General features: G+C 71.9%; 50 protein-coding genes (2 of these 50 cut by a window edge). 19 read left to right on the plus strand and 31 right to left on the minus strand.

Annotated features, from left to right (window positions below; genetic code table 11):
* The 5 genes from fxsT to QSK31_RS31510 all read right to left on the minus strand — a co-directional run.
* On the minus strand, window positions 1–785 hold the start of the coding sequence (gene fxsT, locus QSK31_RS31490) for an FxSxx-COOH system tetratricopeptide repeat protein (RefSeq protein ID WP_285688188.1). The gene continues 3529 nt to the left of window position 1, outside the view; the window shows 785 of its 4314 coding nt (coding positions 1–785); its start codon is at window positions 783–785; the stop codon falls past the left edge of the window.
* A gap of 2 nt (window positions 786–787) precedes the next feature.
* A complete protein-coding gene (locus tag QSK31_RS31495) occupies window positions 788–1828 on the minus strand; it encodes an AAA family ATPase (protein ID WP_285688191.1) in 1041 nt (346 codons plus the stop codon).
* Window positions 1825–3939, minus strand: coding sequence for a VMAP-C domain-containing protein (locus tag QSK31_RS31500; protein WP_285688193.1), 2115 nt, complete (start codon window positions 3937–3939; stop codon window positions 1825–1827). The genes QSK31_RS31495 and QSK31_RS31500 overlap by 4 nt, the downstream gene beginning before the upstream one ends.
* A gap of 398 nt (window positions 3940–4337) precedes the next feature.
* Window positions 4338–4493: a hypothetical protein gene (locus QSK31_RS31505; protein ID WP_285688194.1), complete on the minus strand. Its 156-nt coding sequence runs from the start codon at window positions 4491–4493 to the stop codon at window positions 4338–4340.
* Window positions 4494–4499: 6 nt separating this feature from the next.
* Window positions 4500–5126 (minus strand): trimeric intracellular cation channel family protein, encoded by a 627-nt coding sequence (locus tag QSK31_RS31510; protein WP_285688195.1) that lies wholly within the window; start codon window positions 5124–5126, stop codon window positions 4500–4502.
* Window positions 5127–5267: 141 nt separating this feature from the next.
* On the opposite strand from QSK31_RS31510, the gene QSK31_RS31515 reads away from it, so the two are divergent.
* Entirely contained in the window at window positions 5268–5483 is a 216-nt protein-coding gene (locus QSK31_RS31515; RefSeq protein ID WP_285688197.1) for a hypothetical protein, read from the plus strand.
* On the opposite strand, the gene pdxR is transcribed toward QSK31_RS31515, so the two are convergent.
* Window positions 5480–6832, minus strand: coding sequence for a MocR-like pyridoxine biosynthesis transcription factor PdxR (pdxR, locus tag QSK31_RS31520; protein ID WP_285688199.1), 1353 nt, complete (start codon window positions 6830–6832; stop codon window positions 5480–5482). The two genes, QSK31_RS31515 and pdxR, sit on opposite strands and share 4 nt — an antisense overlap.
* A 66-nt stretch (window positions 6833–6898) precedes the next feature.
* On the opposite strand from pdxR, the gene QSK31_RS31525 reads away from it, so the two are divergent.
* The 3 genes from QSK31_RS31525 to QSK31_RS31535 all read left to right on the plus strand — a co-directional run bounded on the left by QSK31_RS31525 (window position 6899) and on the right by QSK31_RS31535 (window position 10043).
* Window positions 6899–8095: an MFS transporter gene (locus tag QSK31_RS31525; protein ID WP_285688201.1), complete on the plus strand. Its 1197-nt coding sequence runs from the start codon at window positions 6899–6901 to the stop codon at window positions 8093–8095.
* Between the two features lie 147 nt (window positions 8096–8242).
* Window positions 8243–8758, plus strand: a complete 516-nt coding sequence (locus QSK31_RS31530) for a SigE family RNA polymerase sigma factor (RefSeq protein WP_285688203.1) — start codon at window positions 8243–8245, stop codon at window positions 8756–8758.
* Window positions 8759–8843: 85 nt separating this feature from the next.
* Window positions 8844–10043, plus strand: a complete 1200-nt coding sequence (locus QSK31_RS31535; protein ID WP_285688204.1) for a hypothetical protein — start codon at window positions 8844–8846, stop codon at window positions 10041–10043.
* Between the two features lie 33 nt (window positions 10044–10076).
* Here QSK31_RS31535 and QSK31_RS31540 read toward each other — a convergent pair whose 3' ends face one another.
* Genes QSK31_RS31540 through QSK31_RS31550 form a run of 3 tightly spaced genes read right to left on the minus strand, consistent with a single transcriptional unit; the run spans window position 10077 to window position 13071 of the window.
* Window positions 10077–10991 carry a sulfotransferase family protein gene (locus QSK31_RS31540; RefSeq protein WP_285688205.1) on the minus strand — a complete coding sequence of 305 codons (915 nt, stop codon included), beginning with the start codon at window positions 10989–10991 and terminating at the stop codon, window positions 10077–10079.
* The gene (locus QSK31_RS31545) at window positions 10988–11866 is read right to left on the minus strand and encodes a sulfotransferase family protein (protein ID WP_285688206.1); all 879 of its coding nucleotides are present in this window, start codon (window positions 11864–11866) and stop codon (window positions 10988–10990) included. The genes QSK31_RS31540 and QSK31_RS31545 overlap by 4 nt, the downstream gene beginning before the upstream one ends.
* Window positions 11863–13071, minus strand: coding sequence for a glycosyltransferase (locus QSK31_RS31550; RefSeq protein WP_285688207.1), 1209 nt, complete (start codon window positions 13069–13071; stop codon window positions 11863–11865). The genes QSK31_RS31545 and QSK31_RS31550 overlap by 4 nt, the downstream gene beginning before the upstream one ends.
* Window positions 13072–13161: 90 nt before the next feature.
* Here QSK31_RS31550 and QSK31_RS31555 point away from each other — a divergent pair, with 90 nt between their 5' ends.
* The 7 genes from QSK31_RS31555 to QSK31_RS31585 all read left to right on the plus strand — a co-directional run bounded on the left by QSK31_RS31555 (window position 13162) and on the right by QSK31_RS31585 (window position 21402).
* On the plus strand, window positions 13162–14076 hold the full coding sequence (locus tag QSK31_RS31555; protein WP_285688208.1) for a sulfotransferase family protein: 915 nt from the start codon (window positions 13162–13164) through the stop codon (window positions 14074–14076).
* Window positions 14069–14839 carry a sulfotransferase family protein gene (locus tag QSK31_RS31560; protein WP_285688210.1) on the plus strand — a complete coding sequence of 257 codons (771 nt, stop codon included), beginning with the start codon at window positions 14069–14071 and terminating at the stop codon, window positions 14837–14839. Before QSK31_RS31555 ends, QSK31_RS31560 begins: the two co-directional genes overlap by 8 nt.
* Window positions 14836–16236 (plus strand): hypothetical protein, encoded by a 1401-nt coding sequence (locus tag QSK31_RS31565; protein ID WP_285688212.1) that lies wholly within the window; start codon window positions 14836–14838, stop codon window positions 16234–16236. The genes QSK31_RS31560 and QSK31_RS31565 overlap by 4 nt, the downstream gene beginning before the upstream one ends.
* 51 nt (window positions 16237–16287) lie before the next feature.
* Window positions 16288–18150, plus strand: coding sequence for a CocE/NonD family hydrolase (locus tag QSK31_RS31570; protein ID WP_285688213.1), 1863 nt, complete (start codon window positions 16288–16290; stop codon window positions 18148–18150).
* 1357 nt (window positions 18151–19507) lie between these two features.
* A complete protein-coding gene (locus QSK31_RS31575) occupies window positions 19508–20233 on the plus strand; it encodes a hypothetical protein (RefSeq protein ID WP_285688214.1) in 726 nt (241 codons plus the stop codon).
* A 141-nt stretch (window positions 20234–20374) separates the two neighbouring features.
* Window positions 20375–21007, plus strand: coding sequence for a TetR/AcrR family transcriptional regulator (locus QSK31_RS31580; RefSeq protein WP_285688215.1), 633 nt, complete (start codon window positions 20375–20377; stop codon window positions 21005–21007).
* A gap of 2 nt (window positions 21008–21009) precedes the next feature.
* Entirely contained in the window at window positions 21010–21402 is a 393-nt protein-coding gene (locus QSK31_RS31585) for a TIGR03618 family F420-dependent PPOX class oxidoreductase (RefSeq protein WP_285688216.1), read from the plus strand.
* Window positions 21403–21470: 68 nt separating this feature from the next.
* Here the strand turns inward: QSK31_RS31585 and QSK31_RS31590 are convergent, their stop codons facing one another.
* A complete protein-coding gene (locus QSK31_RS31590; protein ID WP_285688217.1) occupies window positions 21471–23501 on the minus strand; it encodes a M6 family metalloprotease domain-containing protein in 2031 nt (676 codons plus the stop codon).
* Window positions 23502–23641: 140 nt separating this feature from the next.
* Here QSK31_RS31590 and QSK31_RS31595 point away from each other — a divergent pair, with 140 nt between their 5' ends.
* Window positions 23642–24877: a PucR family transcriptional regulator gene (locus QSK31_RS31595; protein WP_285688218.1), complete on the plus strand. Its 1236-nt coding sequence runs from the start codon at window positions 23642–23644 to the stop codon at window positions 24875–24877.
* A gap of 14 nt (window positions 24878–24891) precedes the next feature.
* On the opposite strand, the gene QSK31_RS31600 is transcribed toward QSK31_RS31595, so the two are convergent.
* The 16 genes from QSK31_RS31600 to QSK31_RS31675 all read right to left on the minus strand — a co-directional run bounded on the left by QSK31_RS31600 (window position 24892) and on the right by QSK31_RS31675 (window position 44784).
* The gene (locus tag QSK31_RS31600) at window positions 24892–25674 is read right to left on the minus strand and encodes a sulfotransferase family protein (RefSeq protein ID WP_285688219.1); all 783 of its coding nucleotides are present in this window, start codon (window positions 25672–25674) and stop codon (window positions 24892–24894) included.
* The gene (locus tag QSK31_RS31605; protein ID WP_285688220.1) at window positions 25664–27154 is read right to left on the minus strand and encodes a flippase; all 1491 of its coding nucleotides are present in this window, start codon (window positions 27152–27154) and stop codon (window positions 25664–25666) included. Before QSK31_RS31605 ends, QSK31_RS31600 begins: the two co-directional genes overlap by 11 nt.
* Window positions 27151–28140, minus strand: coding sequence for a GumC domain-containing protein (locus QSK31_RS31610; RefSeq protein ID WP_285688221.1), 990 nt, complete (start codon window positions 28138–28140; stop codon window positions 27151–27153). The genes QSK31_RS31605 and QSK31_RS31610 overlap by 4 nt, the downstream gene beginning before the upstream one ends.
* On the minus strand, window positions 28106–29551 hold the full coding sequence (locus QSK31_RS31615; protein ID WP_285688222.1) for an O-antigen ligase family protein: 1446 nt from the start codon (window positions 29549–29551) through the stop codon (window positions 28106–28108). Before QSK31_RS31615 ends, QSK31_RS31610 begins: the two co-directional genes overlap by 35 nt.
* Window positions 29552–29588: 37 nt before the next feature.
* On the minus strand, window positions 29589–30839 hold the full coding sequence (locus QSK31_RS31620) for a glycosyltransferase family 4 protein (protein WP_285688223.1): 1251 nt from the start codon (window positions 30837–30839) through the stop codon (window positions 29589–29591).
* Between the two features lie 26 nt (window positions 30840–30865).
* Window positions 30866–31936 carry a polyprenyl synthetase family protein gene (locus tag QSK31_RS31625; RefSeq protein WP_285688224.1) on the minus strand — a complete coding sequence of 357 codons (1071 nt, stop codon included), beginning with the start codon at window positions 31934–31936 and terminating at the stop codon, window positions 30866–30868.
* Window positions 31933–33303, minus strand: a complete 1371-nt coding sequence (locus QSK31_RS31630; protein ID WP_285688225.1) for an alkaline phosphatase family protein — start codon at window positions 33301–33303, stop codon at window positions 31933–31935. The genes QSK31_RS31625 and QSK31_RS31630 overlap by 4 nt, the downstream gene beginning before the upstream one ends.
* Complete coding sequence (gene eboE / locus QSK31_RS31635; protein ID WP_285688226.1) at window positions 33300–34427, minus strand: metabolite traffic protein EboE; 1128 nt, start codon at window positions 34425–34427, stop codon at window positions 33300–33302. Before eboE ends, QSK31_RS31630 begins: the two co-directional genes overlap by 4 nt.
* The gene (locus QSK31_RS31640) at window positions 34427–35275 is read right to left on the minus strand and encodes a TatD family hydrolase (protein ID WP_285688227.1); all 849 of its coding nucleotides are present in this window, start codon (window positions 35273–35275) and stop codon (window positions 34427–34429) included. The genes eboE and QSK31_RS31640 overlap by 1 nt, the downstream gene beginning before the upstream one ends.
* Window positions 35276–35277: 2 nt before the next feature.
* Window positions 35278–35850 (minus strand): EboA domain-containing protein, encoded by a 573-nt coding sequence (locus tag QSK31_RS31645; RefSeq protein WP_285688228.1) that lies wholly within the window; start codon window positions 35848–35850, stop codon window positions 35278–35280.
* Entirely contained in the window at window positions 35837–36739 is a 903-nt protein-coding gene (locus QSK31_RS31650) for a sugar phosphate isomerase/epimerase family protein (RefSeq protein WP_285688274.1), read from the minus strand. The genes QSK31_RS31645 and QSK31_RS31650 overlap by 14 nt, the downstream gene beginning before the upstream one ends.
* Before the next feature lie 407 nt (window positions 36740–37146).
* Window positions 37147–38124, minus strand: coding sequence for an SCO3242 family prenyltransferase (locus QSK31_RS31655; protein WP_285688229.1), 978 nt, complete (start codon window positions 38122–38124; stop codon window positions 37147–37149).
* On the minus strand, window positions 38121–39224 hold the full coding sequence (locus QSK31_RS31660; protein ID WP_285688230.1) for an inositol-3-phosphate synthase: 1104 nt from the start codon (window positions 39222–39224) through the stop codon (window positions 38121–38123). The genes QSK31_RS31655 and QSK31_RS31660 overlap by 4 nt, the downstream gene beginning before the upstream one ends.
* A 60-nt stretch (window positions 39225–39284) precedes the next feature.
* Window positions 39285–40358: a sugar phosphate isomerase/epimerase family protein gene (locus tag QSK31_RS31665; RefSeq protein ID WP_285688231.1), complete on the minus strand. Its 1074-nt coding sequence runs from the start codon at window positions 40356–40358 to the stop codon at window positions 39285–39287.
* Between the two features lie 180 nt (window positions 40359–40538).
* Entirely contained in the window at window positions 40539–43688 is a 3150-nt protein-coding gene (locus tag QSK31_RS31670; RefSeq protein ID WP_285688233.1) for a ThuA domain-containing protein, read from the minus strand.
* A 10-nt stretch (window positions 43689–43698) separates the two neighbouring features.
* Window positions 43699–44784 (minus strand): sugar phosphate isomerase/epimerase family protein, encoded by a 1086-nt coding sequence (locus QSK31_RS31675; protein WP_285688234.1) that lies wholly within the window; start codon window positions 44782–44784, stop codon window positions 43699–43701.
* Between the two features lie 245 nt (window positions 44785–45029).
* Between QSK31_RS31675 and QSK31_RS31680 the strand changes: the two genes are divergently transcribed.
* The 3 genes from QSK31_RS31680 to QSK31_RS31690 are packed head-to-tail and all read left to right on the plus strand — an operon-like array spanning window position 45030 to window position 49053.
* Complete coding sequence (locus tag QSK31_RS31680) at window positions 45030–46484, plus strand: FAD-linked oxidase C-terminal domain-containing protein (protein ID WP_285688235.1); 1455 nt, start codon at window positions 45030–45032, stop codon at window positions 46482–46484.
* Window positions 46484–47686, plus strand: a complete 1203-nt coding sequence (locus QSK31_RS31685) for an FAD-binding oxidoreductase (RefSeq protein ID WP_285688236.1) — start codon at window positions 46484–46486, stop codon at window positions 47684–47686. Before QSK31_RS31680 ends, QSK31_RS31685 begins: the two co-directional genes overlap by 1 nt.
* On the plus strand, window positions 47686–49053 hold the full coding sequence (locus QSK31_RS31690) for a (Fe-S)-binding protein (RefSeq protein WP_285688237.1): 1368 nt from the start codon (window positions 47686–47688) through the stop codon (window positions 49051–49053). Before QSK31_RS31685 ends, QSK31_RS31690 begins: the two co-directional genes overlap by 1 nt.
* A 45-nt stretch (window positions 49054–49098) precedes the next feature.
* Here the strand turns inward: QSK31_RS31690 and QSK31_RS31695 are convergent, their stop codons facing one another.
* Entirely contained in the window at window positions 49099–49425 is a 327-nt protein-coding gene (locus QSK31_RS31695) for a putative quinol monooxygenase (protein WP_285688238.1), read from the minus strand.
* Window positions 49426–49499: 74 nt separating this feature from the next.
* On the opposite strand from QSK31_RS31695, the gene QSK31_RS31700 reads away from it, so the two are divergent.
* Window positions 49500–50741: a sensor domain-containing phosphodiesterase gene (locus tag QSK31_RS31700; protein ID WP_285688239.1), complete on the plus strand. Its 1242-nt coding sequence runs from the start codon at window positions 49500–49502 to the stop codon at window positions 50739–50741.
* 9 nt (window positions 50742–50750) lie between these two features.
* Here QSK31_RS31700 and QSK31_RS31705 read toward each other — a convergent pair whose 3' ends face one another.
* Window positions 50751–51485 (minus strand): hypothetical protein, encoded by a 735-nt coding sequence (locus tag QSK31_RS31705; protein WP_285688240.1) that lies wholly within the window; start codon window positions 51483–51485, stop codon window positions 50751–50753.
* A gap of 41 nt (window positions 51486–51526) precedes the next feature.
* Window positions 51527–52375: an SDR family oxidoreductase gene (locus tag QSK31_RS31710; RefSeq protein WP_285688241.1), complete on the minus strand. Its 849-nt coding sequence runs from the start codon at window positions 52373–52375 to the stop codon at window positions 51527–51529.
* A gap of 102 nt (window positions 52376–52477) precedes the next feature.
* Between QSK31_RS31710 and QSK31_RS31715 the strand changes: the two genes are divergently transcribed.
* Complete coding sequence (locus QSK31_RS31715) at window positions 52478–53035, plus strand: TetR/AcrR family transcriptional regulator (RefSeq protein ID WP_285688242.1); 558 nt, start codon at window positions 52478–52480, stop codon at window positions 53033–53035.
* A gap of 122 nt (window positions 53036–53157) precedes the next feature.
* On the opposite strand, the gene QSK31_RS31720 is transcribed toward QSK31_RS31715, so the two are convergent.
* The gene (locus QSK31_RS31720; RefSeq protein WP_285688243.1) at window positions 53158–54621 is read right to left on the minus strand and encodes a tetratricopeptide repeat protein; all 1464 of its coding nucleotides are present in this window, start codon (window positions 54619–54621) and stop codon (window positions 53158–53160) included.
* Between the two features lie 11 nt (window positions 54622–54632).
* On the minus strand, window positions 54633–56171 hold the full coding sequence (locus QSK31_RS31725) for a PstS family phosphate ABC transporter substrate-binding protein (protein WP_285688244.1): 1539 nt from the start codon (window positions 56169–56171) through the stop codon (window positions 54633–54635).
* A 96-nt stretch (window positions 56172–56267) separates the two neighbouring features.
* Here QSK31_RS31725 and QSK31_RS31730 point away from each other — a divergent pair, with 96 nt between their 5' ends.
* Window positions 56268–56555 (plus strand): hypothetical protein, encoded by a 288-nt coding sequence (locus QSK31_RS31730; RefSeq protein WP_285688245.1) that lies wholly within the window; start codon window positions 56268–56270, stop codon window positions 56553–56555.
* Between the two features lie 123 nt (window positions 56556–56678).
* Window positions 56679–57467, plus strand: partial view of a peroxidase family protein gene (locus QSK31_RS31735; RefSeq protein WP_285688246.1) — the beginning only. 897 nt of this gene lie beyond the right edge of the window; only the first 789 of its 1686 coding nucleotides appear in the window; its start codon is at window positions 56679–56681; its stop codon lies beyond the right edge, outside the window.

The raw sequence follows: 57467 nt of genomic DNA on the forward strand, positions 1-57467 counted from the left end.
GAGGTGCCCCACAGCCGCAGGAGCCGGCCCACCGCGGGCGCACGCCACAGCGCGCTGATGCCGTCGCTGAGCACCAGGAAGATCTGCCTGCGGGCCGGGTCCAGCAGTTCGGCGGGACTGCGGACACCGCCGGTGGGGCCGCGCAGCCGGGGCTGGTGGCCGTCGCCGTCCCTGTCGGACAGCAGGAACGTACGCACGCCGCGGAAGGCACCGTGCCGTTCCAGCAATATCCGGAAGGCGGCGACGGTGGGCCGCCACACCGCCATCGAGGGGGAGTCGTCGACTATCAGGGTCAGTCCGAGCCATCGGTCCTGCACCGGGCGGTAGCGCGGCAGCCACACGCCGGTGTCGACGGCGAAGTTCGCCGTCTCCTCCTCGTCCGGCTCCACCTCGGTGGCGGACTCGACCCGCCGCTGGAAGGGCTTCAACGCCCGGGCGAGCAGCCGTCCGGCCGGCAGCGCGGTCAGCGGGGACGGATCGCCGGTGTCCTCGATCTCGGCGCTCCCGGCCGTGAAGGCCGGGCCGGCGGGGCGTGCCGCATCCCGCTGCCGGCCGGCGGGCAGCGGCGGCCGCGGCGGACTCCCCCCGGTCTCCGGCCCGCCGCCGTCGCCGCGCTCCGGGACCGCGACGGGCGGCACATCGACATGCCCCGGCGACATCCGGCCGGTGGGTTCGCCGGGCCCCTCCATCGTCGCGGCGAGCCAGAGGGCGTCGGCGATGTGCCGCCAGTCGGGCTCGGACCCGCCCGGTGACTTCCCCGGCCCGGGAGGGTACCCGGCGGCCATCGTCAACGCTCCTGGGCGAGCGAGTGCCAGATGGCGGTGATCAGCCGCTGCCACGCCTCGTCGTCCTGGCTGTACGCCCCGGAGTTGGTCAGGTAGAAGGCGTTGAGCAGCTGATCACGGGCGAGCACGTCATGAGTGCCCCGGCTCAGGAAGTCGTTGATCAAGTCGGGCCGGCCGTCCGCGGCGTCGGGCAGCTGGGCGCGCACCATGGCGGCGAGGTCCGCGGCCGACGGCATCGGCAGCTCGAGCAGGAGGCAGCGGCGCAGGAACGCCGGTGGGAACTCACGCTCGCCGTTGCTGGTGATCACCACGATGGGGAACGCACGGCAGCGGACCCGGCCCTCCCGAATGGCGGCCACCGCGCCCGGATCGTCGGTGTAGACCGAGGCCTCCCCCTCGTGACGGCTCACGCGCACCAGCTCGGGGATCGGGAACTGACCCCTCTCGAAGACGTCGAGCAGGTCGTTGGGCAGGTCGATGTCGCTCTTGTCGAGCTCGTCGACCAGCAGGACCCGGGGCCGTTCGTAGGCGAGCAGGGCGGTGCCCAGGGGTCCGAGCCGGACGAAGTCGCCGGTTCGCCGCTCGGCGTCGGGCGCGGAGGTCACGGCTTGGGCCCGGCCGATGGCGTCGTACTCGTAGAGTCCCGATCGCAGGGCGGTCCGGCTGGTGATCGCCCACTGCAGGACCCGCCCGAGTCCCAGCTCGCGCGCCACCCGGAAGGCGATCGCCGACTTGCCGCTGCCGGGCTGCCCGGTCACCAGCAGCGGACGTCGCAGCAGGATCGCCGCGTTGACCATGTCGCACTCCTGCCGATCCGCACGGCGGGGCGGGAAGACGTCCGGCCGGCCCAGCTTGCGTTCGGTCTCCTCGCTGTCCTCTCCCGGCGGGGGCTGCACCGGTTCGCCCTCGAACAGGCGCCAGTTCGGCGGATCGGGGAGGACCAACCGGCTCGGATCGGCGGCCGGCACCCCGTCGCCGTGGTAGTGCCACCAGCTCGGCCGCTGGTCGTCGAGGTCCCTGAGACGGGGTGCGGCGCTGGTCATAGTTTCGCCTCTCCCTGCGGTGCGCCGCTGCCCGCGCCCGCGTCGTAGACGTTGCGGTCCGGGTCGTCCCAGAGCAGCGCCAGATGATGGCCGGGGTGCAGGCCCCACTCGTCCGGCTTGAGCTCAGCGGCCTCCATGCGCAGCGTCCGGATGCGGGGCGCGACCTCGGCGGGCTCGCCGTCGAGGAGCCGGCCGATCAGCGCGGAGGCCTCCGGGGTCAGCGGAGATCGGCGATCCCAGAGGATCACCGGGATGCCGGCGTTCAGCGCCGACAGCAGTTCGTCACCGCCGCCGGCCTCCTGCGGCGCACTGCCGAGCACCACCGTGGTGAGGTCCCGGTCCCGGCGCAGCTGGGCGTTCCACGCTGCCAGATCCCCGTTGTGCTCGTGGGTGCGCCCCCACAACACCCGATGGCCGAGCGGCGGCTGCCACAACCGCCGCCACCGGCTGGTCCAGACCCGTTGCCGGTGCGGGGCACGCATCCGGTCGAGGCTGCGGACGACGACCGGGTAGTCGAGGCACAGGGGGGTGGGAGCGGGCGCCTCCAGTTCCGTGCGGAACCACTCGACCGCCAGGTGCAGCAGGTCGGTGGGCAGGAGCAGCTCGATCTCGACCGGGTCGCCCTCGTCGCTGCCCAGCCAGATCGACTCGGCGTGCCGGATCGCCTCCTCCATCACCCGCTCGACCTCCTGGAAGGTCGTGGAGCGCAGCGAGCTCGGCTCCGGCTGCCAGGTGTGCGCCCGGCGCTGGATCCAGTACCTCACCTCGCACAGGTCACGGTCGATGCCGTCCCGCTCGACCTGGATCAGCAGGCACGGCCGGACGGGCGGTCGCCACCCGGGCCGCGTGGTGGCTCCCCGGCGCTGCTCCTCGGCCGCCGCCCGATAGGCGCGCAGCGGCTCACCGATGTGGGCCTGCGGCTCGGCCTCGTTGTCGATCCACGCGCGCAACAAGGTGCCGAGGGGTTGCTCGACCCGGACGACGACCTGCTCGACGAGTGCCAGCAGCGGCGGCACACGGTCCGGGCCGGCGTTGCGGCCGGCCAGCAGCACGACCATCTCCCCCAGCGTGCAGGAGCGTTCCGGAAGCGGGATGAGCCCGCCGGTTGCCGCCTGCCAGATCTCGCTGGGATCCACCGCGGTGGCCTGCCTGAGCAGCGTGCGCAGCCGGTCGAGGGTCCACTCGGGCAGCAGCGCGGACACGCCACCGGCCGACGTGCGCCAGACCGGGAACGGCGGGCAGGCGGCCAGGACGGCCCGGACGCATCCCGCCGAGACCAGCGAGGCGTACCGGTGCCAGTCGTCGTTCTTGTGCCGGTCGCAGTAGTCCACGATGCCGCGCACCACGAACCAGGGCACACCGTGATGAGAGGCGCTCGCGGCCATGCCGGCCGCCTCCATCTCGAATGCCAGCACACGGTGGCGTGCGGAGAGCTCATTGCGGGTGCTCTCGTCGACGAGAAGCGTGTCGCCGGAGGCGATCAGCCCGAAGTGCACCCGGGGCTCCGCGCCACGGTGGCCGGATGCCTCCGGCGGCGGATGCGGGATCCGCCGGTCACCGCGATGGAGGACGTCCCTGTCCGGCGAGGGCCGGGCGAAGACGGCCATCGGCCGGTCGTGGGCCGGCTCGAGCAGTTCCCGCCAGGGGAACGGCTGGTCGAGGACGACGAGTTCCTGCAGATGATTGGCGGCACGCTTCAGGTCCATCGACAGGCCGCCCAGCGGACGGCGCAGCTCGGCGACGCCACACCCTTGCCGCGTGTGGCCGATGTCGACCACGCCGTCCGCTGCGATCACCACATCACCGAGCCGCACGTGACGCTGCGGGTCCTCGGGAGCCGGCACGCCGCCGGCGATCCCGGTGAGAATGACGCTGCGCAGTCGAGGAAAGCTGCGCAGCATGTTCGTACACGTGGTCGCGGCGTTCCGGTTGTTGTCCTCGGGCAGGGTGGCGAGCACGACCCGATGCGGGCGGTCCGGATCGGTGCTGGCCAGGTGACCGATGCGGTACCCGCAGGGGTCCCGGGCCACCCGGGCGGTGATCGGCTCGCTGATCAGTGTGCTCATCGCCGCCGACTCCACCGGCAGCGCGGCGATGATCCCGATGGTCACATCGGACCAGGGATCACTGTCGTCCGACGTGCTGACGGACTCCCAACCCGGCGGGGGCCCCGCCACCTCAGGCTTTCCTGTCCGCCGGGCCGGATTCGAACTCGGCCACAAGTCCGACATTCACTTCGGACGCTTTTGACGCCAATGCGCGACCCCAATCCCGAAAAGATCAAGAATTGCCAAAGATTGAAGGTCATAAGTATGTCAAAGCACCGTCACGGTGTACAGAAGACCGGAGGCAGAAGCGCCAACCCAAGCTGGGCAAGGGTTTCGGCGCCACCACGGGGCCAGTGTACGACAAATAACAGATGAATAATTAGATGAATCAGCCCGGGGCGAAAGGTCGTTTTTCGCGGCGTCCGGCGCGCAAATAGATCTACCGTCGACCTTCCGGATCTCTACCGGAGTCGTTGCTTTTCCGCGCCGAAGACGACCCGGCGGTCGTTCTTGCCCTGGTCGAACGGGAAACCCCGCAGCCGCGGCGGGATCGTGCCCGGCGGCCCGAACGGCAGGTCCCTCAGCGCGTCGACGATCGTCCGGCCGCCCCGGTCCACTCCGGCCTAGGACCGGACCCTTGCGTACGGGGCGCGCCAGTGGCGGAGCATCGCGGTGATGCGCAGGGCGAAGACCAGGATCGCGGCGCCGGTGGCCACGACGATCGTGGACAGTCCCGTGTAGTGGGCGCAGGCGACCAGAGTGGCGCCGATCGCGGCCGGGATCGCGTACAGCTCGGAATCGGTCCTGACCAGGCTGGGGGTCTCGCGGGCGGTGATGTCACGCATGACGCCGCCGCCGACCGCGGTCGTGATGCCCAGCAGCACCGCCTGGACCGGGCCCAGGTCGAAGTCCAGGGCCTTGAGCGTGCCGGTGACGCAGAACAGGCCGAGCCCGGCCGCGTCGAAGACCAGCACCGTGAAGGCCAGCCGCTGCACCAGCGGATGGGCGAAGAACGTCACCACCGCCGCGACCAGCGGGATGATCAGGTAGATGACCTCGGTGAACGCGGCCGGCGGCGTGTCGCCGATGATCAGGTCGCGGAGGATGCCGCCGCCGAGCGCGGTGAGCATGGCCAGCATCAGGATGCCGACGACGTCGAAGCCCTTCTGGATCGCGAGCAGGGCGCCCGAGGTGGCGAAGACGTAGAGGCCGGCCAGCTCGAGGGCGGTCACGAGGGCGCTTGCGGACATGCCACGAGTTTCGCCGGTGCCACCCGGCGCGATTGTTTGGGGTGTTTTCGCGCCGGGAATCCCCTTCCCAGCACATCACCGAGCAAGCAGCACATCCACCGAGCAGGCAGCACATCCACCGAGCAGCAGGAGGCACCACCGATGGCCGAGCACGACGTCAACCGCAGCGCGAGCACCGGCAAGTTCGTCGAGGAGAGCAAGGTGGAGCAGGACCCGGGCACGACCACCACGGAACAGGTCGGCGGCGACCACACCGGCGGGGACCACGAGGTCAACCGCAGCGCCGGCTCCGGGAAGTTCGTCAAGGAGAGCACCGTCGAGCGGCACCCCGACAAGACCGAGACCCAGCAGGTCTAACCGACGAGCGTGGCCAGCTCCGCCACCCCGGCGGTGATCCGCGCCTCGGTCATCTGCGAGTAGCCGAGGATCAGCGTCGGGCGGCCGGACGTGTGGCCGTAGTCGGCGAGCGTCGCCAGGCCGATGCCGCGCATCCGGGCGACGCGCAGCAGCGCCGGCTCGTCGACGACGCCGGGCAGGGCGACGGTCACGTGCAGGCCGGCCGCGATGCCGTGCAGCTCCGCCGACGGCAGGGACGCGGCCAGCGCGGCGACCATCGCGTCCCGGCGGCGGCGGTAGCGCAGGCGCATCCGGCGCAGGTGCCGGTCCAGGTCGCCGCGCTCCACGAAACGGGCGAACGCGAGCTGCTCGACCCGCGCCGAGCCCAGCTCCGGCAGCGCGCGCAGAGCCGCCGTGAGCGCGGGCGGCGCCACCAGCCAGCCCAGCCGCAGCGCCGGGGCCAGCACCTTGCTCGTGGTGCCGCAGTAGACGACGTGCTCCGGGTCGAGGCCCTGCAGCGCGCCGACCGCCGGCCGGTCGTAGCGGTACTCGGCGTCGTAGTCGTCCTCGATCGCCAGCGCGCCCCGCGACCGCAGCAGAGCGATCAGTTCCGCCCGGCGCGACGGCGCCAGCACCACACCCGTGGGGTGCTGGTGGGCGGGCGTGACGACGACCGCGTCCACGTCGCCGGGCAGGTCGGCGACGCGCAGCCCGAGCTCGTCGACGGGCGCCCGGACCGGCGTCAGTCCCGCCCGCGCGGCGATGGCCGTCTGCTCCGGGTTGCCCGGATGCTCGATCGCGATCGTGCGGGCGCCACGGGCACGCAGCGCATGGCAGATCGAACCCAGGCCGTGCAGATAGCCGTTGGTGACGACGGTCAGGCCGGGTGAGGCCACGACCCCACGGGTTCGCCCGAGATGGTCGGCCAAGGCCACCCGGAGTGCGGGAACACCGAGCGGATCCCCGTACCCCAGATCCTCGGTGTTGATCTCGCCGACCGCCTCGCGCAGGCAACGCGCCCAGGCCTCGCGCGGAAAAGCCGAGACGTCCGGGCGGCTGGGGCGGAAGTCGAAGCGCAGCGACGGCGTGCTCGGCGGGCCGGCGCCCTCCGCGACCGGCCGGAGCGCCCCCGACGCGACCCGTGGCCGGGCGCCCTGCCGCATGGTCAGGTAGCCCTCGGCGGCGAGCTGGGCGTACGCGTCGACGACGATCTTGCGGGAGACGCCGAGCTGGGCGGCCAGGTCACGGGTCGAGGGCAGCACCGCACCGGCGCGCAGGCTGCCGTCGCGGACGGCCGTTCGGAGGCCCTGTTCCACCTGGCCGCGGAGGGTGCCCGCCCGTTCGCGCGACACCGAGAGGAGTAACTCCAACTGGACCCCTTCTCTCCCGGGTGACTGGACCTGTCTTTGGTACCAGTCCGGCGGCACCGTGACCACATGCTCTTCTCCACCTCGGTCGCTCTTTTTCCCACCTCGGTCCTCGCCCGGCTGCCGCTGGCCGCCACCGGCATCGGCCTGCTCGTCCACGCGCACCACCTGACCGGCTCCTATGCGGCGGCGGGGGCCGTCGCCGGGGCGCTCGCCGCCGCCCAGGGCGCCGGCGGCCCGCTGCTCGGCCGCCTCGTCGACCGCCGCGGCCAGACGGCGGTCCTGCTCGGCTCGGCGCTGACGTCCGGCGCCGCCCTCGTCGCCGCGGCCGCCGTACCCCACGGCACTCCCCTGGTGGTGTTGCTGCTGCTCGCCGCGGTGATCGGCGCCGCCACCCCACCGGTCGGCGCGTGCATGCGCACCCTGATCCCCCTGCGCACGCCGGGCGCCGAGAGGCAGAGGCGGGCGTACGCGGCGGACGCCACCGCCACCGAGCTCACCTGGGTGGCCGGTCCCCCGCTGGCCCTGGCCCTGGGCACGGCGGCGGGAACGGGCGCCGCGCTGACCGCCGCGGCGGCCGTGCTCGTGGCGGCGACGGCGCTGTTCGCCCTGGCCCCTGCGTCGCGCACGTGGCGGCCCGGCCCGCGCGTCAGATCCCGCCGGGCCGGCGCGCTGGCCTCTCCCGCGATGCGGATCCTGGTCGGGGTGCTGGTCGCGGTGGGTGTGGTGTTCGGCGCGACCGAGGTGGGCGTGGCCGCGGCCGCGGAATCGTCGGCCGGCCTGCTGCTCGGGCTGTGGGGCGTCGGCTCACTGGCCGGCGGCGTGGTGGCGACCCGGCTGGGCGGCGGCGCCGCGGCCGGGCGTGGCTTCGCGCTGCTGGTGGGCGGTCTGGGCGTGGGCCATCTGGCGCTGGTGGCGGGCTCCCTGGGCATGGTGGTCTTCGCGGTGGTGATCACCCTGGCCGGTTCGACGATCGCGCCGATCCTGGCCAGCGCCTACGGCATGGTCGACGCCGCCGCGCCGACCGGCACGGCCACCGAGGCGTTCTCCTGGCTGGCCACGGCGACCTCGGTCGGCACCGCCCTGGGCGCGGCGGCGGCCGGCGCCTTGATAGACGCGGCAACTCCCGCGGCTGCCTTCATCCTGGCCGGCGCCGCGGGCCTGCTGGCCGCCGCGGTCGCGGCAACCCGCATCCCGGCGCGCCGGACGGCCCTCGCGATCAGCGGTTCCCGCACGCCGATGATCGCGGTGTCGTCGCAGCCCTGACCGCCGGAAGATGCGACGCTGCTCCACTGCCGCGGCGTCGGCCCGGACGACGGGACCGGACCGGATTTTCGCGAGATCGGCTACAACCGATGTCGCGGGATCTCCGTCGAACAGGGGGAAGACAAGCGGCGACGAGGAGCGGCAAGCATGCCGAGCGGGTCGGACAGTGAATACCTGGCGTACGTGCGGGCGCGGCTGCCCGCGTTGCGGCGGACGGCGTTGCTGCTCAGCGGTGACATGCATCAGGCCGACGACGTCGTGCAGGAGACGCTGACCAAGTTGTACGCGCGCTGGTCGCGGGCCGCCAAGGCGGACAACGTCGATGCGTACGTGCACACGATTCTGGTGCGGGCGTTCATCGACGACCGGCGGCGTGGGTGGTGGAAGGTCCGGCTGGTCGGGGGGCCGCCGGATCCGGAACCCGCCCGGGAGAGCCCGTACGAGGACCGGGAGACCGTCCGGGTGGCGTTGCGCCGGCTGCCACCGCGGCAGCAGGCGGTGCTCGTGCTGCGCTACCTCTGCGACCAGCCGGTGCACGAGGTGGCCAGGATCCTCGGCTGCAGCGACGGCACCGTGAAGAGCCAGACCTCACACGGCCTCGACCGTCTCCGTCAGCTGCTCGGCCCGACGGCCGAGGCGGCGTTCGCCGCCAGGCACAGATGAACCGCCGGACACAGATGAACTACCGGGCACCGATGAACCACCACGCGGCGATGAACCCCACGTACCGATCAGGAAGGGCACCCCGATGAGCAACCAGGACGACCTGGCGCAGCGGCTGCTCGAGCCGCTGCGCGAGGAGCCCTCCGGACGGCCGCGGTTCGACGTGGACCGGGCGATGGCGGAGGGGCGGCGGCTGCGCCGGATGCGCCGCTGGTCGATCACGGCGGCGGTGTCCGCGCTGACCCTGGTGACCGCGGGCGGCGGCACGGCCGTCGCGACGGCGTTACGGGACGACGACCGGAGGCCGGTGCCGTTGCCCAGCGTGACAGCGGCGGCGCCGAAGAAGCCGACCTGCGAGATGTCGACGCTGCCGACCGACGGCGTCGCGAAGGCCCTGGTGACCGCGGGTGACCCGAGCGGACGTTACCTGGCCGGCCGGGTCTACCGGCCGGGCAAGCCGGTCCTCACGATCGTCTGGCGGGACGGGAAGATCCTGTCGCGTACGGCGATGCCGGGCTCCGACGCGACGGTCACGGACATCAACTCCCTGGGCACCGGCGTCGGCACCAGTTACGGCGGCGACGACCGCATCCGCTCGTACGTCTACCAGGAGGACAAGTATTTCCCCATGTCCCAGGTCGGCGCGACGGCCCAGGCGATCAACGACGCGGGCGTCGTGGTGGGTTCGGCGGGGCCGGCGGAGAAGCCCTTCCCGGTCCGCTGGCCCTACCCGGGCGGGGAGTACGAGCGGCTGGAACTGCCGGTCCTCGCGACGTCGGGGACGGCGAAGGCGGTCGACGAGGACGGCACCGTCGTCGGCACCGTGTCGATCGGCGACGACGTGGAGACCGGCTACCTGTGGCTGCCGGGCAGCAGGTCCATGATGATGCCGCTGCCCGAGGTCGATGGACGGAAGGCGGACGCGTTCTGGCCCGTTTCGATCAGCGGCGACCTGGTGGCCGGGCGCGCGGTGTTCGACGACGAGGGCGGCCGTGTTTTCGCCTCGATGACGTACGACATCCGTGCCGAGACGTACGACAGCATCGTCACCGCGCTCGCGTCGACGGCACTCGTCAACAAGAACGGCTCGGTGGCCGGGGTGGCCCGCCGGACCCCGGTGATCGTGTCCGGCACGGTGATCACCAGGCTGCCGGTGGACGAGCGCAAGGAGTACGACATCGAGAGCTTCAGCGACGACGGCCGGGTCGTCGCCGGCTCCAGCGGCTTCACCAAGGACGAGAAGACCGGCAACGAGCCGATCCTGTGGCGCTGTCAGACGGCTTAGACCCACTGGGTCAGACGGCCTGGACCCACTGGGTCAGACGGCGTAGCCCCACTGGGTGAGCTGGTCGGCGAGGACGGCCTCGACGTCGGCGATCTGGGGCGGGGTCAGTTCGCGGCGGTACGCGTCGCCGCGCCCGCCGTGCAGCTCGTGCTTGCGGAAGCCCTGCTCGAACTCCGGCGACCAGTCCAGGCCGAGGAACTCCAGCGCCTTGGTGAGTTCCTTGCGCGGGTCGGCGACCACGTCCTCGTACCGCAGGTCGAGCCACTGACCGGCGGGGTGGGCGGCGCGCGCGTCCGCGTACGCGGTCATCAGCATCGCCCAGCCGAGCCCGGCAAGCACCGGGAAGGATCGCCCGGAGGTCTCCCACCTGTCCCGCAAGGGCTGCGGCAGCGGCCCGAGATACCAGTTCTCCGGCCCGCGCCAGCCGTCCCACCAGCCCATCTGCAGCCAGGAGTTGACCACCGCGCGGCCGTCGCGGACCACGTTGACCACCTTGAGGCCGGGGTAGACGGCGTGCAGGAAGCCGGTCCGCGGCCAGCCGGTGACGTGCTGGAGCAGCAGGTCGCAGCGCTGCGCCTCGATCCGCGCGTCGAAGAAGGCGCGCGCCCGCCCGGAGACCCACGGGGTCATGTCGGAGGCGAGCAGGTCACGGCAGGGGCGGCTGAAGCCGGGCGTCACGTGCCGGTCGAGCAGCTGATAGGCCTCCGACGGCGCGACCCGGACCCGGCCGCGTTCGAGCAGCTTGCGGCTGTACGCCAGCGACGTCATGCCGGACGGGCGGGGCGCACCGCGGCGGTAGAGGCGGCCGTTGTGCTTCCCGGCCAGGTTGAGTTTGGGCAGCTTGTCGTCCACCCCGGAGACGAATCCGATCCCGGGGTGCCGGCACAGCAGCTCCTGCACCAGCGTCGACCCGCACCGGCCGGTGCCGGCCACCACCGCGAGACTCATTTCCTGCCCTTTCCGAACGGGTAGCCCAGGCGCGCCATCAGCGGGGCGGCCAGCGCCGTCACCACGGCGTTATCCCGGCCGGTCATGGCCGTGCGCCACTCGTCGTCGGCACGGATCTCGACGCCTCCGGTGCGGTGCCGCACCGGATTACCGGCCACGGAGTGGGTCGGCGCCAGCGCCAGCAGGCCGTCCTCGGTGAACGGCAACGATGCGGACGAGACGCCGGCGAAAGCGGCGATCCGGCGTACCCACGTCTGTGGATCTTGAACTAGGTCCTCGTAGCGGACGCGCAGGTAGGCGCCGCGGCTCCACCGGCGCAGCACCGCGCCGTTCCAGACGGTCCAGAGCAGCGCGGCCTTCCACACCGGGTGGCGGGTCATCAGGCGTTCGTCGCCGTCCAGCGACCGGCGGCGGCGCCAGGAGAAGGCGGCCGCGCGCGGATCGCGGACCACGTGCAGCACCCGCAGGTCGATGCCGGGCAGCCCGGCCAGGAGCACACCGTACGGCGGGAGTTTGGACGAGTCGACGATGACCGCGCCCCCGGTGTGCGCGTGGATCGCCTGGTAGAGCGCGGTGATCGTGGCGTCGTCGGGGTGCGGCGGCACGTTCAGCCGGTTCCGCATGCGCAGGCGTTCCCGCAGGCCGGCCGCGATCGACGCCGGCTCGTGCGCGGGCAGATCGGCCAGCACGGCGCTCCACACCGGGCACTCCGGCAAGGACAGCCCGCACCCGCACGGCCGCTCGTCGACGAGCCCCCGCTGCCAGAGATAGCGCAGCTCACCGGCGGCGAACAGGCCGTCGATCTGGCCGAGCGCGGTGGTGACCAGGGTGCTGCCGCTGCGGCCGCTGCCGGCCAGGTAGAGGACACGGATCACGCGACTGCCACCTTCGCCCCGGCCGCGGCGTAGGCGGCGTTGAGCCCGGCGAGATGGTCGGCCGGGCCGAAGAGCCGCTCGACCTTGCCGCGGCCCGCGCGGCCCATCCGGTGGGCACGATCAAGATCTTCGAGGGTACGGGTGAGAGCACCGGCCAGTGCCACCGCGTCGTCCGGAGGCACCACCTCGCCGTCGACGCCCGGGGTGATCAGCTCGGGGAGGCCGCCGAGGCTGGTGCCGACGACCGGGACACCGCAGCCGAACGCCTCCAGCACCGCGAGCGGCTGGTTCTCGTACCAGCGGGAGGGCACGGCGACGACGGCCGCTCCCCGGATGAGCTGGTGCAGCTCGGCTTTCGGCAGCCGACCGTGGAAGGTCGCCCCCGTCGTCGGCAGGTGCGGGAGCTCGGGTCCGTCGCCGGCGATGTCCAGCGTAAATTGTCCTATTTCGGCGGCGTTGATCAGGGTGTCGACGCCCTTCTCCTTCGCGATCCGACCGGCGTAGACCACCCCGCCGCCCGGTCGCTCCTTGACCGCCAGGCTGTCGACGTCGACCGGGTGGCGCAGCACGCGCACGTTCTCGATGCCCGCGCGGGTCATCACCCCGGCCAGAAACTCGCTCGGTGCGATGAAGACCCCGACCCCGGCGTACGCCCGGAGCTTGCGGTGCAGCCACGACTCCACCGCGAGCAGGGTGCTCGCCGAGCGGGAGCCGTCCTTGCAGGATCGCCGGGCGGCCTGCCACGGTCCGCCGGTCACGCACGCGTCACAGGGCACGCCGCGGTCCAGCATCTGGTAGCTCGGACAGGCCAGCTTGTAGTCGTGCAACGTCATCACGCACGGCACCCCGGCGTCCCGGCAGGCGGCCACCACCGAGGGCGACAACTGGTGGTACACGTTGTGCATGTGGACCACGTCCGGCCGGAAGTCGGCGAGGACCCGGCGCAGCCCGTCGCGGGCCGACGTGGACCAGATCATCCGGGCGGCCGCGGCGGCCCGGCCACGCAGCCCGGGCGGCGGCGGCTCCAGGTCCACCTGCGACGGGAAGTCCCCGGCATAGGTCAGGTCACGGTCGTTGTCGGTGTGCGCCATCCCGAAGAACTCGACGACGTCGCCCGCCCGCTCCTGCAGGCGCGCCACGTCGAACAGGTAGCCCTCGGCGCCACCGCGCCGATAGAGGAACTTGTTGACGTGCAGGACGCGCATTTATCCACAGGCCTGTCGTGAGGGTCGCGGGGATCGAGCGCGGTCACGCTAGCATTTGCCCGCCGAAGCCAACCGCATCGAGGAGGATCTGTGACCGGCGACGAGCCATCCGCGCTGCGTTATTTCGCGCGCCGCGTCGTCCGTCACGTCCGCTGGGCGCGTCGCGAGGGGCTGGGCCGGCTGATCGCCGAGGACCGGCTCGACCCGCGCGAGCGGGCGCGCACCGCCTGGTCGAAATGGCGCTGGCGCCGCGCACACGGCGCCCCGCCCGGCGAGGCGCAGCCGGTCTACCTGGTCGGCCTGCAGCGCTCGGGGACCAACATGCTGGTCCGCGGCCTGGACGAGGCCCCCGAGGTGGAGGCGCGCAACGAGAACGACGCGGCCGTGTTCCGCCGGTTCCGGCTGCGCCCCGACGACGACCTGCTCCGCGTGCTGCGCCGCAGCCGGCACCGGATCGTGCTGGTCAAGCCCCTGTGCGACAGCCACCGGGTGACCGAGCTGCTCGCCCTGCCCGGCCCGCGGCCCGGCCGGGCGCTGTGGATGTGGCGCGACGTCGACGACCGCGCGCGCTCCGAGGTGACCAAGTTCGGCCCGGCCAACCTCAACGCGCTGCGGGCCGTCGCCGAGGGCACGATCGGCGCCGGCTGGCAGGGCGGCGGGCTCGGGCCGGCCGCCCGGCAGCTGATCGCGAGCTTCGACTACGACACCATGGACGAACACACCGCGGCGGCCCTGTTCTGGTACGTGCGCAACGACCTGTTCTTCCGGCTCGGGCTGGACCGCCGGCCGGACGTGCTGCTGGTCTCGTACGGCGACATGGTCCGCGACCCGCAGGCGACCGCGCGGCGGGTGTGCGGGTTCCTCGACCTGCCGTACCGTCCGTCGTTCGCGGCGGGCGTGGTGGCCGGGCCCGCGCGGGAGAAACTGCCGATCGACCCGCGCGTGCGGACGATGTGTGACGAGCTGACCGGGCGACTGACAGCGGGGGTTTCGCAGCGTGGCTGACAGTCCGATCTTCCTGGTGGGGTGCCAGCGGTCCGGCACCACGATGCTGCGCCTGGTGCTCGACTCGCACTCGCGGATCAGCTGCGGACCGGAGACCCGGTTCCTGCCCGACCTGCGGCGCATCGTCGACGAGAAACGCGACTGGCCGCGACTGGCCCGGTTCGGCTTCCCGCGGGAGGACTGGCTGCGCCGCATCGCCGGCTTCTTCGGCGGGGTGCACGCCGACTACGCGGCGGGCCGCGGCAAGGCGCGCTGGGCGGACAAGACCCCGCTGTACGCGCTGAGCATCGACTTCGTCACCGAGGTGTTCCCGGACGCGCAGATCGTGCACGTCATCCGCGACGCCCGTGACGTGGTCGTCTCCCACCGCAAGCGGTTCGGTTACTGGTCGGCGGTCAAGTGCGTGGTCAAGTGGCCGCGCTACATCCGCACCGCCCGCGCCTTCGGCGCCCAGCTGCCCCCTGAGCAGTACCACGAGCTCCGCTACGAGGAGGCCGTCGCGCAGCCCGACAAGACGCTGCGCGAGCTCTTCGAGTTCCTCGGCGAGGAGTGGGAGGAGAGCGTCCTGGAGTACGCCGACCGCTCCCACGACGTGGCCGACAAATACACGGTGGAGGCGGACAAGCGACGGGCGGCCGCCGGCACCGACGCGGCCATCTACGCGTCCCGGGTCGGCACCTACCGCCGCGAACTGGACCCGTTCCTGCGCCTGCTGGTCTTCCTGTTCTCCGGCCCGATGCTCAAGGAACTGGGTTACCGATGAGACGTCCTGCCTTGTTGGCAGCCCTGCTGATCCTGGCCGGCTGCACCTCGCCGCCACCCGCTCCCACGCCGGGTCCCACCTCCGCTCCCCCGGCGCCCAAGCCGGTCGCCGGCCGGACCGTCTTCGGCGCGCACTGGGACTGGAACAGGTACCAGCAGTTCGAGCCCTACCTGCGCAAACTCGCCGGATCCTCGACCTACTACGAGCTCAGCTGGTGCGACGTCGAGAAGACACAGGGCGCCCCCGACTGGTCCGCCCTGGACTCGATCGCCCAGCGCAGCAAAGCCCTCGGCATCCGGCTCGACCTGAAGATCCGGATCGGCGTCTGCTGGGCGACCGGCGGCACCGCCCAGCACACCCGCGGGCAGGCGAACAAGACCGAGTCGGCGATGCCCCGCGACCTCAAGGCGTACCAGGCGTTCGTGACGTCGCTGGTGAAGCGGTACCAGCCGCTGGGCGTCACCCGCTACGCCATCGAGAACGAGGTCAACGCTCAGCAGTACTGGGCCGGCACCCCCGAGCAGTACGACACGCTCGTCCGGGCCGCCGCCGAGGCCGTCCACGCCGCCGACCCGGCCGCGCAGGTCGTCGACTCCGGCATCAGCAGCGTCGCCATGGGCATGGGCATCGCCGACCGGCTGCTCGAGGCCGGGCAGGCCGACCAGGCGGTGGCCGCCTACGACGTGTACTTCGCCCGGCGCATCGGCACCCGGGGCAAGCAGATCCCCCAGGTCAACGACGCCGCCGAGCTCCAGACCGCCCTCGGCCACCAGGTCAACCAGCGCAACCTCGCCTACCTCGCGGTCACCGACAAGCTGCTCGCCGACAAGGTCGTGCAGGTGCGGCAGCTGCACTTCTACGAACACCCGGACGGCGTCGTCCCGCTGCTCGACCTGCTCAAGGCCACCACCCCGGCCGGGGTGCCGATCTCCGCCTGGGAGGTCGGCCGATTCGACAAGGCCGCCGACGCCGCCCCCGAGGTGGTGGCCGAGGAGATGACCAAGGTGACCGGGGAACTGGCCGCCGCCGGGATCGTCGACGTGGTGTGGCTGCCGCTGGCGTTCAACCCCGGCAACAAGGCCGGCGCCGAGGTCCGGGCCGGGCTGCTCGAACCCGACGGGGCGGAACGACCGGCCGGTGTCGCGCTCGCCGGGCTCGCCGGGGCGGGACGGGGCGCCGCGGCGTCACCCGTCGACCAGGACGGACTCACCGGCGTGGCGTTCAGCGGCAACGGGCGTACCAGCATCGTGGCCTGGTCGGACGCCGCGCCCGTACCCGTGGGCCTGCCCGGAAAGGATCTGGGGGACGGCGCAGCCGTCAAGGAGGTCGGGGACGCTCCGGTGCTGCTGGAGACCGATCAGCCGCTCGACAAAGCGTTGGACTCGCTGCGGGGCTGATCCGACACGTGCATATGGTCACGGTGGACGGCGGAAACCTAGGGTGCAGCCATGAAACGAGTGCCATGGATGACCGCCATCATCGCGGTGGCCGCGCTGGTCGTGAGCGCCACACCGGCGAGCGCCGCGGACACCCCCACCATCGTGGTGGCCGACGGCGTGACCCAGCCGGTCTTCGGCTACTCCGACGCGATCCGCGAGAAGCTGTTCATCGACTCCACCTTCGACAGTGACCACGACGGCCTGCGCGACATCATCGCCTTCGACGTGATCCGGCCGCGCGCCACCGAGCAGGGCCTCAAGGTCCCGGTCATCATGGACGCCAGCCCCTACTACACGACCGTGTGCCGCGGCAACGAGTCCGAGTGCAAGCAGGACCTGGACGGCGACGGGCTGCTCGACAAGTGGCCGCTGTTCTACGACAACTACTTCGTGCCGCGCGGCTACGCGGTGATCCTGCTCGACATGGTCGGCACCGGCAGCTCGACCGGCTGCCCGACCACCAACGCCAACGAGGACAACCTCAGCGCCAAGCAGGCGATCAACTGGCTGAACGGCCGGGCCACCGCCCGCGACGCCGCCGGCCGGATCGTCGAGGCCGACTGGGACAACGGCAAGGCCGGCATGGTCGGCAAGTCCTACGACGGCTCGCTCGCCCTGTCCACGGCCGTCACCGGCGTCAAGGGTCTGACCACGGTCGTGCCGATCAGCCCGCCTACCGAGTACTACGACTACGTCCGCTCCAACGGCGTCGTCACCCGCGGCAACGACTACGTGTCCGGGCTGGCCAACACGGTCACCAACCCCGACCGGCGCGCCTACTGCGCACCGGTGCGGGCCGAGATCGGGGCCGCGGACGGCGACGACACCGGCGACTACACGGCGTTCTGGAACGAGCGCAGCTATGTCAAGAAGGTCCCCAACCAGACCGCGAGCGTGCTGTTCTACCACGGCCTCAACGACGACAACGTGCGACCGGACCACTTCAGCAAGTACTGGAACGCGCTGGCCGAGAACAACATCCCGCGCAAGGCGTGGCTGTCCCAGGAGGGCCACGTCGACCCGTTCGACGTGCGCCGCACGGTGTGGGTGAGCACGCTGCACCGCTGGTTCGACTTCTGGCTGCACGGGGTCGCCAACGGCATCATGGACGAGCCCCGCATCGACATCGAGCGCTCCGCCGACACCTGGGAGACCTTCGCCGACTGGCCGGTCCCCGGCAGCACCCCGACCGAGGTCTACTTCCAGCCCGGCGGCGACCTGGGCCTGGTGCCCGCCGCCGGTCCGGTGACAGAGTCCTTGCAGGACAGCACGACGCAGTCGCAGAACACGATGGTCCAGAACCCCGACGCCGTGCAGGCCAACCGCCTGGCGTACGTCTCGGACCCGCTGACCGCCCCGCTGCACCTCTCCGGCACCGCCCGCCTGCAGGTCCGAGCCGCCGCCGACAAGACCGACACCAACCTGGGTGTGATCCTGGTCGACTACGGCACCGCGGAACGCGTGGCCCACCGCCAGTCCGGCGAGGGCATCATCACGCTGACCACGTCGGACTGCTGGGGCGAGAACAGCGCCACGGACGACGGCTGCTACCGCCAGACGGCCAAGCGGGTGGCGACGTCGGATCTGGAGATCGTCACCAAGGGCATCCACGACGCGGCCAACCGCCAGTCCCTGCGGGTGGCGGCGCCGCTGACGCCAGGCACGGCCTACAACTACGACTTCCCGCTGCTGCCCGAGGACTACGTCTTCCCGGCCGGCCACCGCATCGGCGTGATCGTGGTGGGCAGCTACCCGCAGTACTCCAGCCAGGCCGACCCGAACAACGCCCGCATCACCTACCAGCTCCGCAACAGCAAGATCCAGCTCCCGATCGTCGGTGGCACCGCCGCGGCCCACGCCGCCGGCCTTTAACTCCCTCGCGGCGCCCGGCCCCACCTGGCCGGGCGCCGCCCTCTGGGTAGCTCCCCCGCCCGGCGCCCAGTCTCATCCCGCCGGGCACCCGCCTCGCGTTCCGCGCAGCGCCTCGCCTCGCCTCGTCCCGCCCGGCGCCCGCCCTCGTTCCGCCCGGCGCCCGCCCTCGTTCCGCCCGGCGCCCGCCCTCGTTCCGCCCGGCGCCCGGCCTCGTTCCGCCCGGCGCCCGGCCTCGTTCCGCGCGCCTCGCCCCGCGCAGCGCCTCGCCTCATCCCGCGCGGCGCCCGGCCTCGTCCCGCCCGGCGCCCGCCCTCTTATAGCCGACTGTCGCCATCTTTCGGACTCCCGTGGCATCGCTGCCGCCTGCTGCCCCGCGCACGGGTTCTAAGGCGTCCTAGGAGGCTAGACTGTTCGCAGGCGGTCTGATCCTTTCGGGTGCGTTGCGTTAGTGCAGGCGTTTCCGCTGGGTGGGGTCGAGCCGGGTTGCCAGGCGCCCAGGTGCCCGCTCGCCGTTGCTGCCGCCGGTCGCGGCCGGTGTTGGGTCCGGCTGGGGTGCCAGGCCCCCGGGTGCCCGCTCACCGTCGCTGCCGCCGCTCGCGCCCGGCGCGGGGTTGGGCCGTCTGCCAGGCGCCCGGATGCCTGGTCACCGTCGCTGCCGCCGCTCACGGTGGTAGTCGCAGCCCGCAGTCTTACCCGGACACGAGTGGTAGCTCAAAGCGGCATCCCCGGCGCCGGCTGCCGCCCGGCCGTTGCGCGCCGACCACGCCCGCAACCGGTGGTAGGACCGGGCGCTATCCACCCCGGAGGCCCCGCTCTGAGCTACCACCCTCGCGAACCGTGGTGACTCAGAGCGGCATTTCAGCCCGGATACCGCCCTGACCCACCACTGCGCGCCCGTCCTACCACCCGAGCCCGCTCCTACCACCGACCGCGCCCAGCCACGACCGCGCCCAGCCACGACCGCGAGCGGCGGCAACAACGGCGAGCAGGCACCCCGGCGCCTGGCAAACCCACAGAAACCCGCGCCGGGCGCGAGCGGCGGCAGCAACATTGAGCGGGCACCCGGGCGCCTGGCAAACCCAGAAAAACCCGCGCCGGGCGCGAGCGGCGGCAACAACATTGAGCGGGCACCCGGGCGCCTGGCAAACCCAGCCGGACCCCAACACCAGCCGCGAGCGGCGGCAACAACGGCGAGCGGACGCCCGGGCACCCCGCATGGACCCGCCGCCGCGCGGGAGACAGCCGCCGCGCGGGAGACTGCCGCCGCGCGATGAAGCCGATACTCATCGCGACAGTCCTTGGTGCACTTTCCGCCTACCGAATTTCGGGTTGCCGCGCTCTGACAGGATGCCGAGCCATGGGGACGATCCGGCGGGCGTTGCCGTATGCGGGGATCAGCGGCGCCACGGCGCTCGTCGCGTTTCTCGCGCTGCCGCCGCAGAGCCTGCCGGACAAGGCCTTCCAGGGCGACGCCAACCTCTATTTCCTGTACGCAATGCTGTCCGTGCTCGCCTCGGTACTGCTGATCGCCGTGGTGCTGGCACGGCGCGGCCAGCACGACGGACGGCGGTTGCGTCATCTGGCCGTACCCATCGTCTTGGTGATCTTGCTGCCGTGGATCGTGGCCGTGTCCGGTGGCGCGCGCAGCCGATGGCTGACCGGCCTGCTGTTCGCCGTGGTCGCGGCCGGCGCCCACCTCGCGCTGGAGTTGCCGCGACGGCTCTACGGCCTGGCGCTGGCCGGTGTGCTGGTCGGCGGGTTCGCCCTGACGGCGTCGGCCTGTCAGCCGCAGTGGCGCGGCGAGGATTTCACGGCGACCGGTCTGCCGCTGGTCGTCGCCGACATCCCCGGTCATCGCCTGACCGGCACCTACGCCGACGTCGGGGTGATCTTCCTCGAGTATGACCGGTCGGACGGCCTGGTCGTCACCATCAGGCGCGGCTGCGAGGCCCCGCAGTGCGTCGACCTCGGCGGCGGCGCCCACCTGAACATCGCGACCCCGGTGCCGGGTGTCACGGTGCGGCGAGTGCCGGCGGCGGAGCTCGGCTCCTACCCGGTCAGCTGGACGTCCCTGGCGGACTGACCCGGCAAGACCCCCTGGCGGACTGACCCGGCAAGACCCCCTGGCGGACTGACCCGGTAAGACGTCCCTGACGGACTGCCTCGGTAACCGGAATTCGGATTCAACTTGGAAACCCGTCTTCCACTTGTCTATGATCATGGCATGACCGAGGCCGCCCCACCGCTGCGCCGCGACGCCGTGCGCAACCGGGAGCACCTGCTCCGCACGGCGTCGGAGCTGATGGCCCGGGACGGTCTCGATGTCTCGTACGAGGAGATCGCCCGCGCCGCCGGCATGGGGATGGGCACGATCTACCGCCGGTTCCCGCAGCGGCAGGACCTCGAGGAGGCTCTGTTCCAGCAGCACATCGACACGGTGACGGCGCTCGCCGCCTCGTCCGCGGAGGTCAGCGACCCGTGGGCCGGTCTGACCTCGTTCCTCGAGCGGCAGCTGGAGCTCGAGGCGGCGAACCGGGCTCTCGGCGAGCTCCTGCGCGGCCGCAAAGGGCCGTCCGAGCTGGTCGTGCGCGCCCGCGCCCGGATGACACCGCTGGTGACGGGCATGATCCGGCGGGCCGTCGACGCGGGCCGGCTGCCGGCCGGTGTGACGCCGGGCGATTTCGTCGCCGTCCACCTGATGGTCGGCAGTGTCATGGACGCCTCCCGCGGTTTCGCCCCCGACCTGTGGCGCCGGGCCCTGGCGATCGGCCTGGCCGGTCTGCAGAACGCCACCCTGCCCGGCAGACCGCCGGGCGACGAGGCCATCGAACGCCTCTACCACGACGACAGGAAATGACGATGTCCCTTTCCCCCGCCCTGCTCGACGTCCTCCACTCGAAGGCGATCTGCTTCCTGACCACCCTGATGCCGGACGGTTCGCCGCAGATCAGCCAGACCTGGGTCGACACCGACGGCGAGCACATCGTGATCAACACGGTGGACACCCACCAGAAGACCCGCAACATCGGGCGTGACCCCCGCGTCGCCATCGGCCTGAGCGACCCGTCGGCGCCGTCACGCTCGTGGGCCGTCCGCGGCAGCGTGGTGTCCGCGACGACGGACAACGCCCGCGAGCACATCGACGTGCTGTCGCGGAAGTACCTGGGCCGGCCCTACCCCGGCTGGGGCGCCGCCGATCAGCAGCGGGTCGTCCTCACGATCAAAGTGGACCGGGTGCACGAACCGCGCTGAGAGTGTCCTGAACCGGATAAGGGGGCAGTGACCGGCACGGGGAACCGGCCACTGCCCCGGTCAGGGACCTACTTGTCGACCTTGCACTGCTTGGTGACCGTCTTGGCCGGGTCGGACTCGGAGGTCGCGGTCAGCTTGACGAAGCCGGTCGCCGCGGCGTCGGCCGTGGCGGCAACGGCCACCTTGACCGTGGTGCCGGCGCCGAACTTCGCCGTGGCGAGTTCGTTGGGCAGGGTCGCGCTCCAGCCGCGGCCGGCCACGTCCGCCGACAGGCGGTAGACGTCGGACGTCAGGTACTGGGCGACGTCCTCGGGGTGCTGCTGGCCACCGGCCGAGTAGGTGCCCGTGTTGGTCAGGTCGAACGAGCAGGTCACGCCCCGGTTGGTCGGCTTGCCGCCGGAGGTCACCGTGCCCTTGGTCAGCGCCACGTCGTGGGCGCTGGGCCCGCCGGCGCCGTCCAGCGACTTCACCGCCACGGTGTAGGAGAGCACGCCGGTGGCGTCGCGCTTCACGTCGAGGATGTAGAAGTGCAGGCGGTTGGCCTCGTCGGTGTACTCGAACTCGCTGCCGGAGCGGGTGCCGGCGTGGAACAGGGCGTCGGACAGCTGCCGGTAGTCACCCATGGTGATCTTGGCCGGGGTGCCGTCCGGGCGGATGAAGTCGGTCATGTCGATGTCCTGCGGATTGGCGTCGATCGTCCACTGGAACGGCTGGGCATCGGTGTTCTTGGTCTTGCTGATCATGACGCCGGAGTCGGGGGTGAACGAGTCGGCGCCCATCCGGTCGACGACCTCGACGGTGTAGTTCTGGAAGTTGCGGCCGTCGCACAGCGGGTCGGTGTTGATGTTGCAGGCGGGCGCCCGGTCACCGTTCATCGCGATGTTCAGGCCCATCAGACCCTTGCTTCCGGGTACGACGGTCCGGGCGGTCACCTTCGCCACCACCAACCCGGTGGAGGGCAACGCCTCGCGGGACAGCCGCAGGATGCTGTCCTCCCCGATCAGCCCGATCTTGGCCTTGTCCCGCAGCGTGTGCGTGGAGCCGAGCGAGCCGCCCTTGACCGCGGGGATCTGCCAGCGGGTGTGCGGGCCACCGGGTCCGTTGAAGGAACCGCGGGACATCATCGACCAGGGGCCGGTGTACGCCCGGCGCAGCGGCACGCCGTACGGGTTGTTGTAGTTGTCCCCGATGGACAGCAGGTGGCTCAGCTCGTGCGCGTACACCCCCATGCCGGAGCTCTCCGCCTGGGTCGACGACCCGCCGCCGGCGTTCGGCCAGATGGTGGCGGCCGACGCCCACGACGTCCACTCGACGTAGCGGGTGCGCGCGTAGTTGGGCTGCGGCTCGACCGGCGGCCCGAACGCGTCGGTGACGGCCTCCTTGTTCTGGAACTTCATCTCGCCGAACTCCTGCCAGGTGGACGACTCGTCCTGGCCGGCGGAGAGGATGAAGACCAGTTCGAACGAGTTGGCCACGTCGTCACCGACGGCCGTGCGCCAGGCCCCCAGGGCGTCGGTGCGGATGTTGCGGTTGCACGTCTCGCCGCTGGGGCACATGCCGGGGTTCATGTCGTTGGTGATGCCGTACTGGTAGGACTTGGCCGGCATCCGGTACGCGCCGAAGGCGGTCAGGTCCACGCCGAAGCGCCCGCCGGAGTCCTCCATCCAGTACTCGTGCAGCGTGTGGCCGCCGTTCAGGGTGTTCGGCGTGTTCAGCAGGTCCTTGTAGTACCCGGGTACCGCGTCGCGGGCCAGATTCTGCACGGCGGGCTGCGGGTTGCCGAAGATGGTGGATCCGGCCCGCTGGGTGACCACGAACGACTGATCGGGGTAGTCCAGTGTGACCAGTGCGATGTTGAAGTTGCGGACGGATCCGCGCCGGGCCGGATCCGCCCAGCTGGTTCCGGGCGGCGGGACGTAGTCGTCCCAGGTCATCGCGTCGGGGTTCTCCCAGTTCTGGGGGTCGAGCACCGCGAACGGGCCGGTGGCGGGGTCGGCCGGTGCGGCCTCGGCGGGGGTGGCGGAGAACGTGGCGGCCAGGACGGCGGCTAGCGTCACGGCCAGCGCCGCGCGTCGTCTCCCTGCGTGCGGTAGCTGCATGTCCGGAACCTAGGGTGCATGACTACGCAGCGGATACCTGCAAGTGTCGGCAGGAATCCGCCCGGCCTTCGACAACTGACGAAGATCACGCCTTGATCCGTGACCGCGGCATCGACAATCATCGGCATACGGAGGGGTTGATGCTCGGGGATTTACAACGCATCGTCGACGCCGTCGCTCAGCGGGTCGGCCGTGCGGCACTGATCGAGGACAGCCATCAGCTGGTCATCGCGTATTCGTCACATGCCGAACCGATGGACGAGGTGCGCCGCGAGAGCATTCTCAGCCGGCACACCACGCCCGAGGTGATCGGCTGGTTCCGGGCGCACGGCGTACACCGGGTCCGCGGGCCGATGCGCACCCCCGCCGCGCCCGAACTCGGCCTGCTCCCCCGGGTCTGCCTGCCGATCGTCCACCGTGACCTGCTGCTCGGCTTCCTGTGGTTCATCGACGCCGACGGCACGATGTCCGATCAGGACATCCGGGCGGCGGCGGAGGCCGCCGCCGAGGCGTCCCGGCTGCTGCACCGGGCCGGCCTGCTCGGCGATCTGGCCTCGCAGCGGGAGGCGGAGGCGGCCCGGGCGCTGCTGTCCGACGTGGCGGAGAGCCGCGAGCAGGCGGCGAAGGAGCTGCTCGAGGACGGCCTGGTGGTGAACGACGGGCCGGTGGTGGCGCTGGCCGTACAGCCGGTCGGCGACGCGGCGTTCGACGAGCCGGCCCGGGCCGCCGTGGAGCACGCACTGGTCCTCACCCGCCGCTGGTACGGCGACCGGTCCGCCCTGCACCTGATGCGCCGCGACCACGGCCTGCTGCTGATCTCCGGCGACGCGCGGGGCAAGAAGCCGCCGGCGGTGGCCCGGCACCTGACCGACAGCCTGCACACGGCCCGGCGGCGGCTGCCCGGCGTGGCCCGGACGGTGATCGGGCTGGGTGAGGCGTACCCGCGGCTGGCCGACGCGGCGGGGTCGTACCACGAGGCGGTGCGCTCGGCCCGGGTGGCGGCCCGGCTGCCCGACCTGGGCGAGGTGGCGTCGTGGTCGTCGCTGGGCGTCTACCGCGCGGTGAGCCTGCTGGACGAGAGCGGTCTGGACCCGCGGGCCGTGCATCCGGGCCTGTTGCGGCTGCTGCGCACGGACGGCGGTCAGGTGCTCGTGGAGACGCTGGAGACCTATCTGGACCTGGCCGGCAACGCGCACGCCACGGCCGAGCGCCTGCAGCTGCACCGGACCACGCTCTATTACCGCCTGCAGCGCGTCGAGCAGCTCGCCGGCACCAACCTCAAGGACGGCACCGAGCGCCTCTGCCTGCACCTGGCCCTGAAGATGGCCCGCCTTACCGCGGGGGCAGCAGATCGTCCAGCACCGGAGGCTTCGTGAACCCGGCCGTTCGGCTAGTCGAACGGCCGGAGGTCGGGCAGCAGCTCCTGGAGTGACTTCCGGTCGGCCGCGAACTCCGCGTCAAGACGTTCACGCAGAGCGTCACCGAGAGGCGGCGCCCCGGCCGCGCGGCGCGTGTGGATCCCGGCCGGCGCCGCCTGCGGTTCCAGTCCGAGAAAGGCCAGGATGTCGGCGTATCGCGAGGTCAGATCTTCGGTACGGACGACCAGCACGCGATCCCGGCCGGCCGCGTCGAACCACCGGGTGAGCTGCTCGGCGTAGCGGCCGCGGGCCACGTAGCTGAACTGGCGTCGCGCCGCGTGATCACCGGAGGCGAGGCGGGCCGGTTCCGCGTCCAGCGCCTCGGCGAACGGGAGCTTCTCCGCCCCGTACGCCACGGAGTGCAGGTAGTGCGAATACGCGCGTTCCGCCGGGTCACGGATCAGGGCCACGAACCGGGCCCCGGGCAGCATCGCGGCTGCTCGCGCGGGCACCGCCGGGTCGAACAGGTAGTAGGGCGAGGCCTCGAAACTGCGCGCCTCCGGGGGCCGGACCGGGAAGTGCGCGCGGTACCAGCGCTCGCCCCGCGCGTGGTGCAGGCTGAAGAACTGCAGCTCCTTGCCGGTCGCCGGCCGCACCGACGGATGCGCCGCCAGGTAGCGGTAGAGCGACGTCGTGCCGCACCGCTGCCCGCCGATCACCAGGAACTCCGGCAGCCGGCCCAAAGGCAGGGGCAGGACCGCTCTGCTGTACGCCCGCGAGGAACGCACCGCGCGTCGAAGCCCGTCAACTCGCACGTGCACCCCTCCGCAACCCCCGCAGCACCATCCGGTCCTCCCGGCCCAGCCCCAGCGCCAGCACCGTCCCGGCGTACACCCCGGCGACCACCACCAGCCCCACGACCAGCGCGACCGGCCCGCCCGGCAGCACCGCCGCCAGCGCGAGTCCCGCCACGAGCGCGGCCGCGCCGGCGAGCAGCCCCTTCGCCATGCCCCGCGAGGCGGGCAGCGTCCCGATCAGCCGCCGCACCTGCACCACCCGGGCCAGGTTGACCACGGTCAGCGAGGCGGCCCAGGCCACCGCGGCGCCGACGATGCCGTACTCCGGGATCAGGATCAGGTTGAGCAGCACGTTCAGAATCAGGGCGGCCACGTTGTCGGCCATGTTCAGCGCGACCCGGCCGGACATGTTCAGCACCGTCCCGCACGGTCCCGTGGCGGCGTTGACCAGCTGCCCGGCCGCCAGGATCACGGTGACCGCGGCGCCGGCCGTGTACGCGTCCCCGAAGAGCGTGAGCAGCCTGTCCGGGAAGGCCAGCAGCACCGCGAAGGCGGGCAGCGACAGCCGCACCACCCACCCGGTCACCGCGCGGTAGCTGGCCCGCACCTGGTCCATCTCGCCGCGATGGTAGAGGTCCGCCAGGTAGGGCGCGAACGCCGCGTTGAGTGGCGCGAGCACGAACACGGCCACGGTGACCAGCCGGGTGGACACGCTGTAGACGCCGATGTCCGGGCTGGCGAAGAAGCCGAGCAGCAGCGTGTCCAGCCAGATCAGGCCGGTCGAGGCCAGCGAGGACACCCAGCTGACCGTGGAGAACGAGAAGAGCTGACGCGGGGCGTACGTGTGCCCGGCGCCCTCCAGCGCGGCCAGCCTCTTGCGCACCGCGAACAGCGCGAGCACCGCGGCCGACCAGGTGGACACCACGAGGGCGGTGAACGCCCCGCCCACCCCGAACCCGGCCAGCAGCAGCACGGCGGTGACGACGAGCCGCGAGGCGGGCTCGTAGATCTGCCCGATCAGCGTGAACGCCCGCTGACTGCGCCAGCCGCGGGTGGCGGCCAGCGCGGCCTCCATGACCGTGGAGGCGGGCAGGGTGAGCGCCATCAGCCGCAGGCCGCCGGCGAGGGCCGGGTCGTGCAGGCGCTCGGCCAGCCACGGCGCCGCGAGCGTCAGGACCACGCCGAGCAGGGCGGCCGAGCAGGCGGAGACGAGCAGGGCGAGCCGGACGGTGCCGCGGACCGCGGACGGGTCGTCGTCGGCCAGGTGCACGGCCACGAACCGGGTCACGCCCGCCCGGAATCCGGACAGGGCGAGGAGGCCGAGCAGCGTCAGGACCGCGTACCCCTGTGCGTAGCGCCCCACCTCGTCCTCGCCGAGGACGCGCGCGAGCAGCAGCAGGACGCCGAAGACCGCCGCCTGGCCGAGGATCGCCCCGGCCAGGTTGAGCACCCCGCCGCGGGCGATCCCCCGGATCTGCCGGTCCGCGCCGACCGTCATAGGCCGGCCGGCTCCTTCTCACGGCGCTGCGCCGGGATCTTCCCGTCGAAAGGGTCCTGGGGCCGCCGCACGATCTCCAGCAGCACCACGACGAGCACCGCGATCAGCAGGCCCGCGCCGGCCACCGGCGGGACCGTCTTGGCCAGCGCGGCCAGCTTGGACTCCGAGACGACGTCGCTGGTGCTGGACACCGACTTCGGGTCGGCCGCGCCCACCTGCGCCCGTGCCGCCTGCAGGCCCTGCTGCGCCTCGGCCAGCGCGTTGCTGGACGCGTCCCGCTGGGCGATCAGCGCCTGGTAGCCGGGCAGCTTCGGGCCGATGTCGTTGAGCCGCTTCTGGTTGTCCTCGATGGCGTCCTTTGCCGCGTCGGCGCCGCGGGTGTTGCCCACCGCGGACTGCCGCAGCTCCTCCTGCCGCAGGCTGCCCTGTTCGGTGAGGGTGGCCTGCCAGAGCTTGTCCGGCTGGGTGACCTTGTTGGCGGCCTCCCAGTCGGTGATCTTCTTGGTCGCCGCGTTCACGTCCGCCTCGGCCGCCGCCACCTGCTGGGTGGCCACGTCCACCTGGGACGCGAAGAGGAAGGTCAGCGCCCGGGCGGTCATCGCCACCGCCACCGGCGCCACCTTGTCCTTCGCCGAGCCGGTGAAGGTCAGGGTGAGCTGGCTGCTGGCGCCGACCTGCTTGACCACCACGCCGTCCCGCAGCTCGTCCTTGGCCACGCCGGTGTCCGCGGACACCTGGTCGATCACCTTGGGCGAGGTGGCCGCGGCCGCGAAGGCCGCCACGAACTGGTTGGCCGCCTGCTGCCCCGCGAACTGCTGCGCCGCCACGCCACCGATCAGCGCGGGCGCGGCGACGTAGGTCGTCACCGCGAACTTCGCCGGGGTCAGCAGCACCACCAGCGTCGCGACCAGGGCGGCCAGCACCGGGATGCCGACCAGGATGGGCAGCCGCTTACGCGCCGTGCCGAGATAGTCCACTGTCTCCATGCTCCTCGACCTGCTCGAGCCGAACCGTCGGCGCCACGGAGGCGCCGCTCTGCGCTTTGATCGCACCGGCCACCGCTGCGAATGCCACCAGGTACCACAGCGTCGCCACACTGGACAGCACGTTGGACACGGCGCTGATCGCCAGGAACGCGACCGCGCAACCGAGATATCCCGCCGCGATGCCGCGCGCGAGCGTACCGGGTGGCGCCCGGCGCAGCGCCCGCAACCCGGCCAGGAGCAGCAGCGTGATCATCGCCAGGTACGCGAGCAGCCCGACCGCGCCGGTCTCCACGTACGCGCGGAGGAAGTCGTTGTGCGGCTTCTTCGCCTCGTCGGTCTGGAACTGGGTCATGTTCGGCCCGATCCCGGTGACCGGGTTGCGGTCGGCCAGCGGCACGATCTCCGACCAGTAGTCCAGCCGCCAGGCCAGCGTGTTCCCGGTCGGTGCCCCGCCCACCTGCCGCGCGTCGGCCAGCTGGGCGAACCGGTCCCCCACCGCGGGCAGCAGCGCCACACCGAGGACGGCGGCCAGGCCGAGCGCCAGCAGCATCCCGGCGCTGCGCTGCACCAGCGCGACCACGATCAGGCCGATCGCCAGGCCCAGGATCGCGCTGCGGGTGTTGGTCAGCATCAGGCAGACGAACGAGAGGCCGAGCAGCACACCCAGCGACACGCGCAGCCGGCCGTGCACGTACCGGAAGATCCCGAACCCGAAGATCAACAGGAACATCAGGTACCGGCCGAAGGTGGTGGACTGCGCGAAGGGTCCGCTGATGCGGACGAAGGTGCCCTTCACCTCGGCGGGTGGGTTGCCGGTCAAGGACAGGATCACCGTGTACGCGATGACGACGGCCAGTGACGCGTACACGGCGAGCAGCACCCGCCGCGCGTACCGCTGATCGGGCACCAGCTGCTCGAGCACCACGAACATGACGACCACGGTGAGGATCCGCAACGCCTCGAGGAAGCTGTTCTCCGGCCGGTCGGCGCCGAGCGCGCTGACCAGCCCGGTCGCGCCGACCATCAGCAGCGCCGCGCCCAGCGGCGAGGTGCGCAACCGGCCGTCCCGGTGGGCCCGGGCGGCCAGCCACAGCCCGGCGGCGATCAGGAAGAGCACGGCCAGGATGGTGGACGGGTCCAGGGTGCGGCTGACGCCCTCGGCGTCGACCCCGGCCTTGCCCGCGGTCGGCCCGCTCAGCTTGAACAGGTCGACCATCGGCCGGATCGCGAGCATCAGCAGCACGTACACGCCGAAGCGGGTGAGCGCCAGCGCGGCCACCACCAGGCCCAGCACGGCCGCGACCGGCAGCGCCGCCAGGCCGAGCGAGCCCTCGCCCAGCGCCCACGCGGTGAACCCGGCGGCCGCGGCGGAGACGAGCGCCACGCCGCCGGTCAGCAGGCGGCTCCTCACAGCCTGATCACCCCTCGCGATCTGGTCACCGCAACCCTCACGACCTGGTCACCAGGGAGAGGTAGACCCGCTCGATCTCGCGGGCGGCGGTGTCCCAGCTGTACTCCGCGCGCAGCCGGCCGCCGTGCAGATGGGCGCCCAGCCGCTCGGCCCGCGGCTCGGCCAGCATCCGGCTCAGCGCCGCGACCAGGTCGTCCTCGTCGCCGTCACGGAAGATCCGGTGCCCGGCGGCGTCGGCGCCGAGAAGCTCGACGTGCGGGGGGATGTCGCTCGCGACCACCGGGAGACCGTACGCGCACGCCTCGAGCAGGGTCAGCGGCAGCCCCTCCAGCCGCGACGGCTGCACGAACCCGGCCGCGTTCGTGTAGAGCTCGGCCAGCAGGTCGCCGTACGCGAAGCCGGTGAACACGATCCGCGGGTCGTCGCCGGCCGCCGCGCGCAGCACCTTCACGTACTCGTCGCTGAACGACGAGCCGCCGACGATGGCGAGCTTCAGACTCGCCTCACCGGGCCGGCTCGGCAGTCTGCGGAAGGCGCGGATCAGCAGATCGGCGGCCTTCTCCGGGACGAGCCGGCCGACCAGCAGCAGGTAGCCGCCCTCGGTCAGGCCGAACCGGGTGGTGATCTGCTGGGCGGGCACGCTGCGCTGGGCGCCCACCCCGTTGGGCACGTAGCGCGTGTCGGTGCCGAAGCGGTCCCGGTAGTGGCCGGCCAGTGTGCGGGAGACGGCGATCCGGACGTCCGGCACCCGGCCGCTGCACCAGTGGGCGGCGCCGAGCACCGCCTTGGCCAGCCGGCCCCACTTGGCCCGCTGGTTGTCCAGCCCGTGGATGGTCTGCACCACCCGCACACGGGACAGGTAGCGTGGCAGCGGCGCGACCAGCCCCGGCCCGATGCCGTGGTAGTGCAGCACGTCGGGCTTGTCCTTGAGGGCCGCCAGGGTGGCCGTGGCCGCGTGCGCGATCGCGTCGAAGTGCTTGGTGGGCAGCGTCGGCGTCCGCTTCAGCCGGACGCCGAGGTACTGGTCCATCGGCATCGCGTCGTAGCTGTCGCGGCAGTAGACGGTGACCTCGTGGCCCAGCGCGACCAGGCGGGCACTCAGCTCCTCGACGTGCCGCTCGATGCCGCCGTAGGTGGCGGGCATGCCCTTCTGCCCGACCATGGCGATGCGCAGCGGGCGCCAGCCGGTCGGGCGGTCGGCGTTCTCCACCGACCGGCGCGGCCGGATGATGGCCGGCGCACGCATCCGGGTGTCGGTGTCCTCGGCGTCGAGTTCGTTCAGCGTCACGCGGTCCCCTGGGGTGCTGGAGGGCCTTATCGGGTCCGGTCCACGACGCTGCCGGCAAGGGTGGCCAGAGCGGCACGGGCCTCGTCGGTGATGGGAGCGTCGGTCAGTGCCGCGACCGCCGACTCGGCCCGCACCGTGATCATGTCTTCCACGCGGTCGAGCGCACCGGTGGCGGCGATGATGGTACGCAGTTCTTCTGCACCTGCGGGGTCCAGATCCATCCGTCCGAACAAATTTTTAAATTTATCGCTCTGACCTGCGTCGGCGTGTTGACGCGCCAGTGCAATGAGGACGGTCGGTTTGCCCTCTCTAAGATCATCAAGGACCGGTTTGCCGGTCACCGAGGGGTCGCCGAAGACCCCCAGCACATCGTCACGCAATTGAAATGCGTCGCCGAGCGGGTCGCCGAACCGCAGCAGCGCGGCCAGGGTCTCCGGCTCGGCGCCGGCCAGCGCCGCGCCGATCTGCAACGGCCTGGTCACGGTGTAGCGGGCGGCCTTCATCCGGATCACGGTCAGCGCGCCGGCGACCGAGCCGTCGCCGACACTGGACACCAGGTCCAGATACTGGCCCGCGATGACCTCTGTGCGCATGAGCGTGAACAGACGGTGACCGCGCTGGATCCACTCCGGCGGCAGCCCCGACCCGGTGAACATCTGGTCGGCCCAGGCGGCGCAGAGGTCGCCGCCGAGCAGGGCGGCGCTGTGGCCGTACCGGGCGGCGTCGCCGCGCCAGCGGTGCCTGGTGTGCAGGTCGGTGAAGTGCCGGTGCATGGACGGGCGGCCGCGGCGCTGCTCGCTGCCGTCCATGATGTCGTCGTGGATCAGCGCGAACGCGTGGAACAGCTCCAGCGCGGCCGACGCGGTGATGATCTCCGGGCCGTCGGGGCCGCCCGCCCCGCGCCAGCCCCAGTAGCTGAACATCGGGCGCAGCCGCTTGCCGCCGGCCAGCACGAACCGGCGGCAGGCGTCGAGCACCCCGTGCGGCGCGCCGTCGGGCCACTGTGGACCCTGCGCCTCCAGGAACGCCGAAAGGGCCTGGTCACAGCGCCTGGCGAGGTCCTCCGCGGTCACTCCGACCGCCGACCCGATGGTCACGAGTCCACTCCCGCGAGCTTGAGCAGGAGGTCCTTCACCTCGGTCGCGGCGATCTCGTCCCGGGCGTACTCCGGATCTGAGCAGATCAGGACCGGTGCGTCTCGCGGATCGTCGGGGAGCCTGCCGTGCGAACCGCGCACCGCGCGGGCGCCGGCGTCCAGCCCGACCACACTCATCAGGTAACGCATGCCGAGCTTCTTCCGCAGCAGCGCGAGACCGGCACGCCCCTTGGCCGCGCCCGGGTTCGCCGGGTCGAAGAACAGCTCCGCCGGGTCGTAGCCGGGCTTGCGATGGATCTCCACCAGCTTGGCGAAGTCCGGCGCGCGGGCGTCGTCCAGCCAGTAGTAGTAGGTGAACCAGGCGTCCGGCTCGGCCACCAGCACCAGCTCGCCGGAGCGCTCGTGGTCCAGTCCGTGCGCCGCCTTCCCGGCCGCGTCCAGCACCTGGGCCACGCCGGGCAGCTCGGCACAACGCTTGGCGACCGCCGCGACGTCCGCCGGATCCTTCACGTAGACGTGCGCGATCTGGTGGTCGGCCACCGCGAAGGCGCGGCTCGTCCACGGGTCCAGGTACTCCATGCCGGCCTGCGTGTAGACCTCCAGCAGGCCCTCCGAGCGCAGCATCCGGTTGATGTCCACCGGGCGGGAGACGTCCACGATGCCGTACTCGGACAGCACCACCACCGTGGCCTCGGCGCCGAGCAACGGAGCGAGCTCCTCGTCCAGCTCCCGGGCGGCGGCCGCGGCCTGCGGGGCGGACGGGCCGAAACGCTGCAGGTCGTAGTCCAGATGCGGGATGTAGACCAGGGTGATGTCGGGCTTCTGCCGCGCCAGGATCCGCTGGGCCGCCTTGACGATCCACGCCGACGACGTGATGCCGGCGCCGGCGCCCCAGTAGCTGAACAGCGGGAACGTGCCCAGCGCCGAGGTCAGGTCGTCGTGCAGCTCCGGCGGGTACGTGTAGCAGTCCGGGTCCTTGCGGCCGTCGGCGTGGTAGATCGGCCGAGGCGTGACCGTCCAGTCCACGTCCATGCCCATCGCGTACCACCAGCAGACGTTGGCCACGGTCAGCCCGGGCTTCGCCTTGCGCGCGGTCTCCCACAGCTTCTCGCCGCCGACCAGCCCGTTGTGCTGCCGCCAGAGGAAGACCTCGCCCAGCTCCCGGAAGTACCAGCCGTTGCCGACGATGCCGTGCCCGCTCGGCGGCTCCCCGGTCAGGAAGGTGGACTGCGCGGAACAGGTCACCGCCGGCAGCACCGTGCCCAACGGCGCCTGGAAGCCCCGCTCGGCGACCGCGCGCAGCCGCGGCATGTGCTCCAGCAGACGCGGGGTCAGCCCGACCACATCCAGCACCAGCAACGGTTTCACGGCTTGACCTCCAGCTCGTCCAGCAGGCCGCGGGCATGGTCCAGCTCGGCGGCGATGCCCGCCACCAGCTCGGCGGGACCGCGCGGCCGCGAACCCTCCGGCAGGACGTTCCAGGTGTACGTCTCCACGTCCAGGTGGTCGCTGATCGCCTCCGGGCCGCCGACCAGCACCCGCAGCGCGTCCCGCAGCACACCGGTGGTGGCCCTCAGCGGCGGCTCCGGCCGGGCGTGGATCGGCACGTGGTAGTGGATCCGCCACGGCTGGCTCCGGTCGCCGGCCAGGGCGTCGTCCAGGTCGTCGGTGCTGAGCCCCCGGCTGCCCCGGGTCTGGTGCAGGAAACGCGGCTCCACATACCGGCCCAGCACCTCGGCGTCCCGCTCCGGGTCGTCGCTGGCCAGCGCCGCCGACACCTGCACCTTCACGATCGGCACCCCGGCCGCGCGCAGCCGCTGGATCGCAGCCGACGGGTCCTCCCAGGCGCAGGCCAGGTGGGCCAGGTCGAGGCAGACGCCGAGCCGCGAGTGGTCGGTGTCGTGCAGCATCGCCGCGGCCTGCGAGGTGTTCTCCACCACGCAGCCCGGCTCCGGCTCGAACGCCACCCGGACCGTCCGGTCCAGCCCGGCCAGCTCGCTGGCCAGCACGTCCAGCGACCGCCGGCAGGCGTCCTGCCGCTCCTGGTCCCAGGGGGTACGCCAGGCGAGCGGCAACGTGGAGACGGAACCGCGCACCGCGTCGTCCGGCATCAGCCGTTCCAGGATCCGGGCCAGATTCAGGGTGTACGTGAGACGGGCCGGCGTGGTCCAGTCCGGCTCGTACACGGCGCCCTTGACGACCGGTTGCTGGAACGCGGCGTACGGGAATCCGTTGAGGGTGACCACCTCGAGACCCCGCGTACCCAGCTCGTCCTTGAGTCTCTTGATCTTGGCACCGTCGGCGACCAGCTCGGACGCGGCGGGCGCGGCGATCCACAACCCGAGGCCGAGCACGGCCGTCCCGAGCTTCTCCCGGATCGGCAGCGCGTAGGTGTCCAGCTGCCCGACGATGCCGTCCAGGTCCTCGGCGGCGTGCACGTTGGTGCAGTAGGACAGGTGGATGGTCTGCCCGTCGCGGTGGTGGAAGCGCATCAGCTGCCGCCCCGCAGGATCGAGCTGCCCTCGAAGGTCGCCTCCGTCGCGCTCTCCGCCAGATCCAGCTTGCCGGACTGGGCGTAGAAGGCGACCGGGTTCTGCCAGAGCACCAGGTCCACGTCGTCGGTGGTGAAGCCGGCCGCCAGCATCGCCTCGGCCGTCGCCACGGTCAGCAACGGATCCGACTTGCCCCAGTCGGCGGCCGAGTTGACCAGCATCCGCTCCAGGCCGTGCTCCTTGAGGATGTCCACCATGCGCGGCGGGGACATCTTCGTGTCCGGGTAGATCGAGAAACCCATCCAGCAGCCCGAGTCCTTGACGATGCCGACGGTGACCTCGTTCAGATGGTCGACCAGGACATGCCCCGGCTCGATGCCGGACTCCTTCACCACGTCCAGCGTCCGCTTCGTACCCGCCGCCTTGTCCCGGTGCGGGGTGTGCACCAGCGCCGGGAGCTCGAACTCGACGGCCATCGCCAGCTGGGCGGCGAACACCTCGTCCTCGACCGGGGTCATCGCGTCGTACCCGATCTCGCCGACCGCCACCACACCGTCCTTGTCCAGGTAGCGGGGCATCAGATCGAGCACACCGCGGCAGCGCGGGTCGTTCGCCTCCTTCGGGTTCAACGCGATGGTGGCGTGGTGCTTGATGCCGTACTGCGCCGCCCGGAACGGCTCCCAGCCGATCAGCGAGTCGAAGTAGTCGGCGAACGAACCCGGGTTCGTCCGCGGCTGGCCCAGCCAGAACGCCGGCTCGACCACGGCCTTCACACCGTGCGCCGCCATCGCCGCGTAGTCGTCCGTGGTGCGCGAGGTCATGTGGATGTGCGGGTCGAAGATGCGCACGGTTACGCCTCCCATCTGTTCAGCAGGGCGATTGCGTCGGCGGACATGTCGCGCCCCGCGGCGGCACGCTCGTCGGCCAGCGAGCGCAGCATCGTCGCCAGCTCGGCATCGGCGCGCTCGTCCAGATCGGCCACGGCGGCCAGCGGCACACCCATGAAGACCACCTTGATCACACCCTGCCGCCAGGTGGCGGCGTCCAGATGCTCCGCGTACGGGCCCAGGGCGGCCGCGACCAGCCGGGTGTCGTTGGTGCGCAACGCGTCGAGCAGCAGCGGGACACCGGCGCCCTCCCGTTCGGTGTCCAGCAGGGGGAGCGCTTTCAGGATGGCCAGCTTCTCGGCCGCGTCGCCGTGGTCGTACAGCTGCCTGATCTGCTCTTGATCCTGGTCCTTCAGAAGCAGCGCGCGGCCGGCCTGACCCGCCGTCCAGCCCGGCACAACTTCGTCGCGCCCCAGCTTGCGGTCGGCGCGGGCGAAGAGGCTCGGCAACGCGGCCGGGTCGGCCTTCACACGGACCTCCGCCTCGGCCAGCCACTCGTGGCCGGCCAGCGCGGCCCGCAGCTCATCCAACTTCACCCTGCGCCCCTTCCGCGTTCGTCAGGAATTCGATCGAGCGCCGGGCCACGTCCGGGGCCGCGTGCGAGTGCCGGGGCAGCTCGACCGCCACCAGACCGCCGTAGCCCGCCGTGCGCAACGCCCGCAGCACCGGCGGGAAGTCGATCTCCCCCTCGCCGAACTCCAGATGCTCGTGCACCCCGCGGCGCATGTCGTCGATCTGCACGTTCACCAGATGCTCCGCGACAGCGGCCACACACTCCGGCACCGGCAGATCCTCCAGACACCGGCAGTGCCCGATGTCGAGCGTGATGCCCAGGCCGGCCGGCTCGCCGAGCTCCTGATGGAGCCGCCGCCAGTCGGCGATGTCCTGCACGAGCATCCCCGGCTCCGGCTCGAAACCCAGCGGGACCGTGGCGTGTCCCAACACCTCGCCGACCCCGTCGACCAGCCGTTTCCAGGCGGTGTCCGGATCGACCTCGTCCGGCCGCACCCCCGCCCAGAAGGACACCGCCTCGGCGCCCAGATCCGCCCCGATCTCCGCGGCCCTGCGCAGGAACTCGAGCCGCTTCGCCCGGTCGTCGTGCAGCAGCGTCGGCGCGTGCTTGCGCCAGGGATCGAGCAGATACCGCGCGCCCGTCTCGACGACCACGCCGAGGCCCAGATCCCGCAGCTTGTCCGCGGCCCGGGCCACCTGCCTGGCCGCATCCGGCGCGAACGGATCGACATGATCGTGATCCAGCGTCAGCGCCACACCCTCGTAGCCGAGCGCGGCGATGACCTCCAGCGCCTCGTCCAGACGATGATTGGCGAAGCCGTTCGTGCCGTAGCCGAACCGCAGCCTCTCCACACCCTGCCCGGCGACGACCGGCCCGCCCAGCGGCGACGTCCGGGCGATCGGGCCACCCATGATGGGCTCGGCGGTCGTCGGCCAGCCACCGGCCGTCCCGCCCCCGATCGCCGACGCCACACCCGGCCCGCCGGCGCTCGACCCGTTGGCGCTCGACCCGCCCACGCTTGATCCGCCCACGCTTGATCCGCTCGGCGCGCCCGCGATCGGCGTGGCAGCAGCGCTCGGCGGTGCCTTGCCCGGCCCGCTCACGTCCGGCCCGCTCACGCCCAGCCCGCTCGGGTTGACCGCACCCGACCCGCTCGATCCACTCGATCCGCTGGACCCGCCTGCATCCGCCCGGTCCGTGGTCGGAATGCCGGATGGGATGTTCCCCGGGGCCGCCCGGCCACCGATCGACCCGCCGAGGCTCGACCCACCCGTGATGAAGGACCCGCCCGCGGCGAACCCCCGTCCGATCCGCCGGCTCATGTCGGTGAGACCTTCCGGGCGAGCGCCCCGGCCAGTGGCGCCGCGGCGGCGACCGCGAGGCCGGCCAGCGGTGAACCCGAGCGGGCGGCCAGCGCGCCCTGCAGCGACGGCAGCGACGTGATGCCCGCCCCGACCGCGGCGCGCACCCGGGAGGCCGCCGGGTCGCCGATGACGGCGGCCTGGGCGCGCCCGTACTTCACGGCGTAGCCCGCGGCGAGCGCGGCTGTCGCCGCCCACCGCCAACCGCTGCGCCCTCCTCGGTGGAGGGTGGGTTGCGCTGATCGACGGCCCGCCCCCTCCCCCACCCCTGAACTGGGTGGGCCGGAATCTACGCCGTCCCGCGAGCGCGCCGCCGTGGTTGTCCACAGGCGGCCCGTCACGGCCACCGCCCCACTGAGCGCCGCCGTAGTAGCCAGAGTGACCGCGGCCAGCCGAGGCTCAGCCCCCGAAACCTCCCGCCGTGACAACGCTGTCACCGTGTACGTGTGCAACGCCACAGCCAGCGCCGACGGCACCGCCCGCGCCGGCCGCTCGGACCCGCTGGCCCCGAGCATCACGTCCAGTCCGCGGCACAGCGCCATCCCGGCGGGCCCGGCAGCCGTGTTCTTCAGCTTGAGGTCGTACAGCCAGACCGCTGCGGCGAGCGGCCCGGCCACGGCCAGTGCACGGCGCCCTCCGGCGGCCCCGGCCAGCGCCAGGCCCGCCCCGGTGAGCCCGGCGGCGATCCCGAGTGCGGCGGGCGCCGAGATCCGCCCCGACGGAATGGGCCGTTCCGGTCGCTCGTGCGCGTCGAGTTCCCGGTCGGCCCAGTCGTTGGCGGCCATCCCGGCCCAGTAGAGGCAGACCGATGCCCCGGCGAGCCCGGCGACGGGAGCGCCCAGTGACCCGGCCGCTCCGGCCCCGGCCACCACGTCCCCGGGTACGGAGAGTGCGGCCGGGGCGCGGACCAGGGAGATCAGATCGCGCAGCCTCATGCCGGGTCCTCGAACGACGCGACCAGCCCGGCGAGTTGCGCCCACTGCTCGGCGAGCGCCGACGGCCCGTCGCCGATCGGGTCCTTGAAGAAGAAGCCGAGTTCGGGCAGGGGTCCGGTGCGGCCGGAGCGCTGGGCGGCGGCGGTCAGCCGGGCCAGGTCGAGGACGAGCGGGGCCGCCAGGGCCGAGTCGCAGCCGTGCCAGGTGAATTCGACCCGCATGCCGGTGCCGAGGAAGCCTTGGAAGGTGACCAGGTCCCAGGCGGTTTTGAAGTCGCCGATCTCTTCGACGTAGTCGATCCGGCTGGTGCCGGAGGGCTCGTAGCCGAGGGCGTCGCCGAGGACCCGCTGTTTGCTGGCGACCTTGGCGGCGTTGGCGGCGGGGTCGGCGAGGTTGGCGCCGTCGCCGCCGCCGAGCAGGTTGAGCCCGGACCAGCTGCGGACGCGCAGGTGGCGCATGGCGAACATGGGTGCCAGCACCGACTTGACCAGGGTCTCGCCGGTTTTGCCGTCGTTGCCGGCGTAGCAGACGCCGCGGGAGCGGGCATATGAGTCGAGGAACGGCAGCCGCGCACCGGTCGACGGTGTGAAGTCGATGAACGGGCAGCCGGCGGAGAACGCCGCGTAGGCCGCCAGGGAGCTGCCGGGCAACGATCCCAGGGTGGCTTTCCGGTCGGAGAAGATGGGCTCGGTGGTCGACACGTTGATCACCACGACGACGTCGAGGGAATGCCGTGCGCGGAAGCCGTGGATGTCGGCCGCGATGAGCTGGGCGGTGCGTTCCTGGGTGTCGGCGGCGGGCAGGGGCCGCACGTTCTCCTCGTGCGCGGTGAGCTCGTCGGTGAGCGCCGCGACGAGGCGGCCGGGCAGCACCCCGGCGGCGGCGAGGGCCTCGGCCTTCTTCACCACCGGGGTGCTGACGATGTCGTGGCCGCCGAGCACCAGGTCGCCCCAGGCGGGCAGCGCGGGGCTGTTGAGCTGGGGCAGCTCGGTGACGCAGCCGGTCGTGTCGGTCAGCCGTGCTTTGAGGGCCAGGGCGCCGACGGTGGCGGTGACCGCCACCGATCCGCGCGCGCCGATCAGCCAGATTCCGGTACGCATCAGCGGACCTCCCGGGGGGCAGGCCCGGGGCCCGGGTTCGCCGAGACCCCGGGGTGGTGACTATCTGGTGTAGACGGTGAGCGCCGACATGTTGTCGTAGCTCAGCTGGGCGGTGCGCAGGCTCTTGCCGGGGTCCGAGGATCCGCCGAGTTGCGCGTCGTCCATCTCGTAGTTGGCGTGGTGGTAGTCCGGCAGCCCGATGGTCTGGAAGAACTGCTGGAAGTTGATGTCGCCCTCGCCGAGCGGCACCTCGTTGTAGCCGTTGGCGGTGTGGTCGCCGTCCTTGGCGTGGAAGAGGGGGTAGCGCCGGGGACGGTTGGCCACGGTGAGGATGGGGTCGAAGACGTCGGTGCGGACCTTGCCGGCCGAGTTGGTGTACGTGCGGTAGCGGTGCTGGGCCAGGTACGCCCAGAGGATGTCCATCTGCAGGTAGACCAGCTCGGGGTCGGTCTTGGCCAGGAAGTACTCGAGGCGGCGGATGCCGGTGGAGCGGGTGGGGCGCCCGTTCGCGTCGAGGGGCCCGGCGTCGAGCAGGAAGTCGTACGCGGAGTCGTGGTTGTGGGTGTAGAGCTTGAGCCCGCGCGCCTTGGCCCGGGCGCCCATGGCGTTCCAGTCGGCCGCGGCGCGGTCCCAGTCGGCCTGGTAGGCGCTGCCGCTCGGGTCGCCGCCGGTGCCGATGTGCGCCATCCCGAGGGTCTGCGCGATGTCCATCTCGGCGTCCAGCGACCCGGGGCTGATGTTGGTGTGGGTACCGTTGGCGACCAGCCCGTTGTCGTCGAGGATCTTCCGGATCTCGGCGGGGGTGATCTGCCGTCCGAGGATCGAGGTGTGCTGGGTGTACCCGGCGAACTCGACCTCCTGGTATCCCTGTTCGGCGAGGTGCGCGAGGACGCGTTCGAAGCCGTACGGCACTCCGGAGTTGTCGGGCGCGGCCTGGATCCGGTCGCGGACGCCGTAGAGGATGATGCCGCGCCGGTTCGGCGGGATCAGCGGCTCGGCCCGGAGCTTGCCTTCGCCGAGCGCGGCGTGGCCGGTGCCGAGCACCGGGAGGCCGGCGGCGGTGAGCGCGGCGGCCGCGGCGCCCGCGGTGGCGAGCAGTTTGCGGCGGCCGAAGCCGGGCTTTCGTTCATCCATGTCTGCATACCTTCCGGGGTGGATCCGAAGGGGACTGACTGTGTCGACTTTGTTACACATCGGACGCTAGCCGGGCGTCCCGCGAAAAGAAAGGAGTGAGATCGACAAAGTTCTTCATTTGTAGATCCAACTTCTTCACTGACAGACAAAAGCTTTCGCGGGACGCCCGGAGCCGGTGAATCAGGAGAATTCCACCCAATTCAAGTTGATCAACCCCGTGGTCGGCCCACCCGCTACCGGCCGGAAAACCAGATAGAGCGGATGGCTGCCGGCTGCGGAGACGGGCACTGAAAGACCGGTGAAAGCGGCCGCCCCGCTGGTGGCGAGGAGCGTGCCGGTGCCCACGACCGGGCCGGTGGCGGAGTCGAGCCGGAGCTCCACGGTCGCCCGGGGCTGTCCGGCGGTGGCCGCCGAGCCGCCCGAGTACCGCAGCGCCACCGAGGAGACGCCGTCCAGGTTGATCGGGTCGAAGGCGATCGAGTCGCCGGTGTCGATCCCGTTCACGTGCTGGCCGCCGCCGGTGTCACCGGTGTTCGCGACCGTCACGTTGTTCTTGATCCGGGCGAACTCGGCCTGCTGCCGGTGGGTCTGCAGCACCGTCTGGTCGACCGCGGTCAGCGCGGGCTGGCCGTTGGCGCCCAGGTCGGTGTACGTGGCGCTGATCGCCCCGTACAGGTAGCCGCCGGCGTGATCCGCCCCGTCCGCAGGTGAGACGAACGAACCCGAGCATCCGGTGGCGTCGCTCATGCCGTGGCCGTGGCTGTCATGGCCGAGCACGAAGGACACGGTCACCCGGGAGCAGTCGATCGGACCGTCCTCGGGGTCGCTGACCGCCACCGTCCAGGGCACGGTGTCACCCCACTCGAAGAAGCTGCCGTCGATCGGCGACGTGACGGTCACCGTCGGTTTGGTGTTGCCGACCGTGATGACGTGGGTGAGCACGGCCGTCTTGCCGCTGGAGTCGGTGACCGTCAGCTTGGCGTTGAAAACCCCGTTCTCGGTGTACGTGAAGGAGGGGTCCGCCGCGGTCGAGTCGACGGTGCCGTCACTCTGGAAGTCCCACGCGAAGGAGATCGCCTCGCCGGGGTCCGGGTCGGCCGAGCCCTCGCTGGAGAACCGCACGGTCAGCGGCGCCCGGCCGTTGTCCGGGGTGGCGGACAGCTTCGCCACCGGCGACCGGGTGCCCTTGACATAGCGGATCACCGAGAGCGCGGCGTCCGGGTTGGCGGTGAAGAAGCCGTCGCCGTACTCCAGCACGTAGAGGCTGCCGTCCGGGCCGAACTCCATGTCCATCGGGTTGTCGAAGACGAAGCCGGGCAGGAACTGTTCCACCCCGGTCAGGCCGCCGGACCCGTTCGTACGCATCATGAAGATCTTGTCCCGGCTGAACTCCCCGAAGACCACGCTGTCGTCCCAGTACTCCGGGAACTTGACGTCCGAGTCCAGAGCCGGGTCGTAGTGGTAGACCGGGCCACCCATCGGGCCGACGCCGCCGGTGCCGACCACCGGCCACTTGAAGTCGCACGCGGCCGGCGGGGTGTTCAGGTATGCCTCGGCACAGGTCGTGCGCGCCTGGAAGGTGTACCAGAACTGGGCCTGCTGGACCGGGGGCAGGACCTGGCGGCCGGTGTTGCGTGGCGACAGGTTCCGCGGCGCGGCGCAGTTGAAGGCCGCTCCCGGCGTACGCGTGGTGAAGTCGTAGTCGAAGTAGGGCAGCGACGGGCTGACGCAGAACGGCCACCCGTAGTTGCCGGCCTTGTTGGTGGCGATCCACCGCCCGGTGCCCTCCGGCCCGCGGGTGGGGCTCGGCGTCTGCGAGTCCGGCGAGTAGTCGCCGATGTACACCCAGCCGCGCGAGTCCACGTCGAAGCGGAACGGGTTGCGCAGGCCCATCAGGAAGATCTCCGGACGGGTCTTGTCGTCGGTGTCGGCCGTCTCCGGGAAGAGGTTCCCGGCCGGGACGCTGTACGTGCCGTCCGGCTTGACCTTGATCCGCAGCAGCTTGCCGCGCAGGTCGTTGGTGTTGCCGGCGGAGCGCTGGGCGTCGTAGCCGGGCCCCTGGGTGGGCGCGTCGTTGATCGGCGTGAAGCCGTCCGAGCCGCCGGCGTTGGTGTCGTCGCCGGTGACCAGGTAGAGAAGGCCCTTGCCGTCGAACTTGACCTCGCCGGCCACGTGGCAGCAGATGCCCCGGTCGGTCGGCACCTGCAGGATCCGCTGCTCGGTGGACATGTCCAGGTGCGGCGTCGGGGTCTCGGCGAACTTCACCCGGGACAGCTGGTTGTAGCCCTTGTAGACGTCCCACGCCGCCGGGTTGGTGCTGGTGGCGGGCGCGTCCGTGGCCGGGGTGCTCAGCCGTGGCGCGTAGTAGAGGTACACCCACTTGTTGGTCGCGAAGTCCGGGTCCAGCGTGACCGATTGGAGGCCGTCCTCGTCGTGCTGGTAGACCTCGACCGTGGTGATCACCGGGCTGGCGGCGGTCGCCGGGTCGTAGAGCCGGATCTGGCCGCTGCGGGTGTTGTGCAGCACCCGCCCGTCGGGCAGCACCGCGAGCGTCATCGGCTCGCCCGGCTCGTCGTTGAGGACGACCTTCTCGTAGTTCGAGGTCACCGTGGCGCCGCAGTCGCCGGCGGCCTGTCCCGCCGCCCACTGGATGCCGCCCAGGAGGTGCTTTCTGAAGGCCCCGTCGGCGTACGAGCCGGAGCTGTGCCCGAGGCCGGTGTAGAACGAGCGCCCGCCCTGGTAGTCCTTGCACCAGGAGACGGGGTTGTTGAACGCCGTGGCCAGCACGTGGGAGGCGCCCCGCACGTTGGTGGAGTAGGTGTACCACTCCTCGGTGAGGGAGAGCCGGCGGGCGAGCGGCTCGGTGGCCGGGTGCACCCGGTCCACGACCTCGACGTTTCCGGTTCCGGTGGACGCGACGCCGGAGACGCCGGTGCCGACCAGGTTGCGGTAGAACGTCCACTGCGGCTCGGTCTCGGCGGCCGCATGCACGCCGACGTACCCGCCACCGGCCGTCACGTAGTCCTGGAACGCCTGCTCCTGCGGTGCGGTGAGCACGTCGCCGGTGGTGTTCAGGAAGACGACGGCCCGGTAGTTGGCCAGGTTGTCGCCGGTGAACGCGGTGCCGTTCTGGGTGACGTCGATGCTGAAGTGGTTGGCGGCGCCGAGCGTGCGGATCGCGGTGACGCCCTTGTCGATCGACTCCCGGCGGACGCCGTCGGTCTTGGTGAAGACGAGCACCTGGTACTCGTCGTGTGCGGAGGCCGGCGTGGCGACCGCGAGAGGCAGGGCGACAACGATCGCTGCGAAGAGGGGGAACCAGCGACGCATGCCGGCCGCCTCAGCGCTTGTAGACGGTGAGGGCGGACATGTTGTCGTAGCTCAGGTCGGCGTAGGCGAGCGACCGGCCCGGCTCGGCCGTGCCGCCGGGGGCGGTGTCCATCTCCCAGTTGGCGTGGTGGAACTCGGGCTCGCCGATGGTCTCGAAGAACTGCTGGAAGTTGATGTCGCCCTCGCCGAGCGGCGTCATCACGTACCCGGCGGACTGGCTGGTGTCCCGGTCGCCGTCCTTGGCGTGGAACAGCGGGAACCGCTTGGTGCGGTTGGCCACGGTCAGGATCGGGTCGAAGATGTCGATGCGCGTCTTGCCGGCCGAGTTCACGAAGGTCTTGAAGCGGTACTGCGCGACGTACGCCCAGTAGATGTCCAGCTCGAAGAAGACGTTCTTGGCGTCGGTCTTGGCCATGAAGTACTCGAGCTTGCGGATGCCGGACGAGCGGGTCGGGCGCCCGTTCGCGTCCAGCGGCCCGGCGTCGAGCAGGAACCCGTACGCGGCGTCGTGGTTGTGGGTGTAGAGCCGCAGCCCGCGCTCCCTGGCCTGGGCGCCGAGGGTGTTCCAGAGGTCGGCGGCGGCGTCCCAGTCGGACTGGTACGCGCTGCCGGTCGGGTCCGAGCCGGTGCCGATGTTCTTCATGCCGAGCGTCTCGGCGATGTCCATCTGCTGCTGGAACGTGGCCGCGTTGATCGTGGTGTGCGTGCCGTTGGCGACCAGCCCGTTGTCGTCCAGGATCTTCCGGATCTCCTCCGGGGTGATCTGCCGGCCGAGGATCGCGGTGTTCTGCGTGTACCCGGCGAACTCGACTTCCTTGTATCCCAGCTCGGCGATGCGGGCGAGCACGCGCTCGAAGCCGTACGGGACGCCGGTGCTGTCGGGGGCGGCCGAGATCCGGTCCCGCACGCTGTACAGGATGATGCCCCGGTTCTGCGCCGGGATCAGGGGTTCGGCGTGCAGTTTCGCCTCGCCGATGGCCGGCTTGGCGGTCTGCAGGACCGGGAGCCCCGCCGCGCCGAGCGCTGCCGCGGCGCCGGCCGCGGTGGCGAGTAACTTCCGCCGGCTGACCGGCGCCTTCTGGATTGCCTCACTCATTCTTGCCCACCTTCCAATGGCGGCTCGTCGGCCGCGGATGTGCACGTCAAGAGGGGTCCGAAGTGGACCTGAGAACAGGCTGTGTCGAGTGTGTTACGTCCTGGCGAGACGCTATCCCGGTCCAAAGTGAAAAGAAAGACTGCCTTACAAAGAAGTTGTTGATCCTACGACCTAACTTCTGCTGATTCAGACAAAAGTATCCGTAGTCGTCCGGTGACGGATAGGTTGGATCCGAGGAGGACGTCATGATCGACCTACTCGCCGGCCGGTTGCACGAGATCCTCGGCGGCGACCGGGTGATCAGCGACCGGCAGCGGCTGCGGACCTACGAGTGCGACGGCCTGGCCCACTACAAGGTCGTCCCGGCCCTGGTCGTGCTGCCGCACACCGCCGAGGAGTGCGCGGCCGTGGTCCGCGCCTGCGCGGAGGCGAAGGTGCCCTGGGTGGCCCGCGGCTCCGGGACCGGCCTGTCCGGCGGCGCCCTCCCGCACGCCGACGGGGTGCTGCTGGTGACCTCCCAGATGCGCGACATCCTGGCCGTCCGGCCCGCCGACGAACGCGCCGTGGTCCAGCCCGGCGTGATCAACCTGGACGTCAGCAAGGCCGCCCGACCGCACGGCTACTACTACGCGCCCGACCCGTCCAGCCAGCAGATCTGCTCGATCGGCGGCAACGTGGCGGAGAACTCCGGCGGCGCGCACTGCCTGAAGTACGGCTTCACCACCAACCACGTGATCGGCGCGCAGGTGGTCACCCCCGACGGCGACCTGGTCCGGCTCGGCGGCGACGCGCCCGACGCCCCCGGGTACGACCTGCTCGGCGCGTTCGTCGGCTCGGAGGGGACGCTGGGCCTGGCCACCGAAGTGACCGTACGTCTGGTGCGGCTGCCGGAGACCGTGCGTACCCTGCTCGCCGGTTTTCCCTCCACCGACCAGGCCGGCGCCGCGACCTCGGCGATCATCGCCGCCGGGGTGGTGCCCGCGGCGATCGAGATGATGGACGCGCTCGCCATCGAGGCGGCCGAGGCGGCGGTGCACTGCGGCTATCCCGAGGGCGCCGGAGCCGTGCTGGTGGTCGAGCTGGACGGGCCCTCGGCCGAGGTCGAGGCACAGTTCGAGCAGGTCGTCGCGCTCTGCCGGGCCAACCAGGCCGACGAGATCCGGATCGCCGCGGACGACACCGAGCGGGCGCTGATCTGGAAGGGCCGCAAGTCCGCGTTCGCCGCGGTGGGCCGGATCAGCCCCGACTACATCGTGCAGGACGGCGTGATCCCGCGGACCGCGCTGCCCGAGGTGCTCCGCCGGATCGGCGCCCTCGCCGAGGAGAAGGGCGTGCGGGTGGCGAACGTCTTCCACGCCGGCGACGGCAACCTGCACCCGCTGGTCCTCTTCGACGACGCCGTGGAGGGCGAGGCCGAACGCGCCGAGGACGTGTCCGGCGCGATCATCGACCTGTGCATCGAGTTCGGCGGCTCGATCACCGGCGAGCACGGCGTCGGCATGGACAAGTCCAAGTACATGCCGCGGATGTACAGCGCCGACGACCTGGACACCATGCAGCTGGTGCGCTGCGCGTTCGACCCGGCCGGGCTGGCCAACCCCGGCAAGGTCTTCCCGACGCCGCGGCTCTGCGGCGAGGTGCCCGGCCGGCACAGGGGCGCGCATCCCCTCCAGGAAGCCGGCATCGCGGAGGTCTTCTGATGGGCGCGCTCGACGACCTGACCCGGCCCGCCGGTGACGACGACACGGTGTGCGGCGTCCCGGCCCGGCTGGTCGCCGCTCCCGCGTCGACCGCCGAGGCGTCCGCGCTGCTCAAGGAGGCGCGCGGGCTCCGGGTGGTGGTGCGGGGCGCGGGCACCAAGATCGATTGGGGTACGCCGCCGCGAACGGTGGACCTGATCGTCGACACGCACCGGCTGGCCGGCGTCCGCGAACACGCCGCCGGCGATCTCATCACCGTGCTCGGCGCCGGAACCCTTCTGGACGACCTGGACCTGCCCGGCCAGCAGCTCGCCCTCGAGTCCCCGGCGCCCGGCGCCACGGTCGGCGGCACGATCGCCACGAACGTCAGCGGCCCCCGGCGCGTCCTCTACGGCACCGCGCGCGACCTGCTCATCGGCATCGAGGTGGTGCGCGCCGACGGCACGGTCGCGCGGTCCGGTGGCAAGGTCGTCAAGAACGTCGCCGGGTACGACCTGGGCAAGCTGTTCACCGGCTCGTACGGGACGCTCGGCCTGATCACCGAGTGCGCGTTCCGCCTGCACCCGCTCCCGGCGGCCTCCGCAGCGGTCACCGCGGCCGCCCCTTCCCCGGCCGCGGCCGGGCGGCTCGTGGCCGCGGTGCTCGGCGCGCAGGTGGTGGCGTCGGCGATCGAGGTCAACGCCCCGCCGGCCGGCGACGTGGAGGTGGCCGTCCTGATCGAGGGCACCCCCGACGGCGTCCGCGACCGCGCGGCCGTCCTGGCCAAGATCCTCGACGGCGCCGAGGGGCCGCCGCCCGCCTGGTGGGGCGCCTACCCGTGGCAGCCCGGCGACGTCGGGCTCAAGCTGACCGCTCCCCTGTCGAAGGTCCCCGACCTGCTCGCCGCCGCCCGCGACACCGAGGTCCCGCTGACCGTCCGCGGCTCCGCCGGCTCCGGCGTCCTCTACGCCGGCGTCCCCGCCGATGCGTATATGTGCTCAGAGCAAAGCGGCGCGGAGCACGTTGCCCGGGCGGTGGCGCGGCTGCGGGAGGCGGCCACCCACGCGGGCGGGCACGCCGTCGTGCTGACCGCGCCGGAGCAGGTGCGGGCAGCGGTGGACATGTGGGGTCCGGTCGGCGGACTGGAGCTCATGCGCCGGGTCAAGCAGCAGTTCGACCCGGAGGGCCGGTTCGCGCCGGGACGTTTCGTGGGAGGGATCTGATGACCGACATCGACGCCACCCATGGCAGCGATCCGCACGCGGGACAGGACGTGCTCGGGCCCGTCAGGGCGTTCGACGACGACCATCCGCCGTCGCGGGAACTCGTCTCGGACTGCGTGCACTGCGGGTTCTGCCTGCCGACCTGTCCGACCTACGTGCTGTGGGGCGAGGAGATGGACTCGCCACGCGGGCGGATCCACCTGATCTCGCAGGGTCTGACCGGGGAGCCGCTGAGCCCGAGCATGGTGCAGCACTTCGACAACTGCCTGGGCTGCATGTCCTGCGTGACCGCGTGCCCGTCGGGGGTGAAGTACGACCGGCTGATCGAGGACACCCGCGCTCAGGTCGAGCGGTTGCACCCGCGCGGCGCGAAGGAGCGGGCGCTGCGGAAGGCGATCTTCGCGTTGTTCCCGTACCCGAAGCGCCTGAGGCTCTTGAGACTGCCGTTGCGGGCCTATCAGGCCATCGGGCTGCAGCGGCTGGTCGCGCGGACCGGGCTGCTGGAGCGGCTGGCGCCGACGCTCGCCACCCTCGACTCACTCGCGCCACGGCTGCGCGGCGTGCCCCGGCCACCGGAGCGGGTCCGGGCACGCGGCCCCCGCCGGGCGGTGGTCGGGATGCTCACCGGCTGTGTGCAACGGGCATTCTTCCCCGACGTGAACTCGGCGACCGTCCGGATCCTGGCCGCCGAGGGCTGCGACGTGGTGCTGCCGCCGAGCCAGGGCTGTTGCGGCGCGCTGAGCGTGCACAACGGGCGGAGCGACGAGGCGCGGGGCTTCGCGCGACGGCTGATCGACGCGTTCTCCGACAGCGGCATGGACTGGTTCGTGGTCAACGCCGCCGGGTGCGGGTCGTCGCTCAAGGAGTACGACGTCCTGCTGGCCGACGACCCGGCCTACGCCGAGCGGGCCGCCGCGTTCGCCGCCAAGGTGCGTGACCTGTCCGAGCTGCTGACCGAGCTGGGCCCGGTGGCGGAACGGCATCCGCTGCCGATGACCGTGGCATACCACGACGCCTGCCACCTGGCGCACGCCCAGGGCGTACGCGCACAGCCCCGCGCCCTGCTCGGCGGCATCCCCGGCCTGGAGCTGCGCGAGATCGCCGACCCGGAGATCTGCTGCGGCTCGGCCGGCGTGTGGAACGTGCTGAACCCGGTGCCGGCCGCCGAGCTGGGCGACCGGAAGGCCGCGAACGTGCTCGCCACCGGCGCCGAGCTGCTGGTCACCGCGAACCCGGGCTGCCTGATGCAGGTGGCGGCGGCCGTCCGGCGGCGCGGCGGGACGATCGCCCTGGCCCACACGGCACAGGTGCTGGACGCGTCGATCCGCGGCCTCGGCACGGCTGAACTGCTCAGACCAGGCCGGTGACGAGCCGGCGCCCTGGAGGGCGTGACCGTGAACAACACGCGCACCTCAGCCCGGGACCGCCATCTCCCCCAGCTCCGACCAGTCGTCCTGATCAACCGACTGGCTGACGATCTTGGGGGTCGCCACCAGGTGACCCGGAAGATCACGCTGGGCCTGCTTGAAGTGCGCGGAGGTGACGTGGGCGCCGCCCGCGTCACCGTCGCGGAAGGCCTCGACCAGGACGTACTCGGTCGGATCGTCGAGGCTGCGCGACCAGTCGAACCACAGGCAGCCCGGCTCGGCGCGGGTGGCCTCGGTGAACGGGCCGGCGATCCGCGGCCAGTCCTCGGCGTGCTCGGGTTTGACCCGGAACTTGGCGGTAATGAAGATCATGGACAGCTCCTTGTCATCATGCGATTCTCCTCCACTATTCTCAGGCCCTTTCCCCGGCTGCCGAATAGTTTGAGGTGAGTGCCGTAGACACGCGTAGCGCCGGAACGGGCATCGACGATCTCCTCTCCGGCGACGGACTGTCGTGTGTCTTCCAGCCCTTCGTCGACGTGGACACCGGATCCGTGCCGGCCTTCGAGGCCCTGATGCGCGGGCCCGAGGGCTCCCGCTGGCACTCGCCGCTGGCACTGCTGGCCGCGGCCCGCGAGACCGGGCGCCTCGCCGACCTGGAACGCGCCTCCCTGCGGGCGTCCCTGGCCGACGCCGCGCGGCTGTCCGCCGGCCGGCCGATCACCCTCTTCGTCAACCTCGAGCCCAGCACCGTGACGCGGTATCCGGACATGGTGCTCGACGTGCTCGCCGGCCGTGCGGATCACGTGCAGGTCGTCGTCGAGATCACCGAACGGGCGCTGGCCGCCGACCCCGCCGGGATCCTGGCCGCCGCCGAGCGGCTGCGGGCCGGCGGCCACGCCATCGCGCTGGACGACGTCGGCGCTCTGCCCGAATCGCTCGCGTTCATCCCGCTGCTGCGACCCGAGGTGGTCAAGCTCGACCTGGGACTGCTGCGGACGATCAAGGACCCGGCCACGGTCGCGGTGGCCGGCGCCGTGCGGGCGTACGCGGAGCAGACCGGCGCGGAGGTCGTCGCCGAGGGTATCGAGACGCCGGAGGATCTGACCCGCGCGCTCGTGCTGGGCGCGACCCTCGGCCAGGGCTGGCTGTGGGGCCGGGGCGAACGCGTGCTCGTCCCGTCGACGTCCCAGCCGCAGCGGTTCGCCGCCCGGCCGATCGGAGCCGCGCTGCGGACGAGCCCCTATGAGCTGATCGACACCGGGCAGCGCATCCGGGAGGCGCCCAAACACCTGCTCGTGCCGCTCTCCCGGACCCTGGAACTGATGGCCGCGGAGGCGGGCGTCCCGCCGATCCTGCTGGCCGCCTTCGAGCACGCCCGGTTCTTCCGCCCGGCCACCGTCCGGCGGTTCACCGAGTTCGCCGAACGCCTGCCGTTCGTCGCCGCGTTCGGCGTCGACATGCCGGCGGCCCCGGCCCCCGGTGTGCGCGGCGGCGCCCTGTCCGCGGACGACCCGCTGGCCGGCGAGTGGACGGTCGTCGTCCTCGGCGCCCACACCTCGGCGGCTCTGATCGCGCGCGATCTCGGCGACTCCGGTCCCGACGCCGACCGCCGGTTCGAGTTCGTCGTCACCTACGACCGTGCCCTCGTCACCTCGGCGGCCCACGCGATGGTCGGACGCCTCTAGGTCCTGTCGTCAGCCGGACGTCACGCTGAGCTGGGCCAGGCCGGCGGTCGCGTCCAGGTCGACGCGGTCACCGGCGCCGGTCCAGCCGTCCGGGGTGAACAGCGCCCCGGCCGCCACGCCGTTGTGCGCCTCTCCGGCCAGCACCACCTGACCGGCGCCGCTGCCGACCCGGACCCGCACCGGGACACCGGACGCCGCGTGCAGCGCGAACTGGTTGATGCCACCGGTCACCCGCACCGCGAGCGTGCCGTCCGGGCGGGGCAGCCGCAGAACCAGGCTGGTCGCGGTGTCCGCCAGCGCCACCGCGCTGACCCGCGCCCCGGCCAGGTCGATCGTGCGGCGGTCGGCCGCGCCGCGGACGGTCAGATCCCAGGCCGTCCCGGACGCCAGCAAGAGCTCCACCGGCTCGGCGCCCACCTCCAGCCGGATCCGCCCGCCCTCGTTGCTGACCCGGCCGGCCGGGCGCGCCCGGTAGAGGTCGTCGCCCAGATCCGCGCTGCGCACGACCACCGCGGTCCCGCCGACCACGTCGATGGCCTGCAGCGCCCGTCGGGGCGGCACCGGCTCGGCCCGGTTGACCGAGGCGATGATCAGCACACCGGCGATCGCCACCACCGCCGCCAGGCCACCGAAGAACAGCCGCCGCACCAACGGGGAGTGCAGCTCGGGCGACGGCAGCGGGTCCGGTTTCCGCCCGGCCACCGGCATCTCCTTGGTCACGTCGTCCCACTCCGGTGCGGTCATGCCCTTCAGTACGGAAATGGAAGCCGCGCGGTTCGCCCGCGCTACGCCAGGAATGCCTCGATGCCCATGCCCGCCGCGACCTCACGGGTGGCCTGCTCCTCGGCGGCGATCACGCGCTCGATCGGTCCGGCCTGGTTGTCGGGGCCGATCACGGTCCACCGCGGCCGGCTGCCGTCGGGCGTCTCGACGAGCCGCACGACGGCGTCGGCCACCTCCCGCGGGTCGGCGGGGGCGCCGGTCTGGACCTCGGTGATCCGGGCGATGTAGGCGCCGAACCCTTCGCCGTACGCGGCCAGCCGCTCCTGGTCCGCCGCCATCGAGGCGTTGACGCCGATGTTGGTGGCGTACGGCGCCGGCTCGACGATGACCGACTCGACCCCGAACGGCGCGAGCTCGTGGTGCCACGCGTCGGTGAGGCTCGCCAGGGCCGCCTTGCTGGCCGAGTACAGGCCGGCGTAGGGCACCGTCACCCGGCCGCCGAGCGACCCGATCTGGATCACCGCGCCGTGCCGCTGCTCGCGCAGGTGCGGCAGCGCGGCCCGGTTGACCCGAAGCGCGCCGAAGACGTTGACGTCGAACTGGCGCTGCGCCTCCTCGGCGGTGAACGGCTCGAGCGGGCCGGGGAAGACGCCACCGGCGTTGTTCACCACCACGTCCAGGCCGCCGGCCGTCGCCAGCACCGTCGCGACGGCCCGGTCGGCGGACTCCTGATCGGTCACGTCGAGCTCGACCACGTGCACGCCGGCCTCGGTCAGCTCGGCGGCCGCCTTCTCGTTGCGCCCGGCCACGTCCCGCAGACCGGCGAAGGCCTGGTGGCCACGCCGCCCGAGCCCCTCCACCGTCAGCCGCCCGAAGCCGCTGCTCGCACCCGTCACCAGAACCACGCTCATGGTCATCTCCGTCCAAGAAATGGGGTGGCACCCCACTTGCGCCCTGAACTAAAGCGGAGGGGCACCCCACTTGTCAATGCGTCCTGGATTACACTCGCCGTCGTGCCCGGTCCACCGAAACGCGCGGACGCCCGCCGCAACTACGAGCGGATCCTGGCCGCCGCCGAGGAGGAGATCGCCCGGGACGGCGCCGTCGCGTCGCTGGAGGAGATCGCCCGCCGCGCCGGGGTCGGGTCCGCCACCCTGCACCGGCACTTCCCGTCCCGGCGGGCGCTGCTCGAGGCGGTGTTCCACGACCGGGTCGAGGTGCTCTGCCTCCAGGCGCGCGACCTCGCCGGCGCTCCCGACGCCGGGCAGGCGCTGGCCGACTGGCTGCGGGCCGTCGCGGTCTTCGGCGCGACCACCCGCGGCCTGGCCTCGTCGATGCTTCCCGGCGTCGAGGCGGCGGCGGACAGCGACTGCGGCCCGATGCTGATGACGGCCGGCGACATCCTCCTGCGGCGGGCCCGGACGGCCGGCGCGGCGCGGCCCGGCGTGACCATCGCCGACGTGCTGACCATCGTCAACGCGATCTCACTGGCGACCGAGCAACACCCCCGCGCCGCCGAGGAGGCGGCCCGCCTCACCACGCTCGCCCTCAGCGGTGTGGTCAGCGCCTGAAACGCGGATCGGCGACCATGACGGGATGACGTTGATCATCCGGGACGCCGCACCGGTGGCCATCGCCCAGCGCGAGCTGACCGCCGGCGACACCACCCCGGCCGACCCCACCTGAGCGCCGGTCAGGTGGTCGCGGTGAGGCGGCTCCGGAACTCCGCCTGCGCGGTCTGGAAGACGGCGTTGAGGTTCTCCAGCTCCGGCTCGGTGGGATCCCGGTTCAGGGCCACCTCGATCTTGAAGTCGCCGTCCACGATCGTGACGTCGAGGCGGTCCAGCAGGCCGGCCGGGAGTCTGGTGAGGACGAACTCGCGGAACGCGCCGGCGATGGTGGACTCCATGTCGCCGCAGCCGCAGGTGCGGCCGTCCAGGACCGCGGTCAGGTGGCTGCGGCCGACGAGCGCGTCCGGGTGCACCGGGTCCATCACCGCCAAGCCCTCCTCCAGGACCACGCGCGCCTCCGGCAGACGCTCCTCGTGCTGCAGGAAGAGGCCGAGCGCGACACCGGCCCGCCCGACCGTGTCGTGGTCGGCGCCGCGGCGCGCCTCGCTCAACGCCTCGGTCAGCCGCTGCTCCGCCGGCACCGCCTGGCCTGCCTCCTTCAGGGCGAGACCCCAGTTGCGCAGCACCTGACTGCGCAGTTCCGGGCCACCGGCACGGGCCTTCGCGTGCGCCCGCGCGTACGTGGCCAGGCCCGCCTCGGCGTCGCCGGCCTCGCCCTGGGCCATCGCCAGGCCGAGCGCCGCCATCACCGCCGCCTCCTGCCTGCCCTGACGCTCGTAGGAGCCGAGCACCCGCTCGATGGCCCGGACCCGGCCGGCGTGGTCGCCCAGCCCGCGGCCGAGGTTCGCCTGCGCGGACAGGGCGTTGAGCGTCGCCTGGTGGTCGGGGCCGAGCCGTTCCTCGATGACGGCGACCGTGGCGGTGAGCAGGGACATGGACGCCGGATCGCCGTCGTCCAGCGCCTGGACGACCCCGCCGCCGATCTGCGCGACGACCTCGTCGGGCAGCTGGGAGAGTCCGGGGAACAGCGGTTCGCCGGAGCCGGCGGCGTGCACGATCACCGCTCGCAGCGCCAGCGCCGAGGCCACCCGCTCGTGGCCGTTGCGCCACAGGTTCGCCACCGCCTCCTCGACGACCTGCCGGGCCTCCCCCGGGTTGCCACGCCGCAGCAGCAGGTCGGCCAGCGGTTCGAGGCCGAACGCGTACCCGGCGTGCTCGCGCCCGTAGAAGGCGAGCCGGTCCTGGGCACCCTGCCGCAGCTCCGCCTCCGCCTCGTCGAGGCGTCCGGCCATCCGCAGCGCCAGGCCCAGGTTGAGCCGGTAGGTCAGCTGGTCCTTGCGGGACTCGTGATCGCGCGGCGCCGCGGACACCGCGCGGCGGTAGCACTCGATCGCGCGGTCGTGCTGACCGGTGTTGAGCAGCACGGTACCCAGGTCGGACTGGGCGCTGGCCCATGGCGCGCTGCCCTCGCCGTGCTTGTCCGCGACGGCCGACAGCTCGCGGGTCACGAGGTTCTCCGCGTCGCCCATGCGGCCCTCGCGCAACAGGGCGAAGGCGACGTCGATCGGGGTGGGGGGTGTCGTCACGGGCCGGAAGTCTACGGACTGCCGGCCGGCCGCGCGGGCCGGCACAGCGCCGGGTTCCGCAACTCGTCACAAGGGCGGTTCCCATGCGTACGGAGGATGTCCGCGCCGACCTGATTCGTGAGGTAGCGCAGGAAGCTCGCCGCCAGTGAGGTGGCCGCCGGCTCGCCGTACGTGTAGCCGAACTCGGTCTCCCAGAATGGGTACGCGCCCTGGTCGGCGGCCCCCGACGTGGCCGGGCTCTCGCCGATCGTGACCAGCGCGACGCCCTTGCGGCCGGTCGCCGCGCCCAGCTCGCTGTAGCCCATCGCCCCGGGCCGCTTCGCCACCACGTCGAGCAGGTCGCCGGTGCTGCCGCGCTCGCAGCGCAGCGGTCCCGCCCGGCCACCGGGGTCACGGTCCCGGCAGTCGTTGGAGTTGGTGGCCTCCTCGCGGACGCCGCCCAGGATCCGCTTCTGGAACGTGGTGCGCGTGCCGGACTGCGTGTTGCGGCTGACCAGCAGGATCGGGACGTCATTGCCGCCGATCTCGGACCAGTTGGTGTACCTGCCCTGATAGATCTCGCGGATCCGGGCGATGCTCAGGTTGTGCACGCCGGCGTCCTCGTTGACCGCCAGGGTGAAGAGGAAGAGCGCGAGCGGCCGCGGCACCAGGCCCGGGTACAGGTCCGGTTTCGGCCCGTCGGAGAACGCGATCATCTCGTCCGACCTCGCCGTGTTGAGCTTCTCCAGGCCGACCCCGCTGCTGCCGAGATCGAGGGCGAAGGTCGCGCCGTCACAGGTCTTCGCGTACGTGTCGGCGGCCTCCCGGAGCACCGGCCCGGCGGCGGTGGAACCGACCAGCGTCAGCCGGCCGCCGGCGCAGTCCAGCGGGGTGTCGGCGTTGTTGCGCAGGAAGACGATCAGCTGCCCGACGACGAGCATCATGAGGAACACGACGAGCGCGATGGTGCGCTTCGGTGCGCCCGTACGCGCGCGGGTGACTTGGATCTGACCCCCGCCGACCCCACCCTTGATCCCGCCGACCACCTCCGGGTCGTCGTAGACGCCGAGCCGGCCGTTGTGGTTCCCGCCCCGCTCCAGGGCCGCCAGCACCTTGTAGTGGGCGCTCCGGTTGAGCGGAACCTTGGGCAGCTCGATCACGTCGTCCTTGACCGCCATGCCGGAACCGGCCTCGAACGCCGGGCGGAGGAACTCGTGGCTGAGCTCGGTCACCACCACACCGGCCACCCGCCGCCCAGGGAAACGCACGCGCAGGCCGACCTTGTCGGTGTCCAGCACGGCGTAGTCGTGGGGATCGATGTTGGTGAAGCCGTTGTTCTCGATCCGCAGCAGCACCAGCGTCGGGTCCTGCAGGTCGTGACCGTCCATCTGCAGTTGCCTCAGCGCCCCGGCCGCGTCGATCGTGCCGGCCACGTCGGTCGCCGTCGTGTCCATCTGCACGCGGTAGCCCAGCCGCTTACGGCCCTTGAAGACGAACTCGTAGAGGGCCGCGCCGACGGGAACCGCCACGCCCAGCGCGGCGAGCGCCACGCCCGCCCAGACGTCAATCACTACGCCGAGGTTAGGACCGGTTCACACGGCGTGCCACGACCGGAGAGACTGTTCAGGGAGCGTTCACTGGGCGTCCGCAAAGGAGGCGACGGCATAATGGATCTCGTGGCGAACTGGGAGTACGCGAGGCTGGAGTACCGCTCGGCGGGGACCTTCGGCGCGGACAAATTCATGGACTGGACCGCGACGTTCCATCACCCGGGCGGCGTGCTGCGCTGGGGCACGGACGAGCGGTTCGACGATCTGCGGCACCTCAACCGGGCGGGCGCGGCCGGGTGGCAGTCGTACGACCGCACGGCCATCCACGTCATCAACGAGCCGCACCGGCTCGCCTCGGTGACCTACTCGATGCGGCGGCCCATCCCGGCCCCTAACGGTCAGTAAGGCGACACCGGAGTATCTTTCCCCGCCCTCGGCCGCTCCCACCAACGGACGCGGCCGAGGGGGACGCGTCCCGCCGGCCGTCCATCGCGGCGGCCGGCGTTCCTCGGGGGAAAGGTGCGCAACGTGAAACGCCACATGCGCGAGAACTACTATGTGGTCGGCGAGGGGATCCTGACCACCGGCGAGGACGGCGGGCGGACGGAGCGACCGACCACCCTGGCGGAGCTTCGCAAGTTCCGGTTCTCACGGCTCGGGCCGAAGGGTAAGCCGCTCGACGAGCTCCTGCTCGCCAAGGTCGCGAAGGCCATGACGGTCGCGCCGACCGAGGCCGACCCGGTGCAGCCCGTGTCGGCCGACCCGCCGGTGCCGGCCGGCTTCACCTATCTGGGCCAGTTCGTGGACCACGACCTGACCCTGGACAACACGGCGGCCGCGCTCGGTGAACAGGTCACGGTCGCCGAGCTTCTGCAGGGCCGGTCCCCGGCCCTCGATCTGGACTCCGTGTACGGGCGGGGCCCGGCGGACGCCGACGACGACCGGTTCTACGCCGCCGACAAGACCCATCTGAAGGTCGGCCTGACCGCGGCGCTGGACGGGGCCGGCACCAACGTCAACCTCAACGGGTACGACCTGCCCCGCGCCACCCAGGGATCGACCAAGGCGGAGCGGCAGCGGGCGCTGATCCCGGACGCCCGCAACGACGAGAACCTGGTCGTGGCGCAGACCCACCTGGCGTTCCAGCGGTTCCACAACCGGGTGGTGGACCACCTGGCCGACCACGGCGTGCCCGGCGCGATGCTGTTCAGCCGGACCCGCGACCTCGTGGTCAAGCACTACCAGTGGATGCTGCGGACGGACTTCCTGCCGCGCATCGTGGACGCGTCCATCGTGGACGACGTCTTCACCAACGGC

The organism is Actinoplanes sp. NBRC 103695 (genome assembly GCF_030269485.1).
Taxonomy (GTDB): Bacteria; Actinomycetota; Actinomycetes; order Mycobacteriales; family Micromonosporaceae; genus Actinoplanes.

Coding starts and splice junctions, on each gene's coding strand:
- QSK31_RS31575 (WP_285688214.1), top strand. CDS start 19,508: ATGGGGACGATCCGGCGGGCGTTGCCGTATGCGGGGATCAGCGGCGCC.
- QSK31_RS31650 (WP_285688274.1), bottom strand. CDS start 36,739: ATGGGTGGCCCGATCGCCCGGACGTCGCCGCTGGGCGGGCCGGTCGTC.
- QSK31_RS31525 (WP_285688201.1), top strand. CDS start 6,899: ATGCTCTTCTCCACCTCGGTCGCTCTTTTTCCCACCTCGGTCCTCGCC.
- QSK31_RS31660 (WP_285688230.1), bottom strand. CDS start 39,224: ATGCGTACCGGAATCTGGCTGATCGGCGCGCGCGGATCGGTGGCGGTC.
- QSK31_RS31535 (WP_285688204.1), top strand. CDS start 8,844: ATGAGCAACCAGGACGACCTGGCGCAGCGGCTGCTCGAGCCGCTGCGC.
- QSK31_RS31680 (WP_285688235.1), top strand. CDS start 45,030: ATGATCGACCTACTCGCCGGCCGGTTGCACGAGATCCTCGGCGGCGAC.
- QSK31_RS31595 (WP_285688218.1), top strand. CDS start 23,642: ATGCTCGGGGATTTACAACGCATCGTCGACGCCGTCGCTCAGCGGGTC.
- QSK31_RS31515 (WP_285688197.1), top strand. CDS start 5,268: ATGGCCGAGCACGACGTCAACCGCAGCGCGAGCACCGGCAAGTTCGTC.
- QSK31_RS31690 (WP_285688237.1), top strand. CDS start 47,686: ATGACCGACATCGACGCCACCCATGGCAGCGATCCGCACGCGGGACAG.
- QSK31_RS31610 (WP_285688221.1), bottom strand. CDS start 28,140: ATGGAGACAGTGGACTATCTCGGCACGGCGCGTAAGCGGCTGCCCATC.
- QSK31_RS31530 (WP_285688203.1), top strand. CDS start 8,243: ATGCCGAGCGGGTCGGACAGTGAATACCTGGCGTACGTGCGGGCGCGG.
- QSK31_RS31585 (WP_285688216.1), top strand. CDS start 21,010: ATGTCCCTTTCCCCCGCCCTGCTCGACGTCCTCCACTCGAAGGCGATC.
- QSK31_RS31605 (WP_285688220.1), bottom strand. CDS start 27,154: ATGACGGTCGGCGCGGACCGGCAGATCCGGGGGATCGCCCGCGGCGGG.
- QSK31_RS31540 (WP_285688205.1), bottom strand. CDS start 10,991: ATGAGTCTCGCGGTGGTGGCCGGCACCGGCCGGTGCGGGTCGACGCTG.
- eboE (WP_285688226.1), bottom strand. CDS start 34,427: ATGCGCTTCCACCACCGCGACGGGCAGACCATCCACCTGTCCTACTGC.
- QSK31_RS31655 (WP_285688229.1), bottom strand. CDS start 38,124: ATGAGGCTGCGCGATCTGATCTCCCTGGTCCGCGCCCCGGCCGCACTC.
- QSK31_RS31570 (WP_285688213.1), top strand. CDS start 16,288: ATGAAACGAGTGCCATGGATGACCGCCATCATCGCGGTGGCCGCGCTG.
- QSK31_RS31730 (WP_285688245.1), top strand. CDS start 56,268: ATGGATCTCGTGGCGAACTGGGAGTACGCGAGGCTGGAGTACCGCTCG.
- QSK31_RS31695 (WP_285688238.1), bottom strand. CDS start 49,425: ATGATCTTCATTACCGCCAAGTTCCGGGTCAAACCCGAGCACGCCGAG.
- QSK31_RS31670 (WP_285688233.1), bottom strand. CDS start 43,688: ATGCGTCGCTGGTTCCCCCTCTTCGCAGCGATCGTTGTCGCCCTGCCT.
- QSK31_RS31665 (WP_285688231.1), bottom strand. CDS start 40,358: ATGGATGAACGAAAGCCCGGCTTCGGCCGCCGCAAACTGCTCGCCACC.
- QSK31_RS31685 (WP_285688236.1), top strand. CDS start 46,484: ATGGGCGCGCTCGACGACCTGACCCGGCCCGCCGGTGACGACGACACG.
- QSK31_RS31550 (WP_285688207.1), bottom strand. CDS start 13,071: ATGCGCGTCCTGCACGTCAACAAGTTCCTCTATCGGCGCGGTGGCGCC.
- QSK31_RS31590 (WP_285688217.1), bottom strand. CDS start 23,501: ATGCAGCTACCGCACGCAGGGAGACGACGCGCGGCGCTGGCCGTGACG.
- QSK31_RS31705 (WP_285688240.1), bottom strand. CDS start 51,485: ATGACCGCACCGGAGTGGGACGACGTGACCAAGGAGATGCCGGTGGCC.
- QSK31_RS31510 (WP_285688195.1), bottom strand. CDS start 5,126: ATGTCCGCAAGCGCCCTCGTGACCGCCCTCGAGCTGGCCGGCCTCTAC.
- QSK31_RS31495 (WP_285688191.1), bottom strand. CDS start 1,828: ATGACCAGCGCCGCACCCCGTCTCAGGGACCTCGACGACCAGCGGCCG.
- QSK31_RS31710 (WP_285688241.1), bottom strand. CDS start 52,375: ATGAGCGTGGTTCTGGTGACGGGTGCGAGCAGCGGCTTCGGGCGGCTG.
- QSK31_RS31565 (WP_285688212.1), top strand. CDS start 14,836: ATGAGACGTCCTGCCTTGTTGGCAGCCCTGCTGATCCTGGCCGGCTGC.
- QSK31_RS31580 (WP_285688215.1), top strand. CDS start 20,375: ATGACCGAGGCCGCCCCACCGCTGCGCCGCGACGCCGTGCGCAACCGG.
- QSK31_RS31675 (WP_285688234.1), bottom strand. CDS start 44,784: ATGAGTGAGGCAATCCAGAAGGCGCCGGTCAGCCGGCGGAAGTTACTC.